Below are 57,671 nucleotides of genomic sequence, written 5' to 3'. Positions count from 1 at the left end.
TTTTTCAGACAACACTAGCTCCGGAAACCTGTTTCCAAAATATATTTTCTCTGGAACCGGCTTCTTTTATGGCGATTGATTTAAAAAATCAAACCGTTACAAAGGAAAAGTTCTGGGATTTTCCCAATACCAATAAAAATATTTCCGAAGAAGAAGCTGTAAAACATGTCGATACATTATTGTCGGAAAGTATAGCAGAACAATTATATGCAGATGTTCCGGTTGCAGTAATGATGAGCGGAGGAATAGATTCTACCTTAATTGCTTCAAAATCAAAACCTTTTAACACCCATGTTGATACCTACACAATTTCGTATCAGTTTTCTGAAGAAGAGGTAAAAAATGCATCGATCGCCGCGAAGCATTTTGATATTCCACATCAGGTTGAAAAGGTTAATGATGATGAAATCCTGGCAGAGCTTAAAGAAAATATTCAACATTTTGAAGAACCCTACAGCAGCCTTGAAGTGTTGATGAATGCAGCAAAATATGCCCATGATAACGGATTTAAAGTTGTACTAAGCGGAAATGGAGCTGATGAACTTTTTGCAGGCTATTCTCACACCCTTAAGCTTAAAAAATGGCTTCTGATGAGGAATTTTAACTTTATCAGTCCGTTTATTATAACAAAGGGAAAATTTTCAGATAAGGTTAAAAATTACTTTTCACAGGATTTTATGTTTGATTTTTTCAGACAAAGCCAGACAGGAATGATGCCTATTGAGGTTAAAAATATCATTTGCCCTGATATCTATAAAGAAATTAATACCAACCTTTCCGGTTATCATGCTTCAGAATCAAAAAATTATTTGGACTATTTTGAATATGATATGAAATACTCTTTGTCTTCCCACCATGTTTTCCGGGATGACCTGAGTGCAATGAGATACGGGGTAGAATTCCGATATCCCTATTTAAGTAATGAATTAATCGACTACGTTTCTTCTTTACCTGAAAAAATAAGATTCAACGGAACTATCAATAAACCTTTACTTCGAAGGGTTGCGGAAAAATATCTGCCCGAAGAAGTTCTGCATATGCCTAAAAGAGGGTTTTCCTTCCCACTGGATTATTACCTTAAAAATGAAAAAAAGGTGAGAGACTTTGTGACGGAAAATCTTGACAGTCTTAAGAAAAGAAACTTCTTCAATCCTGAAGTGATTGATGAATGGTGGACCGGTCTTGAAAGCGGTTACGATTGTGTAAAAATCTGGCAGCTGGTGACTTTTGAGCTGTGGTATCAGAAATATTTTGAGAAATAAAGAAGGTGCCTAAAGATTAATATTTTATCTTTGCTGTTGATGAGAAACATTGTTTTTGGAATACTGATTGTTTTTGTTGCACTTTTAAGCTGTAAAAGTGACGATGAGTCTTTACAGAGAGTTGATCAGGTGCTGAATATTTTCATGAAAAACAGTTCCAACCAGGATCTTTTGAATAGCAAAAAAGCAGGCTCTTATACGAGTTTTTCTGTAAATGATGTATTCGGAACCAGAAATGTTTCTCCTGTAAGTGTGTCTCTTAGAATGACACAGGATTCATTATTTTATATGGAATATATCGCCGGTGCAAAAAGAAGAAGACTGGACTCTGTAAGCCCCGATAATCCGGGAACAGGAACTTCTTATTACTCGAGATTGGCCTTAGCACTTACCACTAATGTTAATAATGTAGCAAATGTCACGAATGATACCGTAGAAATACAATATCGGATGAGTCCTACTTTGTTTCAGGTTTCTAAAGTACTTTACAATAAGAAAGAAGTATTTTCAAAGGATGCTGGTCAAGCTACTTCGATAAATACCATAACTATCACAAAATAATTTTAAATTTGTACAATTGTTAGTTTATATGAAGCTAACATTCTAATATTTAACATCTAAATAAAATGTTACAAGTCAATTTTTTACGCGACAATAAAGAGCGCGTTTTAGAAGGTCTTCAAAAAAGACAATTCAAGAATCTTGAGTTGGTAGACGAGGCTATCGCTGCTGACGACGAAAGAAAAAGAATCCAGTTTGAATTAGATTCCCAGCTTTCCGAGATCAACAAAATCTCCAAAGAAATCGGACTTTTGATGAAGGAAGGAAAGAAAGAAGAGGCGGAATCGGCAAAATCTAAAACAGCACAATACAAAGAGTCGAGTTCAGAATTGAAATCTCAGTTAGAAGTAAAAGAAACGGCTTTACTTGATATTTTGTACCAGCTTCCCAACGTTCCCAACGAATTGGTAAAGAGCGGAGCTTCTGCAGATGACAATGAAATTATTTTCCAGTCTCATACGGTAGAAGGTCTTGGTGAAGGAGCAATTCCCCACTGGGAACTTGCTAAAAAATACAACCTTATCGATTTTGAACTGGGTGTGAAAATTGCCGGTGCCGGTTTCCCTGTTTATTTAGGAAAAGGAGCTAGATTACAGAGAGCTTTGGTTCAATATTTCTTAGATAAAAACGTTGAAAAAGGATATACAGAAGTGAATCCTCCTCACGTAGTGAATGAAGCTTCCGGATTCGGAACAGGTCAGCTGCCTGATAAAGAGGGACAAATGTATTATATCAATGAAGATAAATTATATCTGATTCCTACAGCAGAAGTTCCGGTAACCAACCTGTATCGTGACGTATTATTGGATGAAAAAGATCTTCCGATTAAAAACACTGCGTTTTCTCAATGTTATAGAAGAGAAGCAGGAAGCTATGGTGCTCATGTAAGAGGATTAAACCGTCTTCACCAGTTTGAAAAGGTAGAAATCGTTAGAATTGAGAAACCGGAAAATTCTTACCCTGTTTTGGAAGAAATGGTAGAACATATCAAGGAAATCCTTACTGATCTTGAGCTGCCTTTCAGAGTATTAAGACTTTGTGGCGGAGATACTGGTTTTGCGTCTGCAATGACCTATGATTTTGAAGTGTGGAGTGCTGCTCAGGAAATGTGGCTGGAAGTAAGTTCTGTTTCCAACTTTGAAACATTCCAGGCAAACAGACTGAAATGCCGTTATAAAGCAGATGGTAAATCTCAATTGGTTCACACGTTAAATGGATCAGCTATGGCATTGCCAAGAATTATGGCTGCTTTGCTTGAAAACAACCAGACTGCAGAAGGGATTAAACTGCCTAAGAAGATTGCTGAATATGCAAGATTTGAGTTAATTAATTAATAAATTTAATTTAAAATAAAACCCCGCTGATATGTCTCAGCGGGGTTTGTTATTTTATTCCGTTACAATAACGATTTTTTTGTCTGCATTTTTAAACTTTGCATCTTGATCGTACATCGCTTTCAGATCATATTCTATCCTTAGAGAATGATCATCTACCTGTTTTAGCCAGTCATGCTTGCCTGAGATTGATTTTATCTTATTTTCAAACTTTAAAGTAGTTCCTATATTTTTGAAAAACATTGTCATCATACCTTCTATTTTTTCCGTCTCTTCTTTTAAACTTTTGGTACGAAGGGTTTCTTCAATATTTTTGAGATTAAAATTATCCGTATTGATCGTTAACGTTTTTCCATCCCAGTTATTGAAAATATTCTGGTCCAGCGGTAGCTTTTCGTGTTTCGTGAAGTTTTCTAAAGCCTTATAATCCTCAGATACAAAATGTTCCATCTTAAAAGAAAACCCAGCAGGTTCATTGTTCTCTTTTTTAGATTTCATGAAAATCTTCTTCATGATCCGGATAGAGTCCGGATTGGTAGTCTTTAGCTTTCCTTCCTGCTTTTCAAGATCATAAATACTCGTCCAGGCGGTAGGAAGCTTATCCATGTCACCAAATTCTTTTTCCTTCAGTGAATCTGGGGTCATTGCTTTCATTTCCGCCATAAATTCCCTGGTGTCAATATCGGTCACAGAAGTAGATGCTGCATCTTTATGATAAATGATTTCAGAATTAATACTGCATGATTGCAGCATAAACAGGCTTATCAGAAATAAGACAATCGTTTTCTTCATGATCGTACTATACATTCGAATTTAATGGCAATTAACTGCTCCATTGTGGTCTGTGGAAATTGTCATAGCTTCAGCTTTTGGCGAAACATAGGGAATCCCCAGTTCTAAGCCTCTCAGAATAAAAAGTCCACCCAGAATAATCATAATCACAGGGACAGCCTTTAAGACTTTTACCCTGAAAGCCTGATTCATGAGATTTCCGGCCAAAACTATGGCAAACATGAATGGAAGGGTTCCCAAACCAAATAAAGCCATATAAACAGCCCCCTGCCATATTCCTCCGCCTGCCAGACTGGCTGTAAGTGCCATATACACCATCCCGCATGGTAAAAAGCCATTCAGAACACCTGTCGTGAATCTGGAACGGTAATCTGCTTTTTGGAGCAATCTTCCTAAGTTTAATTTGACAGAATATAAAAATTTAGAAAGGAAAGGAATTTTAGATGCAAAATCTTTTCCTCCAAATGAAAATACAGCCATGATAATAAGCAGAACACCGGCTATGATTGTCAGATACTTCTGAAACCCCGCCATCTCAAAACCTTGCCCTATAATTCCTAAAAGCGCACCCAATAAAGAATAGGTGAAAATTCTTCCGAATTGATAGGTAAGATTCTGAAGATAAAAATTAGCTGCCTGCTTTTTGGTTAACCCCATCGATAGTGCAATAGGACCACACATTCCGATACAGTGAAAACCGGAAGCAAAGCCCAAAGCAATAGCCGATATCAGAAGTCCTATTTCCATATCACATCATAATCCATTCTGTAGTCTGTTTTATCCTTTGTCCAGCTTAATCTTAATGTATAATTTCCCATTTTCAATACCTGAGCAGGTATCAGAAAAGACTGGCTGGCGTCAAGTTCAACAGATTTTTTTATGTCTAAATTCTGGTCGTCGGTTCTGTTTAAAACAAATTTTACCGTAGTATTAGAGTTATTGTAGTCTTTTGGAAAGGTGATTTTAATTCCTTTGGTATCCTGGCTGTACGCAGGCTTTTCCTGTAGATCATCAGCTCTTTTTTTAGAATCAATTACATCCTGATACTGTAGTTCTTCCTCATAATAGTTATCAGTTACCATTTCAGAATTCTTCTGTCCGTTCGGGAAAAGAAATAACATGGATAATATGAAAACTATGAATGCAAATAATGCAATTACAACACCGTGTCCCCAACTAAAGTTCTTCATCTTTTTAAATTAAAATTGTAGTTTGAATGGTCCTTCAAAATAAGTTTGATAAGAATCGATCAGTTTACCTTTCATATCGTAAACGCCGATCGTAATATTTTGTTTAGAAAGCTTCATTTCATCTTCAGGGAAGCTGATATTAATCGTTCCTTTGGAGATTTTATCTCTGTCTACCTGGATTTTGCTTGAAGCACTATAAGTAATTTCTCCATGTGCAGGATCCATCACCTTTATGGTAACGATTTTTTTATCGTTGGTTTTATTCAGGAAAGTATAGTTATAAGTATTTGTAATCTTACCGTCTTTTACAAAGAATGTGCTTCCCGCAGGCTTAATAAATTTAGCTTCCATTTCACCACGGCTGTACAGAAGATAGCCTAGAAATCCTACCAAAAGAAGTAAAAATACGGCAAAACCTTTCATTCTTCCTGTAAACTTAAATTGGGTTTGTTTCTCAATTTCATTTTCAGAAGCATATCTTACCAGCCCTTTTGGTAAACCGACTTTTTCCATGACTTCATCACAGGCATCGATACATGCAGTACAGTTGATACATTCCAACTGTTGCCCGTCTCTGATATCAATTCCCGTAGGACATACCACAACGCACTGATGGCAATCAATACAATCTCCTTTTCCTGCAGCTTTTCTATCTTCTCCTTTTCTCCACTTGGATCTGTTTTCTCCTCTTTTAAAATCATAGAAAACGTTAATAGTATCTTTATCAATTAATACTCCCTGTAGTCTTCCGTATGGGCAAACCAGAGTACATACCTGCTCTCTGAACCATGCAAATACAAAGTAAAATGCAGCAGTAAGCAGAATCATTACAATAAAATTGGTAGGATGTGCAAATGGTCCCTCGGAAACAATTCTGAATACTTCTTTATATCCTACAACATACATGAACATAAAATGAGTAATAATCAGTGAAATCACAATATATACCGACCATTTTAAGCTTCTTTTCCAGATTTTCTCGCCGTTCCACTCTTGTCTGTCCAGCTTCATTTGCTTATTTCGGTCTCCTTCAATCAGATATTCGATTTTACGGAAAATTGATTCCATAAAAATTGTCTGAGGGCATATCCACCCGCAGAAAATTCTTCCGAATGCAATCGTAAAAACGATAATAAAAATCAAAGATGCGATAGCACCTAAAGTAAGGATAAAAAAGTCTTGTGGATAGAAAGGCTGTCCAAAGATGAAAAATTCTCTGTCTATTACATTAAATAACAGTAACGGGTTACCATTGATTGTAATGAAAGGCAGCGAAAAATAAATAATTAATAAAAGATAACTTACAAGGTTTCTATAGTTGGTATATTTTCCTTTAGGCTTTCTTGGAAATACCCATCTTCTCTTACCGGATTGCTCCATTGTCCCGATAGAATCTCTGTAAGTTTCAGGGTCCAGAACCTGTCCCTGTCCGCCTCGTACTTCTATTTCTTCTATATCTGACATATTGTAATGTGTTTAAAAAAGAAAAAACATAATTCGTTACTATTTTTAAGGTAATAACAAATTATGTTTTTTCATATGATTCTAATTTTATAGATTATTCTTTTTCCCAGTGCGCTTCAGTTCCCTGAGGAGCAGCTCCTCCCTGAGCCGGAGTTACTGGTGGTTGTTCCTGGTTGATATGATATACATACGCTGCAATCTTTTCAATTTCAGCACCTGAAACTTCTCCGTTTTTACCGAATGCTCTCATCGCAGGGTTGGTAGGAGAACCATTCCAGTCCATATGGAATACGTTTTTAAATAACGTCTTCTCCGGCTGGTTGATCCAGAAGTTATCAGTCAGGTTAGGACCGATACCTCCGCTACCGTCTTCTTTATGACAAGATGCACAGTTTGTTTTGAATAATTCTTTACCTTCTGAGATATTATCAGCTGAATATTTTGCTGTTTCAATCGTTACAGGAGGCTGAGTTTTTTGATATTCTTCAATGCTTGCCAATTGCTCTTTATATTCTTTCTCATATTCGCTCAATGGGTGAGCGAAATCTGTGAAAGCATAAGCTGCAATATATACAATACAAAAAGCAGTCCCAAAATAGAATAAACCTACCCACCATTTTGGTAATTGGTTATCCAACTCCATGATTCCGTCGAAACCGTGGTCGATAAGGATATCTTTTTCTTCAGTTTCAGATTGCTTTTTGAAAGCAGCGGCATACATTCTTTTGAAAAAAGGAATTTTCTTCTCAGCTAAATAAGCAGCTTTTTCTTCCGGAGATAATTTTTTGAATCTGTTATTTTCAATCAAATCTCCAATAGAACTGTGGATGTATGCCAGAATACCGGCAATCACAACAGTTCCCCAGAAATAAGGCGAACCTAGGAACGAGTAGCTCTGTACAAACAAATAATAAAAAACTATTAAAAGTCCGATTATTATCAAGATGTTTACAACAACAGGTGTTCTTTGTTTCATAAAAAATAGTTTAATTTTTTAAATTAAAATCGTCATCTTCATCATCCCCAAGAGGAGCCTCTTCTTCTTCTTTGTAATATTTTTTAGGCTTGCTAAAAACGTATATTATCAAAGCAACGAAGAACAGCATAAAGAAAATCAGAGCCAGCGTCTGGTAGAAACCAGCGTTTTCTGTATTGGATAATATATCTTTAAAGTTCTGAGGAATCATATGATGAACTTTTTAATGTTTAGTTATTACTTGCTGTTTTAATTTCAGTTGTTTTGATATCCGTTCCTAATCTTTGCAGGTAAGAAATAAGAGCTACAATTTCTTTTTTCTCTAATTCTCCCTGAGGTCTCTTCGCATATGCCTCTTTCAAGTCATTGGCTTCAGAGAAGATATCTTTTACAATTTTTGCTGATTGGTTGTCTGCCCACTTATCTGCAGAGTCGATTTGAGCTTTTGTGTAAGGTACATCAAATGTATTCTTCATCAGCTTCATCTTGTCTACCATTTTAGATCTGTCTAAGTTCGTAGCAATTAGCCAAGGGTAACGAGGCATAATTGAACCTGCAGAGGTAGATCTTGGGTTATACATGTGCTTGTAGTGCCAAGAACTTGGGTTTTTACCACCTTCTCTATGTAAATCCGGTCCGGTTCTCTTAGATCCCCAAAGGAACGGTCTGTCATAGATAAATTCTCCAGCTTTAGAGTACTGTCCGTTTTTACCGTTAAATCTTGTAATTTCATCTCTGAATGGTCTGATCATCTGAGAGTGACAAGCATTACAACCTTCACGGATATAGATATCTCTACCTTCAAGTTCCAGCGGTGAATAAGGTTTTACCGCAGAAATGGTAGGAACACTTTTCTTAAGAGTAAGGGTAGGGATAATTTCTACCATACTTCCTATTGAAATAGTAAATAATGATAATACTGTTAAAAGTAAAGGCATTCTTTCCAACCAAAGGTGGAACCCTTCTCCTTCTTTACGTTTGTTACCGATGTTTGCCAATGCCGGAGCTTCAGCAGGAACTTCTTTTTGGAATGATCCTTGTCTTACCGTAGCAATTACGTTTACAATCATTAAGATTGCTCCTGAAATGTAGAATAAACCTCCTACGAATCTCATTTTAAAGTAAGGAATAATAGCAGTTACAGTATCCAGCCAGTTTTTCCATAATAGAGTACCGTCCGGGTTGAATTGCTTCCACATTAATCCTTGCGTGAATCCTGAAATATACATGGGTACTGCATAGAAAATAATTCCTAATGTCCCTAACCAGAAGTGCCAGTTAGCTAATTTTACAGACCACATTTTTGTTCTCCACATAATTGGTACCAGATAATAGATAACCCCGAATGCCATGAAACCATTCCATCCAAGAGCTCCTAAGTGTACGTGACCGATAACCCAGTCCGTAAAGTGACCAATTTTGTTGATGTTTTTTGTTGCCAATAATGGTCCTTCAAATGTTGCCATACCATAACAAGTAACGGCTACTACGAAGAACTTAAGAATAGGGTTTTCCCTTACTTTATCCCAAGCTCCTCTTAGAGTAAGAAGACCATTTAACATACCTCCCCAAGATGGTGCGATAAGCATGATAGAGAAACCTGTCCCTACCGCCTGTGCCCATGCCGGAAGTGCAGTATACTGAAGGTGGTGAGGACCAGCCCAGATATATACGAAGATTAGTGACCAGAAGTGGATAATAGACAGTTTATATGAGAAAACCGGTCTGTCTGCCGCTTTTGGTAAGAAGTAATACATCAAACCTAAAACCGGAGTTGTCAAAACGAATGCTACTGCATTGTGACCATACCACCATTGTACGATGGCGTCTTTTGCTCCTGCATAAGCAGAATAAGATTTCCATCCAGTGAATGATAATGGAACTTCAAGATTGTTGAAGATGTGAAGCATTGCCACCGCTACCCAAGTTCCAAGATAGAACCAAATAGCTACATAAAGGTGTCTTACTCTTCTCTTCGAAATAGTTAAAATCATATTGACCCCGAAGATGATCCAAGAGAATGCAATTAAGATATCAATTGGCCATTCATGCTCAGCATATTCTTTTGAAGTATTAATACCCATAAAGAAGGTAATGAACGTCGCAACGATCATAAACTGCCAAGTCCAGAAATGAATCCAGGATAATGTATCACTATACATTCTTGTTTTTAATAATCTCTGCGTAGAGTAATATACCCCAACGTAAACGATGTTACATACAAACGCGAAGATTACGGTATTGGTGTGCAACATTCTGATTCTACCAAAACCAAATGCACCATGAGTGTTTATTAAACCTTGAATATTACCGGATGCCAAACTCTTGATGGTTGTATCATCTGTCCCGAAAAAGAACTCTGGTAATTCAGGGTAGAAAAGCATTAATGCCGCCGTAAGCCCGAACGTAAATCCTATGAAACCAAAGATTATGGTTGCATAGAGGAACGCACGGACAATACTATTGTCATAACTAAACTTTTGTGTTTCCATATCAACTATTCACTATTTTTCTCAATTTTTATTATTTTCTCCTATTTCCTTTTCGTCTTTATCCTTGTCGCCAGTTTCATCTTTTTCTTTGATTTCATCATCGAAAAGAATCCTAACAGCCGGAGATTCATCATCTTCAAACTGCCCTTTCTTGGCATACACTATAAATACGACCAGGAAGATCGCAGCTAAAGAAACACTGCAGACGATCATTAAATATAGAATATCCATTGGACAACAAAATTAACCTATTTTCGGGGTTCAAATTTAGTGAAAAATAATGACATTCATCACGAAATGCCGATTTCAGCTAATTTAAAATCAGTCTAAATAAGAGGCTTTACGCCTGCTTTTTGAAGTATTTTCGACCCAATATCCAAGTCGAAATAGTCGTGAATGTAACCACGGTGATAGAACTGATTGGCATAATGATTGCCGCAAAAAGCGGATGCATATGTCCTGTAACTGCGTAACTTAAACCAACGATATTGTAAAGGAAACTGATTATAAATGTCATTTTCACAATCGTTATTGAGCCTTTGCAAACATTCAGATAGTGGTCTAAAGTCACTACTTTTTCTCCATTCATAATGACATCTGAGGATGGTGTAAAGCTGTTTGTATCATCAGCAATAGCAATTCCAACGTTACTTTGCTTTAATGCTCCGGCATCATTCAGTCCGTCACCCAGCATTGCTACTTTCATATGTTGATCCTGAAGGTTTTTTATGTAGTTGAGTTTGTCTTCCGGGCTTTGATTAAAGGCCATTCCTTTGTAGTTCGGAATCAGTTCTTTCAGCTGATTTTCTTCAGAAGAATTATCACCACTCAGGATGAATATTTTGTAACCGGTTAGTTTATTGAACAGGTTTTTCAATTGTGGACGGTATTCATTTTTGAAGATGAATTTTCCGACAAACTGATCGTTTTTGCTAATATAAACCGCCGTTTCCAAATTCTTTGGTTCCTGATTATTGTAGCGGGCAGATCCTATTTTATAAAGATTTCCTCTGACATTGGCTTCATATCCTTTTCCGGAGATTTCTACGAACTGATCAACGGGGAAATAGTCATCATTTAATTCAATAAATTCATATAATGATTTTGAAAGTGGATGGTTGGAGTTTTTTAATAAGGTTTTGATATTCGAAAGATCAAATTCATTGATTTCAGAACCTTCGTATTTGATATTTGATTTTTTTCTGTGGGTAATTGTTCCTGTTTTATCAAAAACAATAGTGTCAAGTTTTGCAATTTTTTCAATCGTTAAAGTATCTTTTACATAAAACTTATTTCGGCCTAAAATTCTCATAATGTGGCCGAAAGTGAAAGGTGCAGAAAGAGCAAGTGCACAAGGGCAGGCAATAATAAGAATAGCTGAAACAACCTGGAACATTTTTTCAAGATCGATAAATGACCAATAGATTGCTGAAACCAAAGCGATGCCTAAAATAATGAAAGTGAAATATTTACTGACGCTATTGGTGAGTGTGTCGAGTCCGGTTTCATGTTTCTTGAAGGCTTCCTTATTCCAAAGCTGGGTAAGGTAACTCTGGTCAACATTTTTAATAACTTCCAGTTCCAAAGATGATCCGATCTGCTTTCCTCCGGCAAAAATTTTATCACCGGGTTGCTTGCTGATACTTTCGCTTTCTCCGGTAATGAAGCTGTTGTCTATATTTCCTTCCCCATTAATAAGAATAGCATCAACCGGGATGATTTCCTGGTTTCTGACTAAAATTCTGTCGCCAACTTTTACTTCAGAAAGAAGAATGTTTTCCTGCTTTCCTTCAAAGTCCACTTTAGTTACGGCAATAGGGTAGAAAGATTTATAATCTCTGTCGTAGGAAAGAGCGCTGTATGTCCTTTTCTGGAAAAGTTTACCCATCAGCATAAAGAATAAGAGGCCGCAAAGTGTATCAAAATACCCGGGACCATAACCCGTTGCCACTTCGTAAATGCTTCGTCCAAAGAGAACAAATATTCCCAGGACGATAGGAACATCAATATTGACGATTTTATTTTTTAAACCATACCATGCAGATTTGTAATAGTCTGAAGCGGAGTAAAAAACAACGGGACAGGCCAACAGGAACATCAGTACCCTGAAAAGTCCTTTGTAATGCTCCATCCAGTAATCTTCGCCTCCCACATATTCGGGAAATGCCAGGAACATACCGTTTCCAAATGCAAAACCTGCAATAGCAAATTTGATAAGCAGTGATTTGTCAAGATGATCAACATTTTTTTCTGCTGTTTCAAGACTGATAACCGGTTTGTATCCTAAATTAGTTAAAAAATTAGCTAGTTCGCTTAATTTTAGGTCGTTATGGTTGAATGATATCTGTAAGGTCTTTCTGGTGAAATTGACCTGAGAATACTTAATGTATTTGTTCAGTGTATGAAGGCTTTCCAATAGCCAAATACATGATGAGCAGTGGATTACAGGGATTTTAAAGGTGACAAGACTGGTGTTTCCTTCTGAGAAATCGGTCACCTTTTCGAAAATTTCAGGAGTGTCTAAGTAGTCAAATTGTCCGGAATTATCATCGCTTGGACGAATTCCTGCCCCTTTATTCAGCTGATAGAAATTACTTAAATTGTTTGTATTCAGAATTTCATAAACAGACTTACATCCGTTGCAACAGAAAATCTTTTCATCAAACAAAATTCTCTCTTTTTCTATACCTTGACCACAATGAAAACAGTTCTCGCTCACCACCCTAAAATATTGAACTACAAAATTATAACAAATTTTTTTGTTTATCGAGTTAAAAAGTTCTATTTTTGTGATAAATATCATATAAAATGCCGCAGGAACAACAGATAGCAATTGAAGAGAGGTTCGCCAGAGTTTTTAATGATAAATCTTTTAAGGAAAGACTTTCTAGCGCAGATTTTGAAAAATATATTAACGGAAAAAAAAGATTGAGTTTTCAGAAACACGATACTATTTTCGAAGATGGAGAAACTCCCAGAGGAGTGTTTGTCATTGAAAAAGGAGCCGCTAAATTATCAAAATCAGGAGCATTCGGGAAAGATCAGATTTTAAGATTTATTAAAGAAGGGGATATCATCGGCTATCGTTCTTTGCTTTGCGGGGAGAATTTCCAGGCCAAAGCAGAAGCAATGACAGATATTGACTGTATATTTTTACCTGCAGATATTTTCATGTATCTTCTGGAGGTAGATCCACAGCTATCTTTTGTAATGCTTCAAAAAATTTCTTACGAATTAGGAGAGTCTTCCAATACCATTACATTCCTTGCACAGAAAACGGTGAGGGAAAGACTTGCTGAGATCCTGTTGCTTTTGGAACAGAAGCTTGGTGTAGATCCGGAAGGGTTTATCAAAATTTCATTGACAAGAGAAGAAATTGCCAACATTATTGGTACTGCTACTGAAAGTGCCATTCGTCTTATCTCTGAATTCAAACAGGACAGCCTGATTGAAGTAGACGGAAGAAATATCAAAATTCTCAATCACGACAAACTCATGAAACTCGGTCACGTAGTTTTATAAAAACATAAAAACTTAAGTCGGCCTAGAGCCGACTTTTTAACTTTTAAAAATAGATAAATTATGTCTGTTCACTCTGAAATTAAAAAAGTTACGACTGAAACCTTGCGTAAAATGAAATTCGACAAGGAAAAAATAACAATGCTTACGGCCTACGATTTTACCACGGCAAAGATGGTAGATGCAGGTGGAGTAGATGCTATTTTGATTGGAGACTCGGCAGCGAATGTAATGGCTGGTTTTGAAACTACACTGCCAATTACGCTGGATCAAATGATCTATCATGCTCAAAGTGTGGTAAGAGGAACCGACAGAGCACTGGTGATTGCCGATTTACCTTTCGGGACTTATCAGAGTAATCCTGAAAAAGCATTGGAATCTGCTGTGAGAATGATGAAGGAAGGTGGAGCTCATGCCGTGAAAATTGAAGGCGGAAAAGAGATTTCAAAATCGATCAAAAAAATTATTAATGCCGGAATTCCAGTAATGGGACATTTGGGATTAACGCCACAGTCTATTTATAAATTCGGAACTTATAAAGTAAGAGCAAAAGAAGAAGCAGAAGCTGAAAAACTGATTACCGATGCACAACTTTTAGAAGAATTGGGATGTTTCTCCGTAGTATTGGAAAAAATTCCTGCTGACTTAGCCAAAAGAGTGACAGAAAGCATTTCTATTCCTACGATCGGAATCGGAGCCGGGGCGAATTGTGACGGACAGGTTTTGGTATACCATGATATGGTAGGAATGAACAAAGGGTTTAGCCCAAAATTTTTAAGAAGATATCTTGACCTTTACACGGAAATTACAGGAGCTGTTTCTCAATATGTAAAAGATGTAAAAAGTGTTGAGTTTCCAAACGAAAACGAAAGTTATTAATTCATGCAAAATCAACAACAATCTATTCAGGGAATATTATCCATTGCAGCACTGATTTGTCTTGCTGTAGGTTGGTTTAATCTATTTTCTCCTGAAATTAACCATTTACTTTCCAGAAAAGTTTTTTATGTACTGATTGGAGCCAGCTTCTTTATTCAGGCACCATTACTTACCAATAAAAATTTTGTGTATGCCATGTATGCCGCAGCAGTGGTATGTGTGGTGGGAGCGTTTATTCCTGAAAGTTCAAATCTTTCAGCCATTAAAACCATTGGTTTACTGGGAGGAATTATCCTGTCATTATCAAACAGAAGAAGATAGAATAAAGTACTATGAAGGAGCAGATTGTATATGAAGATAACCATCTTCTGGTGATTAATAAAAAGGTTGGCCAGCTTGTACAGGGCGACAAAACCGGCGATGAATCACTACTGGAATCTATCAAGAATTTTATAAAAATAAGAGATGCTAAGCCGGGAAACGTTTTTCTCGGCTTGGTTCATCGTATAGACCGTCCTACTTCAGGATTAGTGATCTATGCTAAAACTTCAAAAGCGCTTTCCCGTCTTACCCAGATGGTGAAAAACCGCGAGATCAAAAAGACATATTGGGCTGTGGTGGGAAAAGAAATGATTCCGCAGAGCCAAAGGCTTGTTCATTATTTGAAGAAAAACGAAAAGAATAATAAAGCCATCGTTTTTCCTAAAGCTACTGAGGGTGCCAAAGAAGCTATCTTAACATATCACATCATTAAAACGTTGGATAATTATTTACTTCTTGAGATTGATCTTGAAACTGGCAGGCATCATCAGATCCGCGCCCAGTTATCAAAAACAGGAGTTCCGATTAAAGGAGATCTTAAATATGGCTCTCCACGTTCCAACCCGGACGGCGGAATTAATCTTCACGCCAGAAAACTGGAATTTATCCATCCTGTCACCAAAGAAGAAATTGAAATTATAGCTCCGGTGCCTCAGAATGATGCCATCTGGAGGGCTTGTGAACAATAGCAAGAGTTCTAAAGCAATCAAAGAAAAAATATAAAAGTCCGTCTCAATTTTGAGATGGACTTTTTCTTTAATGTTATTTCAAATTTTGCCTATTCTAAAAAAATGTCTAACTTCGTTCCAAACTTTAGGGGTGTCTGTTACCAACAGACTGAGACTTTACCCTTTGAACCTGATCTGGATTATACCAGCGTAGGGAAAAGTAGATGACTTTTGCTGTACATTCTATTGTACAATAATAGCCATTCCTAAAGTGTATATAAATTATTTAGGAATGGAACTTATAATCAACCACACCCGAAAAACATTCGATGTACTTCCTGACAACCTGGAAGCATTATTGGCTATAGAATTACCCGGAAAGAAAAAGGGAATTGCCATAGCCCTCAACAATCGTATTGTACCCCTGTCCGCCTGGGCAGAAACATTTCTCAAAGATCAGGATTCAGTTTTAATCATTACTGCCACTCAGGGCGGTTAATTTTTCATATTTAATACCAATATTATGGCTCACTCCATTACATGTTCACCATTTCCGAACTCAAAGAAAATTTATATTGAAGGAAAAATACATCCCATCAATGTAGCAATGCGTGAAATTAAGCTTAGCCCGACCAAGCTTACCAACGGAAGTTTTGAAGACAATGCTCCCGTAACCATTTATGATACTTCAGGTCCCTATACTGATGAAAATTCAATAATCGACATTCAGAAGGGACTTCCAAGAATCAGAGAACAGTGGATACTCAACAGAGAAGATGTACATATCCTGAACGGGATTACTTCCGAGTATGGAAAAGCACGTTTAGCCGATCCACGTTTGGACGAATTACGCTTTTCCTACGATCATAAGCCCAAAGTTGCTCAGGAAGGAAAAGAGCTTACACAGCTTTACTATGCCAAACAAGGAATTATCACACCCGAAATGGAATATGTAGCAATCAGAGAAAATCAACGTATCGAGCAGCTGGAAACGGCTTCCAAAGAAATGGCGTTCCAACATCCCGGAAACAGCTTTGGAGCCAATACACCCAAAAGTAAAATTACCCCCGAATTTGTAAGAGCTGAAATTGCTGCCGGAAGGGCTATTATTCCAAATAATATCAATCACCCGGAAAGTGAACCGATGATTATCGGGCGAAATTTTTTGGTGAAAATTAATGCCAATATCGGAAATAGTGCCGTTTCATCGAGTATTGATGAAGAAGTAGAAAAGGCGGTATGGGCCTGCCGATGGGGTGCAGATACGATCATGGATCTTTCAACAGGAAAAAACATCCATGAAACGCGGGAATGGATCATCAGAAACAGCCCGGTTCCAATCGGTACGGTTCCCATTTATCAGGCTTTAGAAAAGGTAAAAGGAGTTCCCGAAGATCTGACATGGGAAGTTTTTAAAGATACTTTGATTGAACAGGCAGAACAGGGCGTGTCTTATTTTACAATTCATGCCGGTGTTTTATTGAGATATATTCACCTGACGGCCAGCAGAGTAACCGGAATTGTATCCCGCGGAGGATCTATTATGGCCAAATGGTGTCTCTTTCATCACCAGGAAAACTTCTTATATACTCATTTTGAGGAGATTTGTGAGATCATGAAGAAATATGATGTTGCTTTCTCTTTAGGAGACGGTCTTCGCCCCGGATCTATTGCTGATGCCAATGATGCGGCTCAATTTGCGGAACTGGAAACATTAGGTGAGCTGACCAAAATTGCATGGAAACATAATGTCCAGGTAATGATTGAAGGTCCTGGCCACGTTCCGATGCATATGATCAAAGAAAATATGGAAAAACAGCTTGAAGTATGTGATGAAGCTCCATTTTATACCTTAGGACCTTTGACAACAGATATTGCTCCGGGCTATGATCATATCACTTCGGGAATCGGAGCGGCAATGATTGGGTGGTTCGGATGCGCGATGCTTTGCTATGTAACTCCAAAAGAACACTTAGGACTTCCAAACAGAGATGATGTAAAGGTCGGAGTGATCACCTATAAACTGGCTGCGCACGCTGCAGATCTGGCGAAAGGTCACCCGGGAGCCCAGTACAGAGATAATGCCCTAAGCAAGGCCAGATTTGAATTCAGATGGGAAGATCAGTTTAATCTTTCACTCGATCCCGACACTGCAAGATCTTATCATGATGAAACTCTTCCCGCCGACGGTGCAAAGATTGCGCATTTCTGTTCTATGTGTGGTCCGAAATTCTGTTCAATGAAGATTACCCAGGAAATCAGAGAATCTGCAGAGAAGGGGATGTTTGATAAATCCCAGGAATTTATTGAAAAAGGAAAGGAAATTTATATATGATTTTGGTGATCACTCCTGAATCACCGGTTCAAAATGAAGCAGATCATATCAATGAAATGTTTCACGAAGGGCTGGATCTGCTTCACATCAGAAAACCGGGAATCACTAAGGAAGCGATGATTGATTTTATCAACGAAATTAATCAAGCTTTCTATCCGAGACTGGTGCTGCATAATCATTTTGATTTGGGGAAAGAATTTACGATTTCAAGACTTCATTTTAGAGAACAAGATAGAAAGGAGAACATGTATCAATCCCTTACTCATGGAAATATTATTTCAACCTCAGTTCATGAGATTGCTACCTATAATACTTTGGAGAAAGATTGGGAATATTCTTTCGTAAGCCCGTTCCTTCCCAGTATCTCAAAAAAAGGATATGGTGAACATTCAACAGTGATGGAAGATATCAAACAACGAAATAATCTGGAGGTAAGATTAATTGCTTTAGGAGGAATTCATCCGGGTAATATTCAGAATGTTTTTGATGCTGGTGCAGATGGTGCTGCATTATTGGGTGCTATTTGGGAAAGTGATGAACCTGTAAATATTTTTAAAAAATGCAAAAAGAACGTCCGTTTGTAATCAGTATTGCGGGCTTCGACCCGAGTGGTGGGGCAGGAATTTTAGCAGATACCAAAACGTTTGAACAAATAGGAGTGACAGGCTTTGGAGTTTGTACAGCGCTTACGCAGCAGACGGAATCCCAATGTCTGAGGTTAGAATGGCGCCCTTTACAGGAAATTATACAAGGAATTTGTATTCTGATGGATCATTATCCGGTTTCAGCAGTAAAAATCGGGATTGTGAAAGATGCCGAATATCTTGATGAAATTATAAAGACTGTTCAAGCATATAATTTTGATATCAAAATTGTTTGGGATCCTGTTTTAAAAAGTACGTCTGAATTTTCATTTTTCAACCTTGAAACCCTTTCAATGTTAAAAAATACAGTAGACAAGATCAGCTTAATAACTCCAAATTATAATGAATATGGAGTTTTAAAAGATTATAATCTGTTCTCTGATGAAAACTTACGTCCCGTACTTATCAAAGGAGGGCACAGAGAAGATCAGCTCGGAACGGATGTTTTAGTTGAAAAAGGAAATGAAATCATTTTACAACCCACGGATGCAAATACTGTTTATTATCCAAAGCATGGATCAGGATGTGTGATGTCTTCGGCAATTGCCGGATATCTGGCTAAGGGTGAAAGTCTTGAAATAGCCTGTAGAAAAGGAAAATTATATATTGAAAAATTTTTAAAAAGCAGTCCCGGCTTATTGGGAACGCATTCGTAAGTATGGAAAAATTACAATACATATCACAAGGAAATACAGCGAAAGAACAAGAATCAAATATCCGTAAAGCTTTAGATCACGGGATCAAATGGATTCAGGTTCGATGGAAAAACGCCCCTGAAAAAGAATTGATAAGCCTTTGTGAAATGGCTAAGCAACTTTGTTCGGAATATCAGACTACCTGCATCATCAATGATCATGTACAGCTGGTGAAAGAAATAGATGCAGATGGAGTTCATTTAGGACTCACTGACGGATCGATCCACGAAGCAAGAACAATTTTAGGAAATCATAAAATAATAGGGGGAACCGCCAATACCATCACTGATGTGCTTCAAAGGATCAATGAGCCCTGTGATTATATCGGATTGGGACCGTTGCGATTTACAAACACCAAAGAAAAACTAAGTCCTGTATTGGGTTTTGAAGGGTATGAGGAAATCATCAATGGCTTAAAAGGCCGGTCGATCGACATTCCGAAAATTTTTGCCATTGGAAGTGTTACACTTGAAGATTTTTTACCGTTACAGGAAATCGGAATTTATGGAGTATCCGTGTCAGGAACAATTACCAGGCAGCCCTCAGTGATTAATGAATTTAAAAAAGTAATGATATGAACAATCAGAGATTAACAATAGCAGACAGAGTTTTTGAATCAAGGCTGTTTTTAGGGACAGGAAAATTTGGAAGTCTGGCAGATATGGCAGCTTCTGTTGTCGCTTCAGAAACAAATATGGTAACGATGGCTTTGAAGAGAATTGATGCCCAATCCGCTGAAGATGATTTATTAGACTCATTAAGAGAAACAAATGTTCATCTTTTACCCAATACTTCAGGTGCCAGAACGGCAAGAGAAGCTGTATTAGCGGCACAACTAGCCAGAGAAGCACTGGAGACAAATTGGGTGAAACTGGAAATTCATCCCGATCCGAAATACCTGTTGCCGGACCCTATCGAAACATTGTATGCTACCGAAGAACTTGCAAAATTAGGATTTATCGTAATGCCTTATATTCATGCAGATCCTGTATTATGCAAACGTCTGGAAGATGCAGGGACAGCTGTTGTAATGCCTTTAGGTGCTCCGATTGGTACCAATAAAGGATTAAGAACATTAGACTTTTTAGAAATCATCATCAGCCAAAGCAATGTTCCTGTAGTAGTAGATGCCGGAATAGGAGCACCTTCAGATGCGGCCAAAGCCATGGAAATGGGTGCAGATGCCGTTCTTGTAAATACAGCCATTGCTGTGGCACGAAATCCTGTTAATATGGCCATAGCTTTTAAGGAAGGAGTCATCGCTGGAAGAAGAGCTTTTGAATCCGGCTTGGGAGCAATTGCCAATCATGCTGAAGCTTCAAGCCCGCTCACTTCATTTTTATTTGAATAAACTCAGAATGATGAAAAGTTTTAATGATGTTTTTGAAAATTATCAATGGGAAGAGATCAAAACTAAGCTTGAGAAAGTAAGTCTGTCTGATGTTCAAAACAGCCTTGAGAAAAAGAATAAAACAATTGAAGATTTTCTGAATATGCTGTCACCCGCTGCCTCTCACGAATTGGAGTTGATGGCGAGAATGACTCGTTTACTGACCCAGAAACGTTTTGGAAAAACTATTCAGCTCTATGCCCCATTGTATCTGAGCAATGAATGTCAGAATATCTGTACTTACTGTGGATTTAGTTTAGATAATCATTTAAAGAGAAAAACACTTTCGGATACAGAATTGCTGGCAGAAGCTTCAGTACTGAAATCTATGGGAGTTAATCACGTATTGCTGGTAAGTGGTGAAGCCAATAAAATAGTGGGAGTTCCCTATTTTAAAAACGCCGTTCGATTATTGAAACCTCACTTTTCCAATATCTCCATAGAAGTGCAGCCTTTAATGGAAGATGAATATCAGCTTCTTCGTGAAGAAGGCGTACATTCCGTATTGGTCTATCAGGAAACGTATCATCAGGAGGTATATAAAGAATATCACCCTAAAGGAAAAAAATCAAATTTCCATTTTCGTCTTGATACTCCGGACAGAATCGGGAGAGCCGGCATTCATAAAATTGGGCTTGGCGTTTTGCTTGGGCTGGAAGATTGGCGTGTGGACAGCTTCTTTAACGCCCTTCACATAGATTATCTTCAAAAGCAGTATTGGAAGACTAAATTTTCCGTTTCTTTTCCAAGATTAAGACCGGCCGAAGGAATTATAGAACCCAATTTTATTATGGAAGATAAAGATCTGCTGCAGCTCATCTGTGCCTACAGAATCTGGAATGAAGATCTTGAAATATCAATATCCACAAGAGAAAATGAACTGTTCAGGAATCATATAGTATCCTTAGGTGCTACCACAATGAGCGCAGGTTCAAAAACAAATCCGGGTGGCTATTCCGTAGATAAAGAATCTCTGGAACAATTTGAGACCAGCGATGAACGAAGCATGGATGAGATCAGGAATATGATTAAAAAAGCCGGCTATGACCCTGTAATGAAGGATTGGGATTCTGTTTATAGTGGAGCATAAGCTAATTTTTAAACCATTAAATATGAAAAGCGAAGATATTTTTAAAAGATACAGCCGTCAAATATTTATTGAAGAAATAGGTCTGGAAGGACAAAAGAAGATCATCAACTCAAAAGTTCTTGTGATAGGAGCCGGGGGATTGGGAAGTCCTGTTATTCAGTATCTGGCGGCAGCGGGGGTTGGAACTCTGGCAGTGGCGGATTTTGACCCTATTGAACTTCATAACCTGAACCGGCAGGTGATTCATAGCGAAAATGGAGTGGGGCAACCAAAGGTTAAAAGTGCCGAAGCATTTGTTAAAAGCTTAAACCATCAGGTAGAATTCGTGGGAATTGAGATGAAAATAGATTCTTTCAATGTGGAAGAAATCATTTCCCAATATGATATTGTGATAGACGGATCTGATAATTTTCCGACGAGATATCTTGTGAATGATACATGTGTGAAGCTGGGGAAAACTTTAGTCTATGGAAGTATTCTAGGGTTTTCAGGACAGGTAGCTGTTTTTAACCACAAAAGAAGCAAAAACCTAAGAGATGTATTCCCTGAACCGCCAGTTGACGAAGAGGTAGCAGATTGTGACAGTCTTGGCGTTTTAGGAGCTTTACCAGGAATTATAGGAAGTATGATGGCCCTTCTGACATTGAAAATTATTACGAATCTCCCTGTTAATTTAAATCAGATAACTCTTGTAGATACCATAAACTGGAGATTTCAAACAGTTGATTTTTAATATAAATACGGATGGTACCAATGTTTTCATAAAGCGGCAGTAAAAATCTTTTACTGCCACTTTGTGAATTATTGAATTGCTGGATTATTGCCCTTGCTGCATTACTCCACCATTATCATCTTTTTTAGTCTGGTTTAAGATATTTGGATCTTCCTTAGCGAGTTTGTTCCTGGTAGGAATCTTATAGTTAATGGAAATTCCAAAATTCCTTGAATCATACTTGGTTCTAAGCATTACACTCTCTCCTGATGGCGGATTAGAGCGTACCTGCATTACCTGACCATTGAAAATATCATTCGCAAAAACTGAAACAGTAAGGCGATTGTTCATGAACTTTTTAGTCACAGTGATATCTAAGTTATTGTTAAATGGCTTCTCTGCCGTAAAGTAGAAATATCCTGCTTTTGGGGTAAGGTAGCTGTAATTAGCCGTTAATTTTATATCTTTCGGTAAAATCAACTGCGTTGAAACATTGAAGATCCAGAATCCTTTATTGTTGAGGTTATCAATTTCATGTTTCTGATATCCTGCATACACATACATGAAATTAATTTTATCAGGATTAAAATTAAACTTCATGACCTCACTCAAAGATTTACTGAAAATCATAAACGGAATAGGAAGACCAACATTGAAGTTATGAATCCTCATATTCGAAATGTTAACCTGCTCATTAAAGAGATTTTTTCCATCCTTTCTGATAATTTGGGCCACCTGATTCTGAGCTGAGCTTACACTGTATCCAATGAATGCGTAATCAAAAGCTGAAAGTTTCACTTCATAATTATCGAATATAGTAGGCTGTAGATTTGGATTTCCTGTCACCTGAGTATTCGGTCCCTGGAATGTTGTATTATTCGGGTTAAGAGCTGAAATACTAGGTAAACTTATCTTTCTGTTATAATTGGCTGCAATAGACACCTGACTCATCAGGTTATACTGAACACTGGCATTAGGGAACAATTTGAACTTATTAAATGGAATAAGATCCTTTTGAACCACCGATCCGGTGCTGTCGATTATTCGTGTTATTCCTGAAATATCATAGTTTTCAGCCCGGGATCCTAAGGTGAAATCAAACTTTTTAAACTTAGCCTGAAACTCCAGGTATGTGGAAGCTGTTTGCCTCTGATAATCCAGATTGGTTAAGCCTTTACTTTCTGTATCAAAGTTTTGTTTTTCATACAATCCTCCAAAACTTACCTTACCACCGTCAAGAATTTTAATCGGTTGAGAATAATCTACTTTGAAAGTAGCAATCCTCATGTCAGAATTATTATTAAGAATATTTCCTCCAACATTTGGAATGGGGTCGCCATTACTGTATTTCCCCTTCCTGAAGATATTATCCTGATCAAATCTGCTGGTAGATTTTGTGTATCCAAACTGGAAATCCAGTTTTTGCGACTTGTCACTAAAACGTTTCTGATAGGTTACAACGGCTTCCTGCCTTAAGCTATTGGTATTAGCGGCATCAGAAGCATCAAAATTAAAATCTCTGTAATAGAAGCCTTCAGGTTTTGTAAGATCTTTTACTTTTTCTGCGCCTTCTCCGTTACTTAAAGTATAATTGTCATTATTGTTATGGTAAATGTCATAATTCAACAATAAGCGGTCTTGTCCAAGATCGAATGTCAATCCCGATTTTGCAAAATAACCTCGGCCTATTCGGTCGGTATTACTTTTTAACAAATCATTCTGGTTGGAATTCAGCATACTTTCACGGTAGTTTTGACCCACATTCAACTGCCATCCAAAAAGTTTGTTTCTTGCATTTAAGTTGATGGAGTTACTGGTTCTGCTTCGAACCTTATCATAGCTGGTGAAGGTATAATTTCCGGAATAGGTTGCCGTTAAGTACTTGTTGGCATTTTTATTCGTAATAATATTCAGGATTGCCCCTCCTGAAGTGGCTGGAAATTCGGCGCCGGGCTGTGTAATTACTTCAATTCTATCTACGGAATTAGCAGGCATGCCTTCCAGAAAAGAGTTAAGCTCGTTAGAGGTAATGTTGAGCGGTCTTCCATTAAGATAAGTCTCCAGAAACTTCCCCTGATACATCATTCCGGCGATATCGGTAGAAATAAGTCCCGGAAGCTTTTTAATTCCTTCTAAAACATTTCCGTTATTCAACATTGGCTGTTCAGAAAAGTCAAAAATAGTACGGTCTGCTTTCTGTTCAACGGCTTTTTTAGTTTTGGTGATGACAACACCCTCAATTTGTTTTTCTTTTGGTTGGTTATTGCTCTTTTCCTGTGAAAAAATAATCACAGAGCTTAATAGCGATAAAGCAAGTATAGTTTTTTTCATAATGTTTACTACTATTCCGTTAGACGCTGAAAAAGAAATTTTGTTACAGAAGTATGTGTAATTTTATTAGTGAAAAAAGACAGAAATGCTATAATTTATACTTTGTGTATGACTTGATTGGTTCTTGTCATGATCAGTTTTTTGTACAGGAAATAATTATTGAGCCCTGTTCTTCTCTTCAAAATTTATAGCTCTGTTATTTGATTTTAATTTTTGATTACCAAAGTTATAAGTAATGCTAAGGGTCATTCTTCGGGCATCCCAATAATTGTTGAAAGACTGGGTATTATCGGCAAAATACTTGTCACCTTTGTATACGGATTGCTTGAAGATATCACTTACGGAAAGATTGATCTGCAAGGCTTTTTCCACAAAACTCATTTTAATACCGGCATCCAGACTAGCATTGTTCTTTACGAAAGTATAGCCGTCACGGGAAGGGAGACTCTGCCAGTAATTGAGGAACAGGAAGAACGTTTTACCCTTATTGAGCTGAAAAGTATTATTGGTGGAAAAATAAAATGATTGTCCGTTTTTAGGAACTGCATTGAACCGTGTAATCTGCGTTTCATTATAGCTGAATGAGGTTGAAATATTACTTTCCCATACCTTAAAGAATGTATCCGTATAATTGAGATTGAGCCCATAAATATTCTGATTATGGTTATTGTAATAAGTACTGGTGACATCCTTTCCGTCAAGGAAGGTGATCTGATCAAAATTATCGACTGTTCTCTGGTAATATAGATTGGCTGAAAATTTATTTTTAAAGATATAATTGAACTCTATATTATGGTTGAAAGAAGGCTGTAAACTGGGGTTTCCGGTATAATAAGTATTCGGGTTGGAATACCATCGGAACGGATCTAGTGCCCGGAAATAAGGGCGGTTGATTCTTCGGGAATAATTAATGCTGAACTGATTATTTCCAGAAGCTTTGTAGGAAAGATAGGCTGTTGGGAAAAATTTTCCATAATTATTTTCCGATTCCGACTGTGTTGTAGGAGAATATCCGCTGGTCTGGGTGTATTCATAGCGGAGCCCGGCCTTGGCAGACCATTTTTCACCAAAATCTTTACTGAAGCTTACATAAGCCGCATAGTTTTTCTCCTTATAATTAAAAAGATTACTTCTGCTAGGATCTATGATATAGTTGTCATTGGTAAGATTGAAATAACTGATATCGGAGTTATTGGAGAACTGACTGTATTTTGCCCCGGTTTCCATCTGGATCTTTTTAAAATTTAAAGTCAGATCCGCCTGTCCCGAATAAATTTTATAATCTACTGAAGAAAGATTTCTGACAATCTGCGCTGAATGATCAGCAATATTTGTTGTCGTAAAGTTGACATTATTATAAGGCAGATTTCCGTAATAGTTGGCACCAAGGCTCAATTTATGCTCTCCAAATTTCTGATCGAAATATAAATTCAGCATTTGTGTGGTAAAGTCCGAGCGATGCTTTGAATCAGTAACCGTTTGTAAAGTTTGAATATTGTTGGTAAAGTAGTCCTGATTCCCTTTGATATCCATGTTTGAATGACCTTTTGAAATATCATATACCAGCCCTGCATTAGCATTCTTGGAAATTGAATAATCAAAGTTGGCATTCAAACCAAGACCATCGTTCATATCCCGTCTGTCATTCCTGCTTACGGAAGAATTCTGGCCAATGATCTTATAATTTTCTACAGAGCGTTTATCTCCATCGTAACCCAGGATTTTGACTGAGGCCTTAAATTTCTCGTTCTGATAATTGGCTCCGGCTACACTGGTGAATCCTGCATATGTTTTTTGAGTATAATTGGTTGTCAGATAACCGCTCCATCCGAGATTCTGATTTTTCTTGAGTACGATGTTGATAATTCCGCTGTTTCCTTGTGCATCATACTTTGCAGGAGGGGTGGTGATAACTTCTATTTTCAGGATATTTTCGGAACGTAGATTTTGTAGGTAGTTGATCAGTTCAGTTCCTGAGAGATTGAGCATCCGGTCATTCACCATTACAGAAACCCCATTTTTACCCGCAATTGCAAGAAGACCTTTGTTTTCATCCACTTTAAGGAGTGGAGTAGCGGCCAGAACCTCAGTACCTGAGCTTCCCTGAGAAAGCATAGAATTCTGGACATGATAAACCAGGCGATCTACTTTACGTTCTACCAATGCTTTCTTTCCGTTTACTGTAACCGCTTCAATTGTATTGACATTGACACTATCTTTGGTTTGTCCGGTTGCAAAAGAAAAAACTAAGGTTGCTATAAAGAAAATATGTTTTTTCATTGTATATAAATGTTATTTAGATGATCATTAAGTTATATTTCCGGAACAAAGTTATCCGCTGTATCTTTTGGCTGAAATAGCAGTTAGATGAAGTGACTGGTTTCGGGGATAAAAAATATTTGATCGGAAAAAAACAGGCTTTCATCGAAAATAGCTTACGGATTATACCCATAGAGATTTATATTTGGGTATGAAAAAAAATCAAATTATCTGGATTCTGATTACCTACTGGGGTTTTAATTTTATTGGAACCATTATTACGCCCAATTTCTTTTTTCCGGAGAAGAATCTATATAACATGCATGTGCTTAGGGTAACATTTTTCATTGTAAAGATTGTGACTTTTTATCTCTCCTATTTGGTGTTCTTTCCAAAAATTTTTAAGCTGGATAAACCTTACTCTGTTATTTTTGTTTTTTTATTATCCTTTTTAGTTTTTGTGAGCTTACGTTACATGATAGAGGAGGTGGCTCTCCCTGCAACCGTTGGATTTAGAAACTATGGTGAAAAAACAGGATTGTTTTTTTATTTTTTTGATAATATTTATAATAGTTCTCTTCCTACTTTTATTGCCGGAATTCTTTGGGTATTAGGAAAGTATGGTGTCGCTGAAAATGATAAAAAGCAGCTTCTGATAGAAAAAAAACAGGCTGAGCTTCAGGCATTAAAAACCCAGATCAATCCGCATTTTATTTTTAACTCATTAAATAATATTTATTCCCTTGTTTATCAGAAATCAGAAAAAGCATTACCGGCTATTGAGGAACTCAGTCAATTGCTGCGATACAGTACAAAGGATCTTGAAAAAGACTTTATAACGCTTGATAAGGAAGTGGGATATATCGACAGCCTGATCGGGCTGGAAAAACTCAGAATCAGAAATCCGGAGTTATTGCTCATAGAAAAAAATATTCAGTATCCTCATTTGAAAATTTCTCCAATGCTCTTAGTTCCTTTTGTGGAAAATGCTTTTAAGCATGGTGACTTCCGTGATAAAGGCTTTGAAATGAGGATCTCAGACCATGATAAGGTTCTTCATTTTTATCTTTTAAACTTTAAAAAAGAAAAAATAAAAGACTCTCTTTCCGGAATCGGGATTGAAAATGTGAAGAAAAGACTGGAAATTTTATATCCCGATCACTATCAGCTAGATATAAAAGATACTGAAACAGAATTTGTTGTAGATTTAAAAATTGATTTACAAAATGGATAAGCTCAAATGTATTATTGTGGATGATGAACCTCTGGCGATTTCATTGTTGGAGCAATACGTAAAAAAGATTCCTTTTCTTGACCTGGTTTTTTCTACAGAAAATCCTATTCTGGCTTTAGAATATATTCAGAATAATCCGTCTGATCTGATTTTTCTGGATATTATGATGCCGGAACTTACCGGTATCAATTTTATGAAGATCGTTGGGAGCAAGCAGAAGTATATCCTGACAACTGCTTATTCCGAATATGCACTGGAAGGCTACGAACATAATATTATTGATTATCTTCTGAAGCCTATTTCGTTTGAACGCTTTCAGAAAAGTGTTTTAAAGGCTGAGGAGCGATTTTCATTTCAGACAACGGAAAATACTCATTTCTTCGTTAAATCATCTGGTCAGCAGCATCGTATCGGCTTTGATGAGATCCTTTATATTGAAAGTATTAAAGATTATGTGAATATCAGAACGGGAGTGGAAGAATATATCGTTCTGGACACTCTGAAATCTATGGAGAGTCAGCTTCCCGAAAAATTCGTACGCATTCATAAGTCTTTTATCATCAATCTGGATAAGGTCAAAAGTATTGGGGCGAAAAAAGTAATATTACCTGAATTTGAAATTCCGATAGGAGATAGCTACCGGGCTAATCTGCTGGATATGCTAAAATAGAAGATCTTTTTTAGATTTTGGCTGAAGCCATTGGAATTGTTATTAATTATGAAAGCGGACTTCGTTCGTAATCTTTCAGCTTATGCTCAGGACTATAGGCCGCCCTGTTGAACTTTAATAGTAGAATTAAGGAGTAAAGGTCATTACAAATCAATTGTATTATAATTCATAAAAAAGACGACTTCAATTTTGAAGTCGCCTTTATATTAATGGATCTAACAATTAATCTTATTTTTCCTGTTGTTTAATCAGGTTCAGCGCAGAGCCGGCTTTGAACCATTCAATTTGCTGATCGTTATAAGTGTGGTTGGCGATGATGATATCTTTAGTTCCGTCCTTATGAACAAATTCTAATGTCAATTGTTTTCCTGGGGCAAACTGATCCAGATCTAAGAAGTTAACTGTGTCATCTTCCTGGATTTTATCATAATCTGCCTCATTGGCGAAAGTAATTCCCAACATCCCTTGTTTCTTAAGGTTTGTTTCATGAATTCTTGCAAATGATTTTACCAATACGGCTTTTACACCAAGGTGTCTTGGCTCCATAGCTGCATGCTCTCTTGAAGAACCTTCGCCATAGTTTTGGTCTCCTACAACGATAGTAGGAACACCTGCAGCTTTATAAGCTCTTTGTACAGCCGGAACTTCACCATATTCACCCGTTAATTCGTTTTTAACGTGGTTGGTTTCCATGTTGTAAGCATTTACTGCTCCAATTAACATGTTGTTTGAAATATTATCCAGGTGACCTCTGTATTTCAACCATGGTCCAGCCATAGAGATGTGGTCGGTAGTACATTTTCCGAAAGCTTTGATCAATACTTTAGCTCCTTCGATGTTTTTACCATCCCAAGCCGGGAATTCTTCTAACAACTGAAGTCTGTCTGAAGTAGGGCTTACATTAACTACAACACCTGATCCGTCTGCAGATGGTGCCTGGTATCCGTTGTCATCCACTGCGAACCCTTTTGCCGGAAGTTCAAAACCTTTAGGTTCATCAAGCTTTATTTGTTCGCCGGCTTCATTGGTTAATGTATCTGTAATTGGATTGAAGTCTAATCTTCCGGAAATTGCCACTGCAGCTACCATTTCAGGAGAGGCTACAAATGCGTGGGTATTCGGGTTACCATCAGCTCTTTTTGCAAAGTTTCTGTTGAAAGAGTGGATAATAGAGTTTTTCTCTCCTTTATCAGCACCTTCTCTATCCCATTGTCCGATACATGGTCCGCAAGCGTTTGTAAATATTCTGGCGTTTTCAAATTTTCTGAATGAATTTAAGAAACCGTCTCTTTCTGCTGTGAATTTTACCTGCTCGGAACCTGGATTGATTCCTAAGATCGCTTTTGGTTTTACACCTTTAGCAACTGCATCCTCTACAATAGAAGCTGCTCTTGATAAATCTTCATAAGAAGAGTTGGTACAAGAACCAATAAGAGCCCACTCAACTTCAAGCGGCCATCCGTTAGCTTCTGCTTTAGCTCTGAATTCAGCAACAGGAGTCGCTAAGTCCGGAGTAAAAGGTCCATTTAAGTGAGGGGTAAGTTCAGAAAGGTTAATTTCAATTAACTGGTCAAAATATTGTTCCGGGTTAGCATATACTTCAGCATCACCTGTTAAATGTTCAGCAATTTTATCTGCAGCATCTACAACATCTTGTCTTCCAGTAGCCGATAAATATCTTCTCATGGAATCATCGTATCCGAAAGTTGAGGTTGTAGCTCCGACTTCAGCACCCATATTACAAATGGTTCCTTTACCGGTTGCTGAAAGAGATTCTGCTCCTTCTCCGAAATATTCTACGATACATCCTGTTCCTCCTTTTACAGTAAGGATTCCTGCAACTTTTAAGATAACATCTTTCGCAGAAGTCCATCCGTTCATTTTACCGGTTAACTTAACCCCGATAAGTTTTGGCATTTTAAGTTCCCAGGCCATTCCGGCCATTACGTCTACTGCATCAGCACCACCAACTCCGATGGCTACCATTCCTAGTCCACCGGCATTTACCGTGTGTGAGTCAGTACCAATCATCATTCCTCCGGGGAAAGCATAGTTTTCCAATACCACCTGGTGGATAATACCAGCTCCCGGTTTCCAGAATCCGATTCCGTATTTATCACATACAGAACTCAGAAAGTTGAATACCTCAGAGTTTTTGTTGATACCTTCCTGTAAATCTTTGTCAGCACCTACTTTCGCTTGAATCAGGTGATCTGCGTGAGCTGTTGAAGGAACAGCTACTTTGGTTTTTCCTGCCTGCATAAATTGCAAAAGTGCCATCTGTGCAGTGGCATCCTGCATTGCTACTCTGTCTGGTGCGAAGTCTACATAAGAGTTTCCTCTTTCATGAGCTTGTGTAGCATTTCCTTCCCAAAGGTGGGTGTAAAGGATTTTTTCTGAAAGGGTAAGAGGTTTTCCCACAATTTGTCTTGCCGCAGCAATTCTTTCAGGGTAACGCTCATACACTTTTTTGATCATATCAATATCAAAAGTCATATGTAATTGTAATTTTATTCTTTTTACGTGATGTCTCTTCTCCATTGGAGATGAAAACTTATTTTATTTACATCAAAAAACGTTCCTATAATCCTTAAATAGGAGTGATTTTGATAATAAAATCAAGAGATTTTATAACTTTCAATTTAAGAAAAAATAGAATTTATTTTCTTGATTTATCGCAAAAAAAATTGTATTACCCTTAAAATAGAAACATTCTAAACAAAAAATTGAAAGATCTTAAATCCTAAAAGGATCAAAATCTTTCAATTCTATTATTTTCAGAAGTCACTGAGACTTAATGGTGTACTACTCTCTTAGTGAGCGTGTGTACTGGTCAATTCTTTGATAGAAGGGACAAAAGTCGTAAGATCAATACCTTCAACTGCAGCCTTGTATTCATCAATATTAGGAATACGTCCAATAATTGCAGATAATACTACAACAGGTGTCGAAGCTAGTAGAGATTCTCCTTTTTTACGTTCAGAATCTTCTACAACTCTTCCCTGGAAAAGACGGGTAGAAGTAGCTAAAACGGTATCACCTTTAGCTGCTTTTTCCTGATTACCCATACAAAGGTTACATCCAGGACGCTCAAGGTACATTACATTTTGGTATTCTGTACGAGCTTCTCCTTTTGGAGCACTATCATCAAATTCGAAAGCTGAATATTTTTCCAGTAATTCCCAGTCACCTTCTGCCTTTAACTCATCAATGATATTATAAGTAGGAGCTGCTACAACTAATGGAGCATTAAATTCTACTTTACCATTTTTCTTTTCAAGGTTTCTAAGCATTTGAGAAACAATTTTTAAATCTCCCTTGTGAACCATACAAGATCCAACGAAACCAAGATCTACCTTTTTCTCACCTCCGTAATAAGAAAGGTCTCTGATTGTATCGTGAGTATATCTTTTAGAAACATCATCATTGTTTACATCCGGGTCAGCAATCATTGGTTCAACGATTACGTCAAGATCTACAACTACTTCAGCATAATATTTAGCATTAGCATCAGGAGTCAAGGCCGGTTTCTCACCTGATCTGATTTCTTCAATTCTCTTATTCGCTTTATCGATCAATCCCTGAAGAACCTTATTATGGTTATCCATTCCTTTGTCGATCATAATCTGGATTCTGCCTTTTGCAATTTCCAATGACTCGATCAATGTATTGTCTTCAGAAATGTTGATAGAAGCTTTTGCCTTCATTTCAGCAGTCCAGTCTGTAAAGGTAAATGCCTGGTCAGCCGGAAGTGTTCCGATATGAACCTCAATGATTCTACCCTGGAAAACATTTTCTCCTCCAAATTGCTTCAACATCTGAGCTTGTGTAGCATGAACAACATCACGGAAATCCATGTGTTCTTTCATGTCTCCTTTGAAAGTTACTTTTACAGATTCAGGAATCGGCATCGATGCTTCACCTGTAGCCAATGCAAGAGCAACAGTTCCTGAGTCAGCTCCGAAAGCAACTCCTTTAGACATTCTTGTGTGTGAATCACCACCAATGATGATGGCCCACTCGTCTATTGTAATATCGTTAAGAACTTTATGAATAACATCTGTCATAGCGTGGTATTCACCTTTCGGGTCACGAGCAGTGATCAATCCGAAATCGTTCATAAATTTCATTAGTTTCGGAATATTCGCCTGAGCTTTTTTATCCCATACTGAAGCAGTGTGACATCCTGACTGGTAAGCACCATCAACGATTGGTGAAATTACCGTAGCTGCCATTGATTCCAGCTCTTGAGAAGTCATAAGACCCGTAGTATCCTGTGAACCGACAATATTCACTTTTACACGAACGTCTGATCCGGCGTGCAATACTTTACCTGGTGTAGAACCTACAGCATTTCTGTTAAATATCTTTTCAACGGCTGTAAGACCTTGTCCATCGTTAGAAATTTCCTTTGACGGAGCGAAAACCTGAGGCACTTCAACACCTAAAAGTTCTGCTGCAAACGTCTGAAGTTTTTTACCAAAAACGATAGCATATGATCCTCCTGCTTTGATGAATTCCACTTTCTGAGGAGTAAATGCCTTAGAAATGTCAATCAGTTCCTGATCACCGTTGTATAATTTTTTTGTTTTTGTATTGATGGTAAGAACTGTTCCGGTAGCTACAGAATATGCCTGCTCCAAAATAGGTTCTCCATTTTCGTTACGAACAGGGGTTCCGTTTTCGTCCAGTTTTTTAACCCAGTTTTTAAGATCAATACCAATACCTCCGGTAACATCTACCGTAGTAAGGAAAATAGGAGAAATACCGTTTGTACCTCCAACAATTGGAGCAAAGTTTACAAATGGTACATATGGGCTTGCCTGCTTACCGGTCCAAAGTGCTACGTTGTTTACTCCAGACATTCTGGATGAGCCAACTCCCATTGTTCCTTTTTCAGCAATCAGCATAACGCTTGCATCAGGATGTTGTGCCTGTAAAGCTTTTATTTCTTCCTGCGCCTGAGGAGTGATCATACATTTACCGTGAAGCTCACGGTCAGATCTTGAGTGTGCCTGGTTACCCGGAGACAATAAATCTGTTGAAATGTCACCTTCACCGGCGATATAAGTAACGACTTTTATTTCTTCTGCTACTTCAGGAAGTTTTGTGAAGAATTCAGCTTTCGCGTAGCTCTCGACGATTTCCTGAGCGATTTCGTTACCGCTATTGAATGCTTCCTTCAGACGGGTAGTATCCGCCTCATAAAGGAAAACCTGAGTTTTAAGAACTTTTGCCGCTTCTTTAGCAATGGCTGCATCGTTGCCCAGAGCAAGATCAAGCAATACCCCAATAGAAGGACCTCCTTTCATGTGAGATAATAATTCAAAGGCAAAGGCCTGAGATATTTCTTCTACTACAGATTCACCAAGAATGATTTCTTTTAAAAATTTAGCTTTTACACCCGCTGCACTTGTCGTTCCGGGTAAAGTGTTGTAGATGAAAAATTGAAGAGAATCCGATCGGTCTTTACTCCCTGAATCTTTAATTTGTGCGATGATTTCGCTTAGTAATTCAGCACCATCAATTGGCTTTGGATGAAGCCCCTGGTCTTTTCTTTCTTCAATCTCTTTGATGTAATCCTTATAATTCATAATAGAAGTCTTTCACTTTTAAAGGCAGATATATAAAAACAGCTATCAATGCTGTTATTTTCAACTTTATAGGTTCGTACAAAATACAATTTAATAACATTTTGAGTTCCCGTATTTTGGTACCTGATATGAGCCTGAATAAAGTCAGTATAACCTGCGTCTTTTTTTAAAAGTTTTAAAATTATTAAACAAATTCAAAATGTTCCCAAAAATACGAAATTTTACTATTTTATGAAGATGAAATTATTTAGATTCTTTATAAATATGAATTTGATAATTTCTATTTTTGGCCGTAATTTTGCAAGCAAATGATGAATATGAAAAATATCCTCAATGTTTTATGTGTTTTTATTTCGATTTTCGTTTTCTCACAGGCCAAATCTGTGAAGAAAATTGCAGTTAAACACACTTCAAAAACTCCGGTAAAGAAGGGGACTTCAGCCGTTAAACCTAATCCAGACCTGGTGATTCTCCACAAAGATCTGCCGGTTTTGATTCCAAAGAAGAAGGAGGATAAGTTCGGATACGTTAATCAGAATGGAAAATTTATCATTCAGCCCGAATATCATATTGCGGTGTTTTTTTACGAAGATTGTAATCTTTTGAACTCTCCCAATGAAAAAGTGAGAAAATTTGGAACTGATGATTATGCAACTGTAGAAAAAGACATGATTTCCTACCGTATTAATCAGGCCGGAAAGAGAGTCTATCAGTTCAAAGATTCAGATCTGGGAAAATGTAAATTTGAGGAATATAAACAACAATTATTTCAGGCTTATGTGCTGAATGGATTCTACGGAGTGATTGAAAAATCAAAATTTGTCAATGCCGCAGATTACAGAGACTATCAGATTTATCCCCAATATGAATATTTATATATCATGGAAGGTGATGATGTCAAAGATCCTATGATTGTGGCGTCCCATAATGATAAATTCGGTGTAATTGATGTTAATAACAAGATTGTAATTCCCTTTGAATATTCTAATATTAAAAGGAACTTCAGCTGGAAACTGGGTAAAATGTTTGAAGTCACAAAAGACGGAAAAAACTATTACTATATTGATGCAAGAAACAAAACATATTAGGTTGATTAATGATCATTGATAAATGATGTAGTGAATCCGAAATTTGATTGATAGTGTTTAAAGAAACTGTCTTTGAACATACGTTTACAGCTCGCTTCCCGAATCTCATTTTTTCCGTATTTTTCCTGCAAAACTCAAACTCGTCTATCTCATATATTTTTAGTAATTTTGCAGCTGAAATAAAGGGGTGCTTTAACAGGCTGAGATTATACCCAACGAACCTGGAACAGGTAATGCTGTTTAGGGACCATCGACCATCTTGAGTCGGAATGTATAATATCTTATCGATCCCCTTTTATTCATTAAATGTCAAAGATTTATAGAATGAAAGGTTTATTTTTTTTAGGGCTTAGTGTAGCCTCTGTTGCCTTTATCCAGGCTCAGAATAAAGATTCTCTGAAAATCAGAGAAATTGAAGCGGTCAGCTTTACCAAAAGGCTTCCGGTAGCGAAAGAAATCATCAATGTTCAGAGAGATCTTGATGGTAAAAACTTAGGACAGGATCTTCCCATTCTTTTAAAAAATCAAACCTCTATTATTTCTACTTCTGATGCAGGAAATGGAGTGGGGTACACAGGTTTTAGAATTCGTGGAGTATCCGGATCCGGGATTAATGTGATGATGAACGGAGTTCCCTACAATGATTCCGAAAGTCAGGGTACGTTTTTCGTGAATGTACCGGATTTAACAAGTTCGGCATCACAGATTGTTATTCAAAGAGGGGTGGGAACATCCAATAATGGGGTTTCAGCTTTTGGAGCCAGTATTAATGTGATCTCCAAAGATCCTGAAGAGAAGTTTTACTTTAAAACGGACGATAGCTACGGTTCTTTTAATACGTACAAATATTCAGCAGAGATCGGTTCCGGGAAATTCTGGAAAAACAGACTCTCTGTTATGGGAAGATATACAAATATTCATTCTGATGGATATATAGATAGGGCTTCATCCGATTTACACTCTTATAACTTTACGGCTTTATTTGAAGAAGGAAAGACAAAGTTGCGTTTGATGGCCTTTGGTGGTAAAGAAAAAACCTATCAGGCATGGAATGGGATTGACAGAAAAACGTGGGAAACTGATCCGAAATTTAATGTTTCAGGAGCAATTTATGATGCGAACTGGACAAATATTGTCAATTTTTACGATAATGAAACGGATAATTACAGGCAGAATCATTATCAGTTACTTTGGGAACAAAAATTCAGTGACCGTTGGAATCTGGAAACAACCTTCCATTATACCAAAGGGAAAGGGTATTACGAAAACTATAAACAGGGAAGTGCCTTTTCAAAATATAACCTGCCCAACATTATTGATGGTGGTGTGACGGTGAAATCTTCAGACTTTATCAGAAAGAAATGGTTAAACAATGATTTTTATGGGATGGTGTCAACCCTTTATGGGAAATTTGAGAATCTCGATGTCAATGTTGCAGTAGTTGCCAATCAGTATTATGGAAGACACTACGGAAATGTAACCGGAGTTTTTTATCCTCAGATTGATGAAAGTGAATATTACAGAAATCGTTCGGTAAAGAATGAAGTCGCCGGTTTTGCAAAAGCTTTGTTCAGAGTAGAAAACTTTGAATTCTTTGGAGATTTACAGCTTAGAAATATCAATTATAACACTAAAATTCTGATCGCCGGAGATGGCGAAGGAGCCAACCTGGATAAAAACTGGTTGTTTTTTAATCCTAAAGCTGGGGTTAATTATAAAATAGCAGGTGGAAAAGTATTTCTATCCTATGCGCATGCGCATCGTGAACCCAACAGAGATGACCTGATGGCTGATAACGATGTAAAAGCGGAAAAGCTTCATGACTTTGAGGCGGGTCTTGAAAAACAGTTTGGTTTTTTATCTTTTACAGCCAACATTTACTATATGTATTATGTGAATCAGCTGGTGTTAAACGGAGAACTTAACAATGTAGGTGCATTTATCAGAACCAATTCAGGAAAGAGCTACAGAAGAGGAGTTGAAATCGGAGCGTTGGCGAAATTGTCTAAGCAATGGGAAGTTTCAGGAAATGTAACATTCAGCCAAAACAGAAACCTGGATTTTAATATTGAAAATAAAGATGTTCCCAAGAGTCTTGGAAATACACAGATCTCTTTTTCTCCGGATGTTATTGCCAATATAGGCCTGAGATTCAGTCCGACGAAAAATTTCCAGTTTGCGGTGATGAATCAATATGTAGGAAAACAGTATCTAGATAATACAGAGGATAAAAATCTACAGCTTAAAGATTATTTCCTGACCGATTTTAATGCGCAGTATCAGTTTAAAATTGCCAATAATGAAATAGCATTAAAGTTGTTGGTTAATAATTTATTCAATAAAAAATATGTGAATAACGGATCTGTCTACGAAGGAAATCCTTATTACTTTTCACAGGCAGGAACCAATTTTATGTTTGGAATTAGCTGGAAGATTCAATAAGGAACAAGAAAATTGAGATGGTAATGACGTGATTTTCAGATTCACTTTATTGTCCTTTTTACTTTTTATAATAATTTCTGCACTTAAAAACCAAGGTTTAAATAACCGTATTCCTTTTTTAATACAGAATAATCAAAAGACTGTTTCGGCGGTCTTTTTTTATATCAAATGAAATGTCTTCAAAAGTCGTGAAAAAGTTATAAATTTGCCACCAAATGAATATTTCAGCATACATTTTAGAATACTTAAAACAGTACGGAACTGCTACAGTTCCTGGTTTTGGGGTGTTTTCTCTGAAAAATTCCAAGGCCATTATCAATTCTGAAAACGGAAGCATTCTGCCTCCTGCCAGCCAGATCGAATTTACAATTGACTATGAAGTGCAGGCTGATGAATTGGCAGCTTTTATAGCCGCTCAAAAACAGATGTCTCTGGAAGCTTCCAGAAGTGATCTGAAAATTCAGACTGATTTTTGGAAGAAAAAGCTTCAGGCTGAACAGATTCTTGAAGTTCAAAACCTTGGAACAATCTTTATTGAGGAAGGACACACTCATTTTAAAGGAAAAAGAGTAGAAGCAGGACGTCCTGATTTTTACGGATTGGAAGAGATCAGGTTTTCCGATATTAATAACGGAGAAAAAGTGAAGCCTGCGGAAAATCGCGAAAAGGATTACAAATTCAATAAATCCATTCTCTGGATTTTCTTATTAATCATTCCGGTTTTGGGTATTTTATACTTTGTATTTACTCAGCAGGAACTTCTTTTTGGAAAAAAAACCTTTAATAAAGTATCTGTACAGACTTCTACACACAGGATTGTAAAAGATACGATTAATGTAATGGTGCATGCACCGAAAACTCCTGTTTCTGATTCTCTGAAAAAAGATTCATTAGCAAAACCTGCCGTACAAGTAACAAAACCTGCTCCGGCTGTCCGAAACAACACTAAGAATAAATGGCAAAAAAGATAAAAACAGCGTCAGCATCACTGACGATTATGACTAATATCGTTCTTCCGAACGAAACCAATTCTTTAAGAAACCTTTTTGGAGGTGAACTTTTAGCAAAGATGGACAGATGTGCTTCTATTTCTGCAGCAAGACATTGCGAAAGAAGAGTGGTGACGGCTTCTGTAAATCACGTTTCTTTCAATCATCCAATTCCTGAAGGGGGAGTTGTAGTTTTGGAATCTAAAGTTTCCAGAGCTTTCTCTACTTCTATGGAAGTGTATGTGGATGTATGGTTGGATGATCCAATTAACCAGAAAAAAATTCATACCAATGCGGGTATCTATACTTTCGTTGCAGTAGACGAATTCAACCGCCCGATTCCGATTCCTGAAATGGTTCCCGAAACTGAAGAGGAAAAAGAAAGATTTGCAGCTGCCTTCCGTAGAAAAGAACTTTCATTAATCCTTTCCGGAAGAATGAAGCCTTTGGAGTCTGTAGAGCTTAAGAAGTTATTCCAGGAGCCGCAGGAACCGAAGAAAGATAAAAAATAAAAACATTTTTAAACACAAATTACACAAATGACCGGCACAAATTTCCACAAATGATTTGTGCTGGTAAAAAATGAAAAAAATGGATATTTCAGAGAATGATATATCAAGAATTGTTTACGAAGCAGGTTATCTGGTTCATAAATCTTTAGGCCCCGGACTGTTGGAGAGTGCCTACGAAGAATGTTTGTTTTATGAATTAAATAAAAATAGTCTCTTTGTAGAAAAGCAAAAGCCTATGCCATTGGTTTATGATGAAGTAAAACTAGATATCGGTTATAGGCTTGATTTTCTCATTGAGAAAAAATTTGTGTTAGAAATAAAATCTGTTGAGTCCTTAAATGATATTGATCTGGCTCAAATACTTACTTATCTCCGTTTAAGCAATTGTAAACTTGGAATGTTGATCAATTTTAATACAATTCAATTTAAAAACGGAGTAAAAAGAGTGATCAACGGAACGTTATAAATAGTGTTATTTGTGAAATCATTAGTGTCATTAGTGTTTAAACTATGAAAATACTCCTTTTAGATAAAAACCATCCCCTTATTACCGAACAGCTTTTGGCGCAAAACTTTATATTGGAAGAGGATTTTACTTCTTCTTATGATGAGGTTTGTCATAAAATCGATAATTACGACGGAATTATCATCAGAAGCAGAATTCCTTTAGATAAAAATTTCCTTGAAAAAGGTAAGAACCTGAAGTTCATTGCCAGAGTAGGCGCCGGAATGGAAAATATTGATATTCCCGTTGCAGAAAAACTGGGAATTCAGCTGATCAATTCTCCGGAAGGAAACAGAGATTCTGTTGCTGAGCATGTGGTAGGAATGTTACTGGTGATCATGAACAGGCTTTTTATTGCTTCTCAGGAAGTGAAAAATGGCATCTGGAAGCGTGAAGAAAACAGAGGCGATGAATTATTAGGAAAGACTGTGGGGCTTATCGGATATGGAAATATGGGAAAAGCTACGGCCAAAAGACTTTCAGGATTTGGATGTAAGGTCATTTTCCATGATATTCTTCCCGGGCTTGCTGATGAGTTTGCGACTCAGGTTACTTTGGATGAATTGAAACAATCTGCTGAGGTGTTGAGTTTGCATATTCCTCTTACTTCAGAAACGAATTATCTGATCAATAAAGCCTTTATTAATGAGATGAAGAACGACTTTTATTTCATTAATACAGCGAGGGGGAAAAATGTGGAAACTAAAAGCTTAGTAGAAGCCTTGAAATCCGGTAAAGTGAAAGGCGCTTGTTTAGATGTTCTGGAGTACGAAAAATCATCCTTCGAAAACCTGGAAGCTGAAAACGAGGATCTGAAGTATCTTTTGGAGTCGGAAAAAGCGATTGTAACGCCACATATTGCAGGATGGACTCATCAGAGCAAGGAAAAGCTGGCTCAATTTATTGTAGATAAAATTGTAGCTTCATACTGTAAGTAGTGTAAAAAAGCAAAAGAATTTAACAATATAAGGGCCGGAAAAGTGTATGAATATAAAGTAAACTTTTCCGGTTTTTTTTAATCTTATTAGTCACTATCTTTTGCCCTTTCGCCTTTTTGCGATTTCTCTCTTTTCTCTATTTATGTTAAATAATTCATAATGTCGCCTTTACTCTGACAATTTATTTTTGAGTTTTATTAAATTGCCGCTCATTTTTGAATCTCATGAAGACGTGTAATTTTGTACTTATTGTAAGTGTTTTTTTATCCCTATTTTCCTGTAAAAATAAATCTGAAGCTAAAGAAGCATCAGTTGGGAGCTCTACCAATCTTCCTAACTACGGAAATGTAGACTTAGCAAGTGTTTTTACGAAGGCTGATAATCAGCTTTCTAACAAGCAGTCATTGGTTGGTTACATCGATCAATACTATAAAAAAGTCTGGGACGGAAGTGATTTAAGCGGTGGAATCCTGGTAGCCAAAGGGGATGAAATTTTATACGAAAATTACAGAGGTTTTGGAAGAGAAGGTAATCAGATGCCTATCGACAAAAATACACCTTTACATGTAGCTTCCGTTTCCAAAACATTGACTGCTATGGCAATGATGAAGCTGGTAGAAGCGGGAAAAATAAAATTGTCTGATCCTCTATCTCAGTATTTTCCCGGATTTCCTTATCCAAATGTAACTGTTCAGACTTTATTAGACCAAAGAAGCGGTCTTCCGAAATACGAATATTTTATTACCAAAATACAACCTGCGCCGGCAGAGCTTTCTAAGCAGTTTGTTACCAATCAGGATATCTTGAATATGATTATCAAGTACAAACCGGATCTGGCAAGAGATACAGACACCGGATTTATGTACTGTAATACCAATTTTGCTATGTTGGCATTATTGATTGAGAAGGTAACCAAAACACCATTCCCGCAGGCAATGAAAGAAATGGTATTCACTCCGTTGAAAATGAATAATACGTACATTTTTCAGGAGAAGGATATTCCTACAGCCTCGCAATCTTTTTATTACGGAGCCAACAAATTATATCCACTCGATAGGCTGGATCTGATTTATGGTGACAAAAACGTGTACACAACGCCAAGAGATTTATATAATTTTTCAAAAGCAATGTTTTCAAAGGATTTTTTAAAGCCTGAATTGATGCAAATGGTTTTCACTCCCTACAGCAATGAAAAAGCAGGAATGAACAACTACGGACTCGGTTTTAGAATGAAAATATTTGACAACGGAGAAAAACTAACCTACCACAATGGATGGTGGCATGGGACAAATTCTGTTTTTGCTCACCTTCTGAATTCGAAAGTGACCATTGTGGCGATCGGTAATAAGTATTCCAACAAAGTATATACAGCATTAGCTTTGTCAGGATTATTCGAGGATTTCCCTTTGCAAAAGGATAAGCTTCACTCCGTTATGAATGACAATAAAGATACTTTGAGTACGGGACAGGAAGTTTTTGGAGAATAATGTCTATTTTTGCTTAAACATTTTCATGAAAAGGTTTCTTTTATTATTCGTTATCTGTTTTCTTGTGCATTCTTGTGCAAGAGTAGGATCTCCTGTCGGAGGGCCTAAAGATACTTTAGCTCCAAAATTTTTAAGCTCCAATATTGATACGACAAGAATCAATGTAAAAAGAGATATTCACGAACTCCGTCTGGATTTTGATGAGTATATTACGTTGAAAGATATCAACAAAAACCTGATTATTTCTCCTCCTATCAAAAATATTAAGAGGATACTTCCGTCTAATATTGCTAATAAATTTGTTCTCATTCAATGGACTGATACACTTCAGGCCAATACCACTTATAATTTCAACTTCGGAAATTCAATTGTGGATAATAATGAGGCCAATATATTGCGTTACTTCAATTTTGCTTTTTCTACAGGTGAGAAACTTGATGACCTGTATGTAAGCGGTGAAGTAAAAGACGCGATGGAAATAAAAAAGAAGACGGGAACTAACGAAAATAAACTGGTAGTTGGCTTGTATCAGGTAAAAGATACCATGAACTATAAGCAAAAGCCTTATTATATTACCAAAGTCGATGACGATGGATATTATGAGCTGAACTATCTGTCTCCGGGAAAATATAAGATTATTGCTTTTGATGATGAAAATGGAAATTCTGTGTACGATCCTGGAAAGGAAAAGATAGGATTCCAAAAGGAACCGATCAATATTGAGAAATCTATTTCGGGGTTAAATTTAAAAGTCTATCCTTCAAAAAAACCTTTGAAATACCAGGATATGAAAGAAATTGCCGGAGGAGTTATCATGACATTTGAGGGACATCCGGATGAAGTGAAAGTACAATCGGCGAATGATAAGCTTAAAGATATAAAAGTAACACACCGCCCAAAATCAGACTCTGTCAGAATCTGGTTTGATGCGGTAAAAGATAATATCGGTCAGGAAACTACGGAAAAGCTCATGTTTACTCATGATAAAGGACCGAAAAAAGACAGTCTATATACCGTATCTTTATTTTACAAGTACAATAAGAAAAATGTAATGGACATCAATAGTGACAATGGTGGTGGTTCTTTGCCGCCAAAGTCTGATTTTAAAATATTGTCCAATTATATCGTTGATAAAATCGATCCTTCAAAATGGATCTTGAAAAGCGATAGCTTAACCACGCAGGAATTTACTGCCAAAGTTTCTGAAACGAATCCTTACCAGATCATTGTAAAATCAGATTTTGTAACCGGAAAGAAATATCAGCTTACGATTCCTAAAGAAACGGTGTCATCCTTTTATGCTAAAAATACGCAATCAAAACGTTTTGACTTTGATGTAGATAAAGTAGAGCAGTTTGGCAGCCTTGAATTTAGCCTCTCAAATGCACCTGCTTCAAGCTACTGGATTCAGTTACTGGATTCTTCTGAAAAAGTAGTATATCAAAAATATACATCAGGGGATAAGGTGAAATTTGATATCCTCAAACCCGAAGAATATTTTGTGAGAATCCTTGTAGATAACAACAATAATAAATATTGGGACGAGGCGGATTTTGCCAATGAAACCTTTGCTGAAGATGCTTATGTTTTCTATAAAAAAGCAATTGTAAGAGCTCTATGGGAAACAAGGGAAGATTGGGATCTGAAAGATGCCAGAACACTGGATAGTCCAAAAGGAACTACTCCCTCCGCAACACCACAAGTACCTGTTCCTCCGGCAGCAGCTGAAGAGAAAGAAACAGTAAAACAAGAAGCAAAAAAAGAGATAAAATCAGAAAATGCGATTTTAACTCCTGCAAAATAAATTATGAAAAGGCTAAAACAAATAATTTTCTGGACTTTAGTAGCTTTTGCCCTGATTCAATTCGTTCCTATTGACAGGGTGAATAAACCGGTTGACAAGGCCGTTAATTTTGTTGATGCTAAAAAATCCCCTGAGAAAATAAAAACCTTGCTTAAAAATGCATGTTACGACTGCCACTCGAATGAAACAGTCTATCCGAAGTATGCTTTTATAGCTCCGGTTTCATGGTCTGTAAAAAGCCACGTGAACGAAGGTCGTGAACATCTTAATTTTTCCATTTGGGGAACATACAACAAGGAGTTAAAAGAGAATATTCTGGATAGGTCTATTGAGGCGCTTAAGCATAAGACAATGCCAATGCCAGGTTATATTGTATACCATAAAGAAGCTAATCTTTCACAGGCAGAAAGAACTCTTTTAATTCAGTATTTTGAAGAAATGCTGAAATCCAAGGCCTATTAATTCCGGAAATTTCTGAAGATATTCTTAATCATAAAAAAATCTCTCGCAGATTTTGCAAATTAAAGCAGATTATAAAATCATAATCATCTGCCTGATCTGCAAAATCTGCGAGAGAATATTATAATAAAAGAATTTATTTCTTTTTATAGTCCTCAAAAAACTTCTTCTGAGAATCAAAAGCAATATCCTCAAGGTTAAGATCCCTTAAAGGAATCCAAATCGCTTCCGAAATCTCCGAAAGTTCAAGATTTACCTCAAACTTCTCCGAAACATTATATTCATAAAAGAGATCAATTGTATTGTAATCAATTTCTTTGTATTGATAGATGTTCGGAAGACTGGTAAGGTATTTCAGGTTTGAAATATCGATGTCAAGCTGAAGTTCTTCAAAAAGCTCTCTTTTACACGTTTCTTCTGCACTTTCTCTGGGATCAACAAATCCTCCGGCCAGATCAAGTTTTCCTTTTCTGGGATCCCTGTTTCTTTTCGTAAGATAAACTTCATCACCACATCTGATCACAACTGCGACAGCTCCGGCTACATTATTATACAGTGTAAAACCACATTCGGGACAGCTCCATTTCTTTTCACCATCCCAATGCAGAGATTCTTTGCCACAGCTCGGGCAATATTTCAATAATTTCATTTGTTATTGAGTAACATTAATATTTCTCGGGTGATAACTCAAAATAACATCTCTTAATTCTTCCGTTTTCAGGTGTGTATAGATTTCCGTTGTTGTGATACTCGAATGCCCAAGCATTTCCTGTATATAACGCAGATCTGCACCATTCTGCAATAAATGCGTTGCAAAAGAATGTCTGAATGTATGTGGAGATATCTTCTTGTTAACCCCTGCTTTGTCTGTAAGTTCTTTAATAATAAGAAATACAATCACTCTGGACATGGATGTTCCACGGCTGTTTAAAAACAGAGTGTCTTCATATTTCTTATTAATTTTACCTTTAGATCGTACCTCTTTGATGTAGTTTTCCAATAATTCAGCCGTATAATCAGCCAAAGGAACGAAACGGGTCTTGTTTCCTTTTCCGTTGACTTTAATATACTGCTCCTTGAAGTTGATATTTGAAATTTTCAAATCAATCAGTTCAGAAACACGGAGTCCGCAACCATACAATACCTCAATGATACAGTGGTTTCTTTTTCCGAGATCTGTATTGACCTCAATGGCAGCAATAATTCGGTTAATATCAGGTAAACTTAAGGTATCAGGTAGATACAGTCCCAATTTAGGGCCTTCAAGTAATGCCGCAGGGTTGTCTTCACGATATTCATCTTCCAGTAAAAATTTGAAGAAGGCCTTTATCGAAGATATCCATCTTGCCTGAGACCTCTCACTAAATTTCTGTTTAGAAAGATTGAAAATGTATTCCTGCAGGTTTTCGTAGACGATAGAATCTGGGCCGACGTTTGCCAGATCTTCTTCTGCGTAATCTTTTAATTTCTTAATGTCTCGAACGTAAGCGTCGAGCGTGTTTTCTGAAAAATTTCTTTCGAAACGAAGAAATATTTCAAAATCTTTGATCTTTTCATCCCAAGTCATTTGTGCTTATTTTTTTAGTTCACAGTCCGATATTTGTTCTATTTCAATGTTATGGTTTCTCAGGAACGATATTCCATCGTCATCCGAATACTCATTAATATACACCAGTCTTGTAATTCCTGCCTGCAGGATCAGCTTACTACATTCCTTGCAAGGTGACAGCGTTAAATATAACGTTGCTCCCTTTGCAGATTGTGTAGAAGCAGCCAGCTTTAATATGGCATTAGCTTCCGCATGCAATACGTACCAGTGCGTTTTTCCCTCTCCATCTTCACAGCAGTTTTCGAATCCCGAAGGAGTCCCGTTGTAACCATCTGAAATAATCATCCTATCTTTTACGATAAGAGCCCCTACCTGTTTTCTCTTACAGTAGGAGAGTTTTGCCCATTCCTGAGCCATTTTTAGATAAGCCTTGTCAAACTTATTCATACCGCAGCATTAGTTTTTCGAAATAATTTGGATTAAAAGTTTTGAAAGTTTAGAAGTTTGGCTTTCTTTTCTCAAGGAAAGCAGTTACTCCTTCTTTCTTATCGTCCATTTCAAAAAGTTCTCCGAAATATGTAATCTCAGTTTCAAAACCTTTCTCAGTGTCCGATAGATTCACGGCGTTTATAGCCTTGGATATTGCCATTGGTGAATTGTGGGCAATAGTGTTCGCTAATTCTTTCGTTTTGGTTAATAATTCTTCTATAGGGTATACTTCATTGACCAATCCGATCTCTTTTGCTTTTTGAGCAGGAATCATTTTGGCAGAGAAGATCAATTCGTTGGCAATACCTTTTCCTACAAGCTTCGGTAGCCTTTGAGTTCCTCCATATCCGGGGATCAATCCCAGGGTAACTTCAGGAAGCCCCAATCTGGCGTTTTCCGATGCATATCTGATGTGGCATGCCATAGCAAGCTCTAAACCTCCTCCCAATGCAAAACCGTTCACGGCAGCAATGACAGGCTTAGGCATATTTTCTATTTTGTTGAACAAAGTATTTTGTCCGTTTCTCGCTAATTCTTCAGCTTTTTCCTGTCCGAAATCACTGAATTCCTTGATGTCAGCTCCGGCTACAAAAGATTTCTCTCCACTTCCTGTAAGAATAATGACCCTGCAGGATTGGTCTGAAGAAAGCTCATCCAGAGCGGTACTGATCTCCTGAATTGTTTTAGCATTCAATGCATTTAAACTTTCAGGTCTATTTATGGTAATGATAGATAATTTATCTTCCTTTTTTAATAATATATTTTCGTAACTCATTTTTCCACTTTAAAATATCATCCTTTGCAAATTATGAATTTTTTACAAAAAAAAGGAAAAAATCTTATTTTTTTTTCCTTTTTTTTATTTTATTGTTCAATATGATTATTTTGAATGATTCATCATATTTGCATCAATATTAACATTTAGTTGAGAAGCTACTTTCATGCCAAGCTCAATGTTAGCGCGGAAAAAGTGGCATAATTGACGGTTAATAATCTCGTCTTTTTTCGGCCCTGTGATGCCTTTCATACTTCCGATAATGTTTTGAATAAGATGATCTCTGTCTTCTGCATTCATCGCTTTTGAATATAAAAGTCCCGGCTGAGTATAATGATCGCTGTCGTTTTCATTTCTGTTGTAGTTGGCAACATGTGCACTGTCCAGTTCATATTCATAATTCTTATAAGATGAATCCGGTTTGATCTCGTCAAAGCTATTAGGGAAATAGTTGGGCTGATCCTGATAATGGCTTGAGTCTGCCATATAGCCGTCTCGCTGGTAATTGTTGACCGCAAAAGGACATCTGTTAACCTCAAGTTGATGAGAATTTACTCCCACTCTGTATCGGTGTGCATCGGGATAAGAAAATAATCTTCCCTGAAGCATTTTGTCCGGAGAAAAACTGATTCCGTTGATCAGGCTGCTAGGTGAGAATGTAGATTGCTCAACATGGGCAAAATAATTCACAGGAACTTCATTAAGTTCCATTTCTCCAACTTCAATCAATGGAAAATCATCATGGAACCATACTTTGGTTACATCGAAAGGATTCCATCTGAAATCTTTAGCCTGTTCCTCGGTCATTACCTGGATGTACATCGTCCATTTTGGGAAATTTCCATTTTCAATGGCGTTGCAAAGATCTTCCTGAGCAAAATCAGGGTTTTCACCTGCCATTTTCACCGCTTCGTCATCAGTGAAGTTTTTTACCCCTTGTTTTGTTTTAAAATGAAACTTCACCCACACTCTTTCATTTTTATCATTGATCATGGAGAAGGTGTGAGATCCGAAACCATGCATATGTCTGTAGCCATGTGGTGTTCCTCTATCTGACATTAATATAAGAACCTGATGAAGCGATTCAGGATTTAAACTCCAGAAATCCCACATCATGGTGGCACTTTTTAAATTCGTTTTAGGAACTCTTTTTTGGGTATGGATAAAATCCGGAAACTTTTTGGCGTCTTTAATAAAGAATACAGGAGTATTATTTCCTACAAGATCCCAGTTTCCATCTTCAGTATAAAATTTTAAGGCAAAACCTCTAGGATCTCTGGCGGTATCTGCGCTTCCTTTTTCTCCTCCAACGGTAGAAAATCTTGCAAACATTCTGCATGAGTTTCCTACTGCTGAAAACAATTTTGCTTTCGTATATTGGCTGATGTCATGCGTTACGGTAAAGGTTCCGTATGCTCCGCTTCCTTTGGCATGCACTATTCTTTCAGGTATTCTTTCCCTAACGAAATGGGCTAGATTTTCCTGTAAGACAAAGTCTTGCAGCAATACCGGGCCTCGTGGTCCTACCGTCTGGGAATCCTGATGCTCATAATAAGGCGTGCCGTTACTTAACGTTAATTTTTTAGAATCCATATAATTGATGATTTGAATAATTGTCGTCCATTTCTAAATACCCGTGTAAAGGTAGTGATTATCAAATTTACTTGAATTTTTAATTGGTAATAACAAAAACATCATATCTTTGTAATAGATAATATTAATCAAATGAACATTCAGCAACTGGAATATCTTATCGCTGTTGATAAGTATAAACATTTTGGTAAAGCAGCTCAGGCTTGCTTTATTACTCAGCCAACGTTAAGTGCCATGATACAGAAATTTGAGGACGAACTGGATGTAAAGGTTTTTGACCGAACTACCCACCCGATCCGTACCACAGATGTTGGTCTTCAGATTATCGATCAGGCGAAGGTGATCATAGAATCTGTCAATGAGCTGAAAAATAAAGCCAACCTTTTGAATAATATTTTAGGTGGAACAATCAATTTAGGAATTATCCCTACCGTTTCTTCTTTTATTCTCCCTACGGAAATTTTCAAGTTCCTTGAAGAAAATCCAAAGATCCAGATGAATGTGAAAGAAATGACAACAGACAATATTATTAAAGCTTTGAAAGCCGGAGAACTGGATGCGGGGATTATCTCCACTCCATATGATACTGCTGACGAGTTTTATCAGGATTTCCTTTTCAACGAAGAATTGATGATCTACAGTTCCAATACTGAAGCCAACAAAAAGAATGCTTATATCATTCCTGAAGAACTGAATGTGGAGAAAGTATGGTTGCTTGAAGAAGGAAACTGCTTGAGAAATCAATTCGAAAATATCTGCCATTTAAAAGAGAATACTTTAAAGCCTAAGAATCTTGATTTCCTGGCTTCCAATATTCAGACTCTGGTACATATGGTTGATAAAGTGGGAGGAATCAGCATTCTGCCGGAGCTTGCTCTAAGCCAGCTTTCAGAAGAACAGAAAAAGAATGTTTTCAGGTTCAAAAAACCTTTCCCTTACAGAGAAATCAGTATCATCTACTATAAGCCTACGTTTAAGCAAAAAATTATTGATGAATTGTCAAATTCTATCAGAAATTCTTTGCAACTTAAACTGAATTATCACGAAAGCCCGAAAGAGTTTGTAAGCATAAAGCCACAGTAATTAAAAGGCGCTACAGTGATATAAATCATTAATTTAAAGAAAATTATAATTAATAAACAAAATTTTTGAGTATTAGAAAAATAGTGCTTAAATTTGCTGACGTTTATTAACGAGGAAAAATTTGACCTGATTGCAACCTCTATAAAAAAATGCTAAAACAGTATTCTTTTTTTCGGGCCATTTATTCTTATTTTTCTTCGACAGTATTTTTTAATCTAAAAAACAAAGAATAATATGTCTTATTTATTTACGTCTGAATCAGTTTCAGAAGGGCATCCGGATAAAATTGCAGATCAGATTTCTGATGCATTAATCGACCACTTTTTAGCATACGATAAAAATTCAAAAGTAGCATGTGAAACTCTTGTAACTACTGGACAAGTAGTATTGGCAGGAGAAGTAAAATCAGATGCTTATCTTGATGTACAAACCATCGCCAGAGAGGTAATCAACGGGATTGGGTATACAAAAGGAGAATACATGTTCAATGGTGATTCTTGTGGGGTTATTTCTGCAATCCATGAGCAGTCTCCGGATATCAACCAAGGGGTAGACAGAGCTGTAAATGACGAGTCTTTTGAAGCTAAAGCTAATGCACAAGGTGCAGGTGACCAGGGAATGATGTTTGGTTACGCAACTAATGAGACGGCAAACTATATGCCTCTTGCTTTGGATTTAGCTCACACCATCCTTAAAGAACTTTCTGCCATCAGAAGAGAAAATAAAGAGATCGCTTACCTACGTCCTGATGCGAAAAGCCAGGTAACTATTGAATATTCTGATGATCACAAACCGATCAGAATAGACTCTATCGTAGTTTCTACTCAACATGATGACTTTGGAACAGAAGAAGAAATGTTGACTAAAATCCGTGAAGACATCAAAAATATTTTGGTTCCGAGAGTAGTTGCACAACAAACTGAGGAAATCAAAGCTTTATTTAATGATCAGATCAAATATCACATCAACCCTACCGGTAAATTTGTAATCGGAGGTCCTCACGGGGATACCGGACTTACGGGAAGAAAAATTATCGTTGATACGTATGGAGGAAAAGGAGCTCACGGTGGTGGTGCTTTCTCAGGAAAAGATCCTTCAAAAGTAGATAGAAGTGCTGCTTACGCAACAAGACACATCGCTAAAAACCTTGTAGCTGCAGGAGTTGCAGACGAAGTTTTGGTACAGGTGTCTTATGCAATCGGAGTTGCTGAGCCTTGTGGTTTATATATTAATACGTACGGAACGGCAAAAGTGGATCTTCATGATGGAGATATTGCTAAGAAAGTTTCTACGATCTTCGATTTAAGACCTTATGCTATCGAGCAAAACCTAAAATTAAGAAATCCTATCTATCAGGAAACTGCTTCTTACGGACATATGGGGAAAGAACATTATGTTGCTGATAAGACCTTCAATAAAGGACATAAAAATGAACTTACATTGAACGGACTGGAATTCTTCACTTGGGAGAAATTAGACAAAGTAGAAGAAATTAAAGCCGCTTTCGGAATTTAATTTTTTTCTTTACAGAATAAATAGGCTGCTTTATCTTTTGATAAGGCAGTTTTTTTTACTTTTACACTTTAATAAATTGAAAGATGATGAATTTTCGAACTGCAGTTGCAATCTTTTCCCTGTTTTTGCTAAGTACATTGGTAAAAGCCCAATATACGATGCATAAAATGATTAGTGTGGGATACACCTACCAGAACCAAAGTTTCGGGGAAGTTGGAGGTAAATTGCTTTTCCTTAAAAATGATGATGTCATTTACAGATTGGGAGGATCTGCATTAATGGGAGTAGCAGATTCAAAATTTGCTATTATGCCGAAGTTGCAGGCAGACGTCTTGCTTAATTTTGAAAAGAATGTGGATTTCTATCATTCCTACTACTTTTTGGTAGGAGCAGAAGGAACCAACAAGTATATTGCTCCAAAAATCGGGGTGACTTTATTTGGTATGCTGGACCTTACGGGGGGCTATGCATTTCCTATCGGAGATACCCGATTAAACGGAAAAGAAATGAAAGGGTTGAATATTAATTTTACATTAAATATCCCAACCGTATTCATTCATGACATGTTTAAGTGATTTTTTTTAAATTTTTCTTGTGAAAATTTAATAATAGGTTAACAGTTATTAAAAAATTATTATATTTACATCATAATATAATTTGTACCAGCCTATAGAAGAGACTCTACTCTAAAACTGTTTTGTATATACAGCAAAGACCAGATGGATATCTGGAGGAATACCTGTCTACAAATGTTATATTGAGAAGAGTTATGAAATCAAAATCGGATAGTTTACTAATTTCGCTTTACCAGAAAGGAGATGAGGGGGCGTTATCAACCCTTATTCATCGCCATCAGAGAGAACTGTTTACATTCATTTTTTACAAAATTAATGATGAAGATTTAGCCAACGATATTTTTCAGGATACATTCATGAAGATTATTGTTATGCTGAAAGAAGGACGCTATAACGAAGAAGGCAAATTTATTCTTTGGGCTAAAAGAATCTCTCACAACCTGATCATTGATCATTTTCGTTTAAAAGCAAAGAATATCAAAGTTTCAGAAACTACCTTTGAAACAGATGAATATTCTATTTTTGACCTGATCAGAGAACCTTCGGAAAATATTGAAGACCAGCTGGTTACCAATCAGATTCAGGAAGATTTACTGAGAATGTTGCAGTTTCTTCCCCTGAATCAGCAAGAGGTGATCAAATTACGTTTTTTTGACGGCTTAAGTTTTAAAGAAATTGCGGATCATACAGACATGAGCATCAATACTACTCTCGGTAGAGTACGATATGCTTTAATCAACCTGAGAAAAATCATGGACGAAAATAACATAATATTAACCAGATAAATAATATTTCGTAAAATTTCTCGTTTTAAGGAAAACATAGTTCGTATATGAAAAAAAATGACTCCTTAAAAGTGAAAACTTTGAAACCTAAAAAACAAACCATAGACTTTCTGCTCAATTTTTCCAAAAGTATTGAAATTGTGAAAAGCAAGAGCAAGAATTATCCTATTTCGAAAAATTAAAATGACTAACTTTGTGCTGTATGAAAATGCAGCACGTTTATTTTGATCTGGACAATACGCTCTGGGATCATCGCAGAAATGCCTATCTGAACATCAAAAATCTTTTCGAAAAACAGGAGATTACTTCAAAGTACAATATTGACTTTGAAGAATTTCATGCTGTTTATCACGATATCAATGAAGAGTTGTGGGAAAAGATCAGAGATGGGATGATAAGCAAAGAGTATTTGAGAGAACACCGTTTTTATGATTCCTTCAAACATTTTGGGATAGACAACAAAGAGCTTTCCCTTTATTTTGAAGAACACTTTCTGGACAATATGGTAAGTCATAACGAATTGGTGGAAGGAGCTGAAGATATACTTGATTATCTGAAAGCTAAGAATTATACATTACACATTATTTCTAATGGTTTCCAGGAGGTAACGGAAAGGAAATGTATATTATCGGGTATTGCCCCTTATTTTAAAACCATTACCAGTGCAGACGCTATCGGAGTGAGAAAGCCCAATCCAAGAATCTTTGAATACTCTTTAGGCCTTTCCGAGGCTAAAAAAGAAGAAAGTATCCTGATTGGAGATGACTGGATTGCAGATGCAATGGGAGCCACGGATTTTGGAATGGATGCCATTTTCTTTGATGTGTATAAAGAAGATAAAAAGGAGCCTGGTTTAAAGGTTATTACTCATCTTCAGCAAATTAAAGATTATTTATAATCAGATTTAAGCTCTACAGCTTACAATATATTTAAACCATTAAGGCTACTGAGGCTGGTAAGAATAGTAAGACAAACAATGAAGCTATTTCAAATGTTCTTCTTACTATTTTTACTACCTAAACGTGGCTTTAATGGTTTATTTTTTTTACTGGTACCCATTATTTTCTTTTTCTAATCTACAATTTTCAGAATTTTTCAAGCAACGAATTTCTATTCTTACTTCGTGTTGAAGGGAGCCAGAGCTGAATCAATGCAATTGATTCTTTTTAAACTTGTGTAGTATTCTTAGCCTAATCTTTTACAAATCAGACTTATTCCCAATTCTTTCCTAAATTGATTTGGAACTTTGCTTCATAATAATAAAGAAAAACTTAATGTTATGAAAAAAGTAAGGATGATTACCGCAATATTTATTCTAATGTTCTTATTCGCAGGAGGCCTGATCTCAGCACAGGATAGAGCGATATCCCCGAATCAATTGCCAAAGACTGCAAAAACCTTTCTTTATGCCCATTTTAAAGGGATTCCTGTAAGCTCAGCCGTAGAAGACAGAGAAATCTATGGAGTAGATGAATATAAGGTATATCTGAACAATGGAATGAAAATGGAATTTGATAGTAATGGGAACTGGAAAGAAGTGGATGGTAAACATCAAAAACTACCTTACGGTTTTATTCCTGTATCCATAAGAAATTACGCCACGAGAAATTTCCCGAATACCTATATCGTAAAAGTAGAGAAGAAGAGATGGGCATATAAAGCAGAACTTTCCAACGGACTGGAACTGGAGTTTGATAAAAACGGGAATTTTAAAAAAATTGATGACTAATTACAAGTAACGTATAACAATAAAAAATTTAATATTATGGTTAACTGGAGCTTAATAAGAAGTAATGGAAGAAAGGTTTCTTCAAGCAAGATTAGAAAGAGTATGGTGTCTTTTATGACAAAGCACTATCCGTGCAGCGTAGTTCAGTCTATTGAAAAAAAATATAACGCCTATAAAGTTGATTTGATGAACGGTATAAGTCTGATCTTCGATGCGGACGGACGTTTTGTAAAAACAAATTAATTTTTTTAAAAGTAAGTTGGAAGCAGGAAGGCAATAGAAAGTCTTCCTGCTTCCAACTTTATAATTTCCTATATTTGATAGATACTTGGTCACCCGGCAGATAAATAACAGCTGTATATATGAAGATTTTAATAGTAGAAGATGAACCGGAGTTAAAAAATACGGTACAGAAATTTCTGGAGGCAGAACATTTTATTGTAGAATATGCCGATACCTATCAGTCCGGGTTGGAAAAAATTATTTCTTACGAATACGATTGTATCCTTTTGGATATCATGCTTCCGGATGGGAATGGCATCGATCTGTTGAAAGAGATTAAGAAAATGCATAAAAAAGATCCGGTCATTATCCTTTCTGCCAAAGATTCGGTGGATGATAAGGTAACCGGTCTGGAGATAGGTGCCGATGATTATCTTGCCAAACCTTTTCACCTGGCAGAATTAATGGCAAGGATCAAATCTGTGATCAGGCGAAATCATCAGGATGGGGAAAGTATCATCAAATATAAAAATATAAGCATCGATCCCGACAGCCGGAAAGTTATGGTAGGAAGTGAAGAACTGGTGCTGAACCGTAAAGAATATGATCTTTTGTATTATTTTGTGATTCATCCTGAGAAAACCTTGCAGAAAACTACCCTCGCAGAAGCCATTTGGGGCGATTATATCGATCAGGCAGATAGTCTTGATTTTATCTATTCGCAGATTAAAAATCTTCGTAAAAAATTAAAAACCCTACATGCTGAAGCAGATTTCCAGGCTGTGTATGGTATAGGATATAAATTTATCTGATGAAAGTTTCGTTAAAATATTATACGATAAAATATCTGATTATGATCCTGCTGCTGGTTATTGCAGTTTGGGCTGGGTTATTTTATGCCTATATTCTGGATGAAGTACATGATAATGTGGATGATGGATTAAGAGACCGGAAAATACAGATCATTAAAGCGGTTTATCTGAATCCGCAGCTATTAAAAAACAATGATTTTGGTTTTAACGAATTTAAAATCATGCCTATTGCTTCCGGTGAATACAAGAACAAAAGTAGACTCTACAATAAAATGTATTATATGGAGTATGACGATAAAGACCAGCCTTATCGCGTACTTGAAGCCGACTTTATCGATCAGTTTAAAAGCTATCAAAGGCTTGTCATCAGAACCTCTACTGTGGAAGAAGATGAGCTGATTTATGATCTTACGACTGCTCTGATTGTTCTTTATATTCTTTTGGTCATAAGTATTGTAGTGGTGAATGGATATTTGCTTAATAAGGCAATGAGGCCATTTTATTCTATTTTAGATCAATTGAAAAAATATCAGTTTGGGAATCCTTCTGTTCAGGAACAACAGAATTATTCAATAAAAGAATTTGAAGAATTAAATGTGGAGATAGGTGAAATGATCGAGCGTAATGAACTCGTTTTTTATCAGCAGAAACAATTTATTGAAAATGCATCCCATGAGCTTCAAACCCCGCTTGCTATTGTGATCAATAAAATAGATCTTCTCATTCAGAATGAAGAACTCGATAAAAAGAATATGAATTTTCTTTCTGAAGTTAAAAATGATCTGCGAAGAATGGTAGGATTGAATAAATCCCTATTAATGCTTTCCAAAATAGAAAACAGCCAGTTCAATAAAACGGCAGGTTTGAATTTCAATACATTGATTACTAGGCTTGTTGAAAACTATGAAGACTTTATTCAATTTAAAAATATCAATGTCAATATCATAGAAAGAGGAGGTTTTGAGGCCAATTTTAATCAGGATCTGGCCGATATCTTATTATCCAATCTTCTTAAAAATGCTGTCAAATATAATAATGAAGAAGGAACCCTGAATATCATTATTGAAAACGACAGAATCACATTTCAAAACAGTGGATCGCCTGTCCCTTTAGATAAATCCCGCATATTTAATCGTTTTTATAAGCAGGGAACTGATCGTGGTTCCACAGGGCTGGGTTTGTCTATTATTAAGACGATCATCAAACAGTATCCGGGTTGGGATATTTCTTATGAGTTTGAAGATCAGATGCATTATTTTATTCTGACTAAAAATAACATACAAAAATTCTAAAATACAAAAGCCTTTCAAAAAATGAAAGGCTTTTTATGTTTAAAAATCAGATTAGAATTAAAACCCTAAGCTTGTTCTTACCCTTTTAAGAGTAGCCAATGCAACAGGTCTTGTTTTTTCTGCGCCTTCCTGAAGTTTTGCTTCCAGTTCGTCAAGGTGCGTCATATAATAATTGAATATTTCCCTTTCCTTCTCGAAACGAACCAGGATAAGATCCAACAATTCTTTTTTAGCATGACCATAACCAAAGTTGCCGGCCAGATATTTGGCTCTTAATTCTTCAGTCTGTTCAGGAGTTGCAATCAGTTCATAGATCTGGAAGGTTTTATCCGTTTCAGGATCTTTAGGTTCTTCTAAAGACTTAGAATCCGACTCAATACTCATCACCTGCTTCTTCAGTTCCTTTTCCGGTAAGAAAATATTGATGATATTTCCCATTGACTTAGACATTTTGCGGCCATCAGTTCCGGGAACATATTTGGTGTCTTTCTGAAGTTCTGCCTGTGGTAGTACAAGAATTTCGCCCATCTGGTTATTAAACCTTGAAGCAACATCTCTTGCAATCTCCAGGTGCTGAAGCTGATCTTTTCCTACAGGAACAATCTCTGCATCGTAC

General features: G+C 36.8%; 54 protein-coding genes and 1 riboswitch (2 of these 55 running past the window's edge). Of the genes, 35 read left to right on the top strand and 19 right to left on the bottom strand.

What is annotated here, in order from left to right; translation table 11 throughout:
* The 3 genes from asnB to serS all read left to right on the top strand — a co-directional run.
* Positions 1-1,262 carry the 3' portion of an asparagine synthase (glutamine-hydrolyzing) gene (asnB, locus tag EG342_RS03925; protein WP_103288507.1) on the top strand. Its footprint begins 634 nt before the window's first position, so the window shows 1,262 of its 1,896 coding nt (coding positions 635-1,896); its start codon lies beyond the left edge, outside the window; its stop codon occupies positions 1,260-1,262.
* Positions 1,263-1,301: 39 nt separating this feature from the next.
* Positions 1,302-1,823 carry a hypothetical protein gene (locus EG342_RS03920; RefSeq protein ID WP_103288506.1) on the top strand — a complete coding sequence of 174 codons (522 nt, stop codon included), beginning with the start codon at positions 1,302-1,304 and terminating at the stop codon, positions 1,821-1,823.
* 65 nt (positions 1,824-1,888) lie between these two features.
* Positions 1,889-3,157 carry a serine--tRNA ligase gene (serS, locus tag EG342_RS03915; protein WP_103288505.1) on the top strand — a complete coding sequence of 423 codons (1,269 nt, stop codon included), beginning with the start codon at positions 1,889-1,891 and terminating at the stop codon, positions 3,155-3,157.
* Between the two features lie 54 nt (positions 3,158-3,211).
* Here the strand turns inward: serS and EG342_RS03910 are convergent, their stop codons facing one another.
* The 9 genes from EG342_RS03910 to EG342_RS03870 all read right to left on the bottom strand — a co-directional run bounded on the left by EG342_RS03910 (position 3,212) and on the right by EG342_RS03870 (position 12,790).
* A complete protein-coding gene (locus EG342_RS03910; protein WP_103288504.1) occupies positions 3,212-3,949 on the bottom strand; it encodes a hypothetical protein in 738 nt (245 codons plus the stop codon).
* 21 nt (positions 3,950-3,970) lie between these two features.
* Positions 3,971-4,696: a sulfite exporter TauE/SafE family protein gene (locus EG342_RS03905; protein ID WP_103288503.1), complete on the bottom strand. Its 726-nt coding sequence runs from the start codon at positions 4,694-4,696 to the stop codon at positions 3,971-3,973.
* Positions 4,687-5,139, bottom strand: a complete 453-nt coding sequence (locus EG342_RS03900) for a FixH family protein (protein ID WP_103288502.1) — start codon at positions 5,137-5,139, stop codon at positions 4,687-4,689. Before EG342_RS03900 ends, EG342_RS03905 begins: the two co-directional genes overlap by 10 nt.
* A 9-nt stretch (positions 5,140-5,148) precedes the next feature.
* Positions 5,149-6,603, bottom strand: coding sequence for a cytochrome c oxidase accessory protein CcoG (ccoG, locus tag EG342_RS03895; protein ID WP_103288501.1), 1,455 nt, complete (start codon positions 6,601-6,603; stop codon positions 5,149-5,151).
* A 94-nt stretch (positions 6,604-6,697) separates the two neighbouring features.
* Positions 6,698-7,579 carry a cbb3-type cytochrome c oxidase N-terminal domain-containing protein gene (locus EG342_RS03890; RefSeq protein WP_103288500.1) on the bottom strand — a complete coding sequence of 294 codons (882 nt, stop codon included), beginning with the start codon at positions 7,577-7,579 and terminating at the stop codon, positions 6,698-6,700.
* Positions 7,580-7,589: 10 nt separating this feature from the next.
* A complete protein-coding gene (locus EG342_RS03885) occupies positions 7,590-7,790 on the bottom strand; it encodes a cbb3-type cytochrome oxidase subunit 3 (RefSeq protein WP_027373015.1) in 201 nt (66 codons plus the stop codon).
* A gap of 19 nt (positions 7,791-7,809) precedes the next feature.
* On the bottom strand, positions 7,810-10,071 hold the full coding sequence (gene ccoN, locus EG342_RS03880; RefSeq protein ID WP_103288499.1) for a cytochrome-c oxidase, cbb3-type subunit I: 2,262 nt from the start codon (positions 10,069-10,071) through the stop codon (positions 7,810-7,812).
* 21 nt (positions 10,072-10,092) lie between these two features.
* Positions 10,093-10,302 (bottom strand): cbb3-type cytochrome oxidase assembly protein CcoS, encoded by a 210-nt coding sequence (ccoS, locus tag EG342_RS03875; RefSeq protein ID WP_103288498.1) that lies wholly within the window; start codon positions 10,300-10,302, stop codon positions 10,093-10,095.
* 109 nt (positions 10,303-10,411) lie between these two features.
* Entirely contained in the window at positions 10,412-12,790 is a 2,379-nt protein-coding gene (locus EG342_RS03870; protein ID WP_103289254.1) for a heavy metal translocating P-type ATPase, read from the bottom strand.
* Positions 12,791-12,879: 89 nt separating this feature from the next.
* Here EG342_RS03870 and EG342_RS03865 point away from each other — a divergent pair, with 89 nt between their 5' ends.
* The 12 genes from EG342_RS03865 to EG342_RS03810 all read left to right on the top strand — a co-directional run bounded on the left by EG342_RS03865 (position 12,880) and on the right by EG342_RS03810 (position 22,345).
* Complete coding sequence (locus EG342_RS03865; RefSeq protein ID WP_103288497.1) at positions 12,880-13,593, top strand: Crp/Fnr family transcriptional regulator; 714 nt, start codon at positions 12,880-12,882, stop codon at positions 13,591-13,593.
* A 60-nt stretch (positions 13,594-13,653) separates the two neighbouring features.
* Positions 13,654-14,469, top strand: a complete 816-nt coding sequence (gene panB / locus EG342_RS03860) for a 3-methyl-2-oxobutanoate hydroxymethyltransferase (RefSeq protein ID WP_103288496.1) — start codon at positions 13,654-13,656, stop codon at positions 14,467-14,469.
* A gap of 3 nt (positions 14,470-14,472) precedes the next feature.
* Positions 14,473-14,790: a hypothetical protein gene (locus EG342_RS03855; protein WP_103288495.1), complete on the top strand. Its 318-nt coding sequence runs from the start codon at positions 14,473-14,475 to the stop codon at positions 14,788-14,790.
* Between the two features lie 11 nt (positions 14,791-14,801).
* Positions 14,802-15,479 carry an RluA family pseudouridine synthase gene (locus tag EG342_RS03850; protein WP_103288494.1) on the top strand — a complete coding sequence of 226 codons (678 nt, stop codon included), beginning with the start codon at positions 14,802-14,804 and terminating at the stop codon, positions 15,477-15,479.
* Positions 15,480-15,595: 116 nt separating this feature from the next.
* Positions 15,596-15,692: riboswitch (TPP riboswitch) on the top strand.
* 58 nt (positions 15,693-15,750) lie between these two features.
* Positions 15,751-15,957 (top strand): sulfur carrier protein ThiS, encoded by a 207-nt coding sequence (gene thiS / locus EG342_RS03845; RefSeq protein ID WP_103289251.1) that lies wholly within the window; start codon positions 15,751-15,753, stop codon positions 15,955-15,957.
* Positions 15,958-15,981: 24 nt separating this feature from the next.
* Entirely contained in the window at positions 15,982-17,793 is a 1,812-nt protein-coding gene (thiC, locus tag EG342_RS03840; RefSeq protein ID WP_103288493.1) for a phosphomethylpyrimidine synthase ThiC, read from the top strand.
* On the top strand, positions 17,790-18,377 hold the full coding sequence (locus EG342_RS03835; protein ID WP_103288492.1) for a thiamine phosphate synthase: 588 nt from the start codon (positions 17,790-17,792) through the stop codon (positions 18,375-18,377). Before thiC ends, EG342_RS03835 begins: the two co-directional genes overlap by 4 nt.
* Positions 18,353-19,093, top strand: coding sequence for a hydroxymethylpyrimidine/phosphomethylpyrimidine kinase (locus EG342_RS03830; RefSeq protein WP_103288491.1), 741 nt, complete (start codon positions 18,353-18,355; stop codon positions 19,091-19,093). The genes EG342_RS03835 and EG342_RS03830 overlap by 25 nt, the downstream gene beginning before the upstream one ends.
* Before the next feature lie 2 nt (positions 19,094-19,095).
* Positions 19,096-19,710 (top strand): thiamine phosphate synthase, encoded by a 615-nt coding sequence (locus EG342_RS03825; RefSeq protein ID WP_103288490.1) that lies wholly within the window; start codon positions 19,096-19,098, stop codon positions 19,708-19,710.
* A complete protein-coding gene (locus EG342_RS03820; RefSeq protein WP_103288489.1) occupies positions 19,707-20,483 on the top strand; it encodes a thiazole synthase in 777 nt (258 codons plus the stop codon). Before EG342_RS03825 ends, EG342_RS03820 begins: the two co-directional genes overlap by 4 nt.
* Before the next feature lie 10 nt (positions 20,484-20,493).
* The gene (gene thiH / locus EG342_RS03815) at positions 20,494-21,612 is read left to right on the top strand and encodes a 2-iminoacetate synthase ThiH (RefSeq protein ID WP_103289249.1); all 1,119 of its coding nucleotides are present in this window, start codon (positions 20,494-20,496) and stop codon (positions 21,610-21,612) included.
* A 22-nt stretch (positions 21,613-21,634) separates the two neighbouring features.
* Positions 21,635-22,345, top strand: a complete 711-nt coding sequence (locus EG342_RS03810; protein ID WP_103288488.1) for a HesA/MoeB/ThiF family protein — start codon at positions 21,635-21,637, stop codon at positions 22,343-22,345.
* 84 nt (positions 22,346-22,429) lie between these two features.
* On the opposite strand, the gene EG342_RS03805 is transcribed toward EG342_RS03810, so the two are convergent.
* On the bottom strand, positions 22,430-24,655 hold the full coding sequence (locus EG342_RS03805) for an outer membrane beta-barrel family protein (protein ID WP_103288487.1): 2,226 nt from the start codon (positions 24,653-24,655) through the stop codon (positions 22,430-22,432).
* A 156-nt stretch (positions 24,656-24,811) separates the two neighbouring features.
* Positions 24,812-26,935, bottom strand: coding sequence for an outer membrane beta-barrel family protein (locus EG342_RS03800; protein WP_103288486.1), 2,124 nt, complete (start codon positions 26,933-26,935; stop codon positions 24,812-24,814).
* Between the two features lie 190 nt (positions 26,936-27,125).
* Here EG342_RS03800 and EG342_RS03795 point away from each other — a divergent pair, with 190 nt between their 5' ends.
* Positions 27,126-28,148 (top strand): sensor histidine kinase, encoded by a 1,023-nt coding sequence (locus EG342_RS03795; protein ID WP_103288485.1) that lies wholly within the window; start codon positions 27,126-27,128, stop codon positions 28,146-28,148.
* Positions 28,141-28,818 carry a LytR/AlgR family response regulator transcription factor gene (locus EG342_RS03790; protein ID WP_103288484.1) on the top strand — a complete coding sequence of 226 codons (678 nt, stop codon included), beginning with the start codon at positions 28,141-28,143 and terminating at the stop codon, positions 28,816-28,818. Before EG342_RS03795 ends, EG342_RS03790 begins: the two co-directional genes overlap by 8 nt.
* Before the next feature lie 228 nt (positions 28,819-29,046).
* Here EG342_RS03790 and EG342_RS03785 read toward each other — a convergent pair whose 3' ends face one another.
* Positions 29,047-31,314, bottom strand: coding sequence for an aconitate hydratase (locus EG342_RS03785; RefSeq protein ID WP_103289248.1), 2,268 nt, complete (start codon positions 31,312-31,314; stop codon positions 29,047-29,049).
* Positions 31,315-31,631: 317 nt separating this feature from the next.
* On the bottom strand, positions 31,632-34,412 hold the full coding sequence (locus EG342_RS03780; protein ID WP_103288483.1) for a bifunctional aconitate hydratase 2/2-methylisocitrate dehydratase: 2,781 nt from the start codon (positions 34,410-34,412) through the stop codon (positions 31,632-31,634).
* 317 nt (positions 34,413-34,729) lie between these two features.
* On the opposite strand from EG342_RS03780, the gene EG342_RS03775 reads away from it, so the two are divergent.
* The 9 genes from EG342_RS03775 to EG342_RS03735 all read left to right on the top strand — a co-directional run bounded on the left by EG342_RS03775 (position 34,730) and on the right by EG342_RS03735 (position 44,639).
* Positions 34,730-35,500: a WG repeat-containing protein gene (locus tag EG342_RS03775; protein WP_246008728.1), complete on the top strand. Its 771-nt coding sequence runs from the start codon at positions 34,730-34,732 to the stop codon at positions 35,498-35,500.
* A gap of 324 nt (positions 35,501-35,824) precedes the next feature.
* Positions 35,825-37,942, top strand: coding sequence for a TonB-dependent receptor (locus EG342_RS03770; protein WP_103288481.1), 2,118 nt, complete (start codon positions 35,825-35,827; stop codon positions 37,940-37,942).
* 215 nt (positions 37,943-38,157) lie between these two features.
* Positions 38,158-38,913 (top strand): hypothetical protein, encoded by a 756-nt coding sequence (locus EG342_RS03765; protein WP_103288480.1) that lies wholly within the window; start codon positions 38,158-38,160, stop codon positions 38,911-38,913.
* Positions 38,898-39,443, top strand: a complete 546-nt coding sequence (locus EG342_RS03760) for an acyl-CoA thioesterase (protein WP_103288479.1) — start codon at positions 38,898-38,900, stop codon at positions 39,441-39,443. Before EG342_RS03765 ends, EG342_RS03760 begins: the two co-directional genes overlap by 16 nt.
* Positions 39,444-39,528: 85 nt before the next feature.
* Positions 39,529-39,909, top strand: a complete 381-nt coding sequence (locus EG342_RS03755; RefSeq protein ID WP_164465239.1) for a GxxExxY protein — start codon at positions 39,529-39,531, stop codon at positions 39,907-39,909.
* A 44-nt stretch (positions 39,910-39,953) separates the two neighbouring features.
* Positions 39,954-40,886, top strand: coding sequence for a 2-hydroxyacid dehydrogenase (locus EG342_RS03750; protein WP_103288477.1), 933 nt, complete (start codon positions 39,954-39,956; stop codon positions 40,884-40,886).
* A 224-nt stretch (positions 40,887-41,110) separates the two neighbouring features.
* A complete protein-coding gene (locus EG342_RS03745; RefSeq protein WP_103288476.1) occupies positions 41,111-42,373 on the top strand; it encodes a serine hydrolase domain-containing protein in 1,263 nt (420 codons plus the stop codon).
* 25 nt (positions 42,374-42,398) lie between these two features.
* The gene (locus tag EG342_RS03740) at positions 42,399-44,177 is read left to right on the top strand and encodes an Ig-like domain-containing protein (protein ID WP_103288475.1); all 1,779 of its coding nucleotides are present in this window, start codon (positions 42,399-42,401) and stop codon (positions 44,175-44,177) included.
* A gap of 3 nt (positions 44,178-44,180) precedes the next feature.
* Complete coding sequence (locus EG342_RS03735; RefSeq protein ID WP_103288474.1) at positions 44,181-44,639, top strand: heme-binding domain-containing protein; 459 nt, start codon at positions 44,181-44,183, stop codon at positions 44,637-44,639.
* A gap of 133 nt (positions 44,640-44,772) precedes the next feature.
* Here EG342_RS03735 and EG342_RS03730 read toward each other — a convergent pair whose 3' ends face one another.
* From EG342_RS03730 to EG342_RS03710, 5 genes are all read right to left on the bottom strand, one after another.
* The gene (locus EG342_RS03730; protein WP_103288473.1) at positions 44,773-45,285 is read right to left on the bottom strand and encodes an NUDIX hydrolase; all 513 of its coding nucleotides are present in this window, start codon (positions 45,283-45,285) and stop codon (positions 44,773-44,775) included.
* Positions 45,286-45,288: 3 nt separating this feature from the next.
* Positions 45,289-46,203: a site-specific tyrosine recombinase XerD gene (gene xerD, locus EG342_RS03725; protein ID WP_103288472.1), complete on the bottom strand. Its 915-nt coding sequence runs from the start codon at positions 46,201-46,203 to the stop codon at positions 45,289-45,291.
* 6 nt (positions 46,204-46,209) lie between these two features.
* The gene (locus tag EG342_RS03720; protein ID WP_034692520.1) at positions 46,210-46,632 is read right to left on the bottom strand and encodes a deoxycytidylate deaminase; all 423 of its coding nucleotides are present in this window, start codon (positions 46,630-46,632) and stop codon (positions 46,210-46,212) included.
* Positions 46,633-46,681: 49 nt separating this feature from the next.
* Positions 46,682-47,449 carry an enoyl-CoA hydratase/isomerase family protein gene (locus tag EG342_RS03715; RefSeq protein WP_103288471.1) on the bottom strand — a complete coding sequence of 256 codons (768 nt, stop codon included), beginning with the start codon at positions 47,447-47,449 and terminating at the stop codon, positions 46,682-46,684.
* Positions 47,450-47,554: 105 nt separating this feature from the next.
* On the bottom strand, positions 47,555-49,042 hold the full coding sequence (locus EG342_RS03710) for a catalase (protein WP_103288470.1): 1,488 nt from the start codon (positions 49,040-49,042) through the stop codon (positions 47,555-47,557).
* Positions 49,043-49,174: 132 nt separating this feature from the next.
* On the opposite strand from EG342_RS03710, the gene EG342_RS03705 reads away from it, so the two are divergent.
* From EG342_RS03705 to EG342_RS03665, 9 genes are all read left to right on the top strand, one after another.
* Positions 49,175-50,125: a LysR substrate-binding domain-containing protein gene (locus EG342_RS03705; RefSeq protein WP_103288469.1), complete on the top strand. Its 951-nt coding sequence runs from the start codon at positions 49,175-49,177 to the stop codon at positions 50,123-50,125.
* 234 nt (positions 50,126-50,359) lie between these two features.
* On the top strand, positions 50,360-51,640 hold the full coding sequence (gene metK, locus EG342_RS03700; RefSeq protein WP_103288468.1) for a methionine adenosyltransferase: 1,281 nt from the start codon (positions 50,360-50,362) through the stop codon (positions 51,638-51,640).
* Between the two features lie 83 nt (positions 51,641-51,723).
* On the top strand, positions 51,724-52,215 hold the full coding sequence (locus EG342_RS03695; protein ID WP_103288467.1) for a hypothetical protein: 492 nt from the start codon (positions 51,724-51,726) through the stop codon (positions 52,213-52,215).
* 194 nt (positions 52,216-52,409) lie between these two features.
* Complete coding sequence (locus tag EG342_RS03690; protein ID WP_076553265.1) at positions 52,410-53,000, top strand: RNA polymerase sigma factor; 591 nt, start codon at positions 52,410-52,412, stop codon at positions 52,998-53,000.
* Between the two features lie 202 nt (positions 53,001-53,202).
* On the top strand, positions 53,203-53,898 hold the full coding sequence (locus EG342_RS03685; RefSeq protein WP_103288466.1) for a YjjG family noncanonical pyrimidine nucleotidase: 696 nt from the start codon (positions 53,203-53,205) through the stop codon (positions 53,896-53,898).
* Positions 53,899-54,279: 381 nt separating this feature from the next.
* Positions 54,280-54,729: a PepSY-like domain-containing protein gene (locus EG342_RS03680; protein WP_213083877.1), complete on the top strand. Its 450-nt coding sequence runs from the start codon at positions 54,280-54,282 to the stop codon at positions 54,727-54,729.
* 36 nt (positions 54,730-54,765) lie between these two features.
* Positions 54,766-54,972 carry a PepSY-like domain-containing protein gene (locus EG342_RS03675; RefSeq protein WP_103288465.1) on the top strand — a complete coding sequence of 69 codons (207 nt, stop codon included), beginning with the start codon at positions 54,766-54,768 and terminating at the stop codon, positions 54,970-54,972.
* Between the two features lie 119 nt (positions 54,973-55,091).
* Positions 55,092-55,763 carry a response regulator transcription factor gene (locus EG342_RS03670; protein ID WP_103288464.1) on the top strand — a complete coding sequence of 224 codons (672 nt, stop codon included), beginning with the start codon at positions 55,092-55,094 and terminating at the stop codon, positions 55,761-55,763.
* Positions 55,763-57,055, top strand: coding sequence for a sensor histidine kinase (locus EG342_RS03665; protein ID WP_103288463.1), 1,293 nt, complete (start codon positions 55,763-55,765; stop codon positions 57,053-57,055). Before EG342_RS03670 ends, EG342_RS03665 begins: the two co-directional genes overlap by 1 nt.
* A gap of 57 nt (positions 57,056-57,112) precedes the next feature.
* On the opposite strand, the gene trpS is transcribed toward EG342_RS03665, so the two are convergent.
* Positions 57,113-57,671, bottom strand: the 3' portion of a protein-coding gene (gene trpS / locus EG342_RS03660) for a tryptophan--tRNA ligase (protein ID WP_103288462.1). It continues 410 nt past the right edge of the window; 559 of the gene's 969 nt are visible here — the last part of the coding sequence; the start codon falls outside the window, past its right edge; the stop codon is at positions 57,113-57,115.

The sequence above is a fragment of the Chryseobacterium lactis genome, assembly GCF_003815875.1.
GTDB lineage: Bacteria > Bacteroidota > Bacteroidia > Flavobacteriales > Weeksellaceae > Chryseobacterium > Chryseobacterium lactis.
The sequence above is the reverse complement of the archived record's forward strand: the minus strand, read 5'-3'. Positions and strand labels throughout refer to the sequence as shown.

What these genes read in the sequence shown, in the direction of transcription:
- EG342_RS03920 (WP_103288506.1), top strand. Translation starts at nt 1,302, where the DNA reads ATGAGAAACATTGTTTTTGGAATACTGATTGTTTTTGTTGCACTTTTA.
- serS (WP_103288505.1), top strand. Translation starts at nt 1,889, where the DNA reads ATGTTACAAGTCAATTTTTTACGCGACAATAAAGAGCGCGTTTTAGAA.
- EG342_RS03910 (WP_103288504.1), bottom strand. Translation starts at nt 3,949, where the DNA reads ATGAAGAAAACGATTGTCTTATTTCTGATAAGCCTGTTTATGCTGCAA.
- EG342_RS03905 (WP_103288503.1), bottom strand. Translation starts at nt 4,696, where the DNA reads ATGGAAATAGGACTTCTGATATCGGCTATTGCTTTGGGCTTTGCTTCC.
- EG342_RS03900 (WP_103288502.1), bottom strand. Translation starts at nt 5,139, where the DNA reads ATGAAGAACTTTAGTTGGGGACACGGTGTTGTAATTGCATTATTTGCA.
- ccoG (WP_103288501.1), bottom strand. Translation starts at nt 6,603, where the DNA reads ATGTCAGATATAGAAGAAATAGAAGTACGAGGCGGACAGGGACAGGTT.
- EG342_RS03890 (WP_103288500.1), bottom strand. Translation starts at nt 7,579, where the DNA reads ATGAAACAAAGAACACCTGTTGTTGTAAACATCTTGATAATAATCGGA.
- EG342_RS03885 (WP_027373015.1), bottom strand. Translation starts at nt 7,790, where the DNA reads ATGATTCCTCAGAACTTTAAAGATATATTATCCAATACAGAAAACGCT.
- ccoN (WP_103288499.1), bottom strand. Translation starts at nt 10,071, where the DNA reads ATGGAAACACAAAAGTTTAGTTATGACAATAGTATTGTCCGTGCGTTC.
- ccoS (WP_103288498.1), bottom strand. Translation starts at nt 10,302, where the DNA reads ATGGATATTCTATATTTAATGATCGTCTGCAGTGTTTCTTTAGCTGCG.
- EG342_RS03865 (WP_103288497.1), top strand. Translation starts at nt 12,880, where the DNA reads ATGCCGCAGGAACAACAGATAGCAATTGAAGAGAGGTTCGCCAGAGTT.
- panB (WP_103288496.1), top strand. Translation starts at nt 13,654, where the DNA reads ATGTCTGTTCACTCTGAAATTAAAAAAGTTACGACTGAAACCTTGCGT.
- EG342_RS03855 (WP_103288495.1), top strand. Translation starts at nt 14,473, where the DNA reads ATGCAAAATCAACAACAATCTATTCAGGGAATATTATCCATTGCAGCA.
- EG342_RS03850 (WP_103288494.1), top strand. Translation starts at nt 14,802, where the DNA reads ATGAAGGAGCAGATTGTATATGAAGATAACCATCTTCTGGTGATTAAT.
- thiS (WP_103289251.1), top strand. Translation starts at nt 15,751, where the DNA reads ATGGAACTTATAATCAACCACACCCGAAAAACATTCGATGTACTTCCT.
- thiC (WP_103288493.1), top strand. Translation starts at nt 15,982, where the DNA reads ATGGCTCACTCCATTACATGTTCACCATTTCCGAACTCAAAGAAAATT.
- EG342_RS03835 (WP_103288492.1), top strand. Translation starts at nt 17,790, where the DNA reads ATGATTTTGGTGATCACTCCTGAATCACCGGTTCAAAATGAAGCAGAT.
- EG342_RS03830 (WP_103288491.1), top strand. Translation starts at nt 18,353, where the DNA reads ATGCAAAAAGAACGTCCGTTTGTAATCAGTATTGCGGGCTTCGACCCG.
- EG342_RS03825 (WP_103288490.1), top strand. Translation starts at nt 19,096, where the DNA reads ATGGAAAAATTACAATACATATCACAAGGAAATACAGCGAAAGAACAA.
- EG342_RS03820 (WP_103288489.1), top strand. Translation starts at nt 19,707, where the DNA reads ATGAACAATCAGAGATTAACAATAGCAGACAGAGTTTTTGAATCAAGG.
- thiH (WP_103289249.1), top strand. Translation starts at nt 20,494, where the DNA reads ATGAAAAGTTTTAATGATGTTTTTGAAAATTATCAATGGGAAGAGATC.
- EG342_RS03810 (WP_103288488.1), top strand. Translation starts at nt 21,635, where the DNA reads ATGAAAAGCGAAGATATTTTTAAAAGATACAGCCGTCAAATATTTATT.
- EG342_RS03805 (WP_103288487.1), bottom strand. Translation starts at nt 24,655, where the DNA reads ATGAAAAAAACTATACTTGCTTTATCGCTATTAAGCTCTGTGATTATT.
- EG342_RS03800 (WP_103288486.1), bottom strand. Translation starts at nt 26,935, where the DNA reads ATGAAAAAACATATTTTCTTTATAGCAACCTTAGTTTTTTCTTTTGCA.
- EG342_RS03795 (WP_103288485.1), top strand. Translation starts at nt 27,126, where the DNA reads ATGAAAAAAAATCAAATTATCTGGATTCTGATTACCTACTGGGGTTTT.
- EG342_RS03790 (WP_103288484.1), top strand. Translation starts at nt 28,141, where the DNA reads ATGGATAAGCTCAAATGTATTATTGTGGATGATGAACCTCTGGCGATT.
- EG342_RS03785 (WP_103289248.1), bottom strand. Translation starts at nt 31,314, where the DNA reads ATGACTTTTGATATTGATATGATCAAAAAAGTGTATGAGCGTTACCCT.
- EG342_RS03780 (WP_103288483.1), bottom strand. Translation starts at nt 34,412, where the DNA reads ATGAATTATAAGGATTACATCAAAGAGATTGAAGAAAGAAAAGACCAG.
- EG342_RS03775 (WP_246008728.1), top strand. Translation starts at nt 34,730, where the DNA reads ATGAAAAATATCCTCAATGTTTTATGTGTTTTTATTTCGATTTTCGTT.
- EG342_RS03770 (WP_103288481.1), top strand. Translation starts at nt 35,825, where the DNA reads ATGAAAGGTTTATTTTTTTTAGGGCTTAGTGTAGCCTCTGTTGCCTTT.
- EG342_RS03765 (WP_103288480.1), top strand. Translation starts at nt 38,158, where the DNA reads ATGAATATTTCAGCATACATTTTAGAATACTTAAAACAGTACGGAACT.
- EG342_RS03760 (WP_103288479.1), top strand. Translation starts at nt 38,898, where the DNA reads ATGGCAAAAAAGATAAAAACAGCGTCAGCATCACTGACGATTATGACT.
- EG342_RS03750 (WP_103288477.1), top strand. Translation starts at nt 39,954, where the DNA reads ATGAAAATACTCCTTTTAGATAAAAACCATCCCCTTATTACCGAACAG.
- EG342_RS03745 (WP_103288476.1), top strand. Translation starts at nt 41,111, where the DNA reads ATGAAGACGTGTAATTTTGTACTTATTGTAAGTGTTTTTTTATCCCTA.
- EG342_RS03740 (WP_103288475.1), top strand. Translation starts at nt 42,399, where the DNA reads ATGAAAAGGTTTCTTTTATTATTCGTTATCTGTTTTCTTGTGCATTCT.
- EG342_RS03735 (WP_103288474.1), top strand. Translation starts at nt 44,181, where the DNA reads ATGAAAAGGCTAAAACAAATAATTTTCTGGACTTTAGTAGCTTTTGCC.
- EG342_RS03730 (WP_103288473.1), bottom strand. Translation starts at nt 45,285, where the DNA reads ATGAAATTATTGAAATATTGCCCGAGCTGTGGCAAAGAATCTCTGCAT.
- xerD (WP_103288472.1), bottom strand. Translation starts at nt 46,203, where the DNA reads ATGACTTGGGATGAAAAGATCAAAGATTTTGAAATATTTCTTCGTTTC.
- EG342_RS03720 (WP_034692520.1), bottom strand. Translation starts at nt 46,632, where the DNA reads ATGAATAAGTTTGACAAGGCTTATCTAAAAATGGCTCAGGAATGGGCA.
- EG342_RS03715 (WP_103288471.1), bottom strand. Translation starts at nt 47,449, where the DNA reads ATGAGTTACGAAAATATATTATTAAAAAAGGAAGATAAATTATCTATC.
- EG342_RS03710 (WP_103288470.1), bottom strand. Translation starts at nt 49,042, where the DNA reads ATGGATTCTAAAAAATTAACGTTAAGTAACGGCACGCCTTATTATGAG.
- EG342_RS03705 (WP_103288469.1), top strand. Translation starts at nt 49,175, where the DNA reads ATGAACATTCAGCAACTGGAATATCTTATCGCTGTTGATAAGTATAAA.
- metK (WP_103288468.1), top strand. Translation starts at nt 50,360, where the DNA reads ATGTCTTATTTATTTACGTCTGAATCAGTTTCAGAAGGGCATCCGGAT.
- EG342_RS03695 (WP_103288467.1), top strand. Translation starts at nt 51,724, where the DNA reads ATGATGAATTTTCGAACTGCAGTTGCAATCTTTTCCCTGTTTTTGCTA.
- EG342_RS03690 (WP_076553265.1), top strand. Translation starts at nt 52,410, where the DNA reads ATGAAATCAAAATCGGATAGTTTACTAATTTCGCTTTACCAGAAAGGA.
- EG342_RS03685 (WP_103288466.1), top strand. Translation starts at nt 53,203, where the DNA reads ATGAAAATGCAGCACGTTTATTTTGATCTGGACAATACGCTCTGGGAT.
- EG342_RS03680 (WP_213083877.1), top strand. Translation starts at nt 54,280, where the DNA reads ATGAAAAAAGTAAGGATGATTACCGCAATATTTATTCTAATGTTCTTA.
- EG342_RS03675 (WP_103288465.1), top strand. Translation starts at nt 54,766, where the DNA reads ATGGTTAACTGGAGCTTAATAAGAAGTAATGGAAGAAAGGTTTCTTCA.
- EG342_RS03670 (WP_103288464.1), top strand. Translation starts at nt 55,092, where the DNA reads ATGAAGATTTTAATAGTAGAAGATGAACCGGAGTTAAAAAATACGGTA.
- EG342_RS03665 (WP_103288463.1), top strand. Translation starts at nt 55,763, where the DNA reads ATGAAAGTTTCGTTAAAATATTATACGATAAAATATCTGATTATGATC.